Annotated in this window: 54 protein-coding genes and 3 pseudogenes (2 of these 57 cut by a window edge); 30 read left to right on the top strand and 27 right to left on the bottom strand. The window is 47.2% G+C overall.

The window, feature by feature from the left end:
- Positions 1 to 1,041, top strand: the 3' end of a protein-coding gene (locus tag ACLBVC_RS06365) for a UvrD-helicase domain-containing protein (RefSeq protein ID WP_410148939.1). 1,296 nt of this gene lie to the left of the window's left edge; the window shows 1,041 of its 2,337 coding nt (coding positions 1,297–2,337); the start codon falls outside the window, past its left edge; the stop codon is at positions 1,039 to 1,041.
- 706 nt (positions 1,042 to 1,747) lie between these two features.
- On the opposite strand, the gene ACLBVC_RS06360 is transcribed toward ACLBVC_RS06365, so the two are convergent.
- On the bottom strand, positions 1,748 to 3,499 hold the full coding sequence (locus tag ACLBVC_RS06360; protein ID WP_410148938.1) for a UvrD-helicase domain-containing protein: 1,752 nt from the start codon (positions 3,497 to 3,499) through the stop codon (positions 1,748 to 1,750).
- Between the two features lie 3 nt (positions 3,500 to 3,502).
- Complete coding sequence (locus ACLBVC_RS06355) at positions 3,503 to 5,614, bottom strand: ATP-dependent nuclease (RefSeq protein WP_410148937.1); 2,112 nt, start codon at positions 5,612 to 5,614, stop codon at positions 3,503 to 3,505.
- A 292-nt stretch (positions 5,615 to 5,906) separates the two neighbouring features.
- Here ACLBVC_RS06355 and ACLBVC_RS06350 point away from each other — a divergent pair, with 292 nt between their 5' ends.
- The 3 genes from ACLBVC_RS06350 (at position 5,907) to ACLBVC_RS06340 (ending at position 8,577) form a co-directional block, all read left to right on the top strand.
- Positions 5,907 to 6,860 carry a hypothetical protein gene (locus tag ACLBVC_RS06350; RefSeq protein ID WP_410148936.1) on the top strand — a complete coding sequence of 318 codons (954 nt, stop codon included), beginning with the start codon at positions 5,907 to 5,909 and terminating at the stop codon, positions 6,858 to 6,860.
- Between the two features lie 3 nt (positions 6,861 to 6,863).
- The gene (locus ACLBVC_RS06345) at positions 6,864 to 7,070 is read left to right on the top strand and encodes a hypothetical protein (protein ID WP_248578184.1); all 207 of its coding nucleotides are present in this window, start codon (positions 6,864 to 6,866) and stop codon (positions 7,068 to 7,070) included.
- Between the two features lie 904 nt (positions 7,071 to 7,974).
- Positions 7,975 to 8,577 carry a hypothetical protein gene (locus ACLBVC_RS06340; protein WP_410148935.1) on the top strand — a complete coding sequence of 201 codons (603 nt, stop codon included), beginning with the start codon at positions 7,975 to 7,977 and terminating at the stop codon, positions 8,575 to 8,577.
- A 38-nt stretch (positions 8,578 to 8,615) separates the two neighbouring features.
- Here the strand turns inward: ACLBVC_RS06340 and ACLBVC_RS06335 are convergent, their stop codons facing one another.
- Entirely contained in the window at positions 8,616 to 8,846 is a 231-nt protein-coding gene (locus tag ACLBVC_RS06335) for a hypothetical protein (protein ID WP_410148934.1), read from the bottom strand.
- A 161-nt stretch (positions 8,847 to 9,007) separates the two neighbouring features.
- Here ACLBVC_RS06335 and ACLBVC_RS06330 point away from each other — a divergent pair, with 161 nt between their 5' ends.
- The 4 genes from ACLBVC_RS06330 (at position 9,008) to ACLBVC_RS06315 (ending at position 11,959) form a co-directional block, all read left to right on the top strand.
- On the top strand, positions 9,008 to 9,436 hold the full coding sequence (locus ACLBVC_RS06330) for a hypothetical protein (RefSeq protein ID WP_410148933.1): 429 nt from the start codon (positions 9,008 to 9,010) through the stop codon (positions 9,434 to 9,436).
- Entirely contained in the window at positions 9,414 to 10,676 is a 1,263-nt protein-coding gene (locus tag ACLBVC_RS06325; protein WP_410148932.1) for a relaxase/mobilization nuclease domain-containing protein, read from the top strand. Before ACLBVC_RS06330 ends, ACLBVC_RS06325 begins: the two co-directional genes overlap by 23 nt.
- 238 nt (positions 10,677 to 10,914) lie before the next feature.
- Positions 10,915 to 11,541 carry a DUF4755 domain-containing protein gene (locus ACLBVC_RS06320; protein ID WP_410148931.1) on the top strand — a complete coding sequence of 209 codons (627 nt, stop codon included), beginning with the start codon at positions 10,915 to 10,917 and terminating at the stop codon, positions 11,539 to 11,541.
- A gap of 28 nt (positions 11,542 to 11,569) precedes the next feature.
- Positions 11,570 to 11,959, top strand: a complete 390-nt coding sequence (locus ACLBVC_RS06315; protein ID WP_410148930.1) for a hypothetical protein — start codon at positions 11,570 to 11,572, stop codon at positions 11,957 to 11,959.
- Positions 11,960 to 12,007: 48 nt separating this feature from the next.
- Here the strand turns inward: ACLBVC_RS06315 and ACLBVC_RS06310 are convergent, their stop codons facing one another.
- From ACLBVC_RS06310 to ACLBVC_RS06280, 7 genes and pseudogenes are all read right to left on the bottom strand, one after another.
- Positions 12,008 to 12,430: a hypothetical protein gene (locus tag ACLBVC_RS06310; protein WP_410148929.1), complete on the bottom strand. Its 423-nt coding sequence runs from the start codon at positions 12,428 to 12,430 to the stop codon at positions 12,008 to 12,010.
- A gap of 139 nt (positions 12,431 to 12,569) precedes the next feature.
- The gene (locus ACLBVC_RS06305; RefSeq protein ID WP_410148928.1) at positions 12,570 to 12,956 is read right to left on the bottom strand and encodes a hypothetical protein; all 387 of its coding nucleotides are present in this window, start codon (positions 12,954 to 12,956) and stop codon (positions 12,570 to 12,572) included.
- Between the two features lie 14 nt (positions 12,957 to 12,970).
- Positions 12,971 to 14,845, bottom strand: a complete 1,875-nt coding sequence (locus ACLBVC_RS06300) for a DNA-binding protein (RefSeq protein WP_410148927.1) — start codon at positions 14,843 to 14,845, stop codon at positions 12,971 to 12,973.
- Positions 14,845 to 16,155 carry a tyrosine-type recombinase/integrase gene (locus ACLBVC_RS06295; RefSeq protein ID WP_410148926.1) on the bottom strand — a complete coding sequence of 437 codons (1,311 nt, stop codon included), beginning with the start codon at positions 16,153 to 16,155 and terminating at the stop codon, positions 14,845 to 14,847. The genes ACLBVC_RS06300 and ACLBVC_RS06295 overlap by 1 nt, the downstream gene beginning before the upstream one ends.
- Entirely contained in the window at positions 16,148 to 17,350 is a 1,203-nt protein-coding gene (locus ACLBVC_RS06290; RefSeq protein ID WP_410148925.1) for a tyrosine-type recombinase/integrase, read from the bottom strand. The genes ACLBVC_RS06295 and ACLBVC_RS06290 overlap by 8 nt, the downstream gene beginning before the upstream one ends.
- Before the next feature lie 326 nt (positions 17,351 to 17,676).
- Positions 17,677 to 17,883, bottom strand: a pseudogene (locus ACLBVC_RS06285) (helix-turn-helix transcriptional regulator).
- A gap of 124 nt (positions 17,884 to 18,007) precedes the next feature.
- Positions 18,008 to 18,862: a DUF6387 family protein gene (locus ACLBVC_RS06280; protein WP_410148924.1), complete on the bottom strand. Its 855-nt coding sequence runs from the start codon at positions 18,860 to 18,862 to the stop codon at positions 18,008 to 18,010.
- Positions 18,863 to 19,219: 357 nt separating this feature from the next.
- Here ACLBVC_RS06280 and ACLBVC_RS06275 point away from each other — a divergent pair.
- Positions 19,220 to 19,384 (top strand): annotated as a pseudogene (locus ACLBVC_RS06275) (Arm DNA-binding domain-containing protein); the annotation flags it as partial.
- A 121-nt stretch (positions 19,385 to 19,505) separates the two neighbouring features.
- On the opposite strand, the gene ACLBVC_RS06270 reads toward ACLBVC_RS06275, so the two are convergent.
- From ACLBVC_RS06270 to ACLBVC_RS06255, 4 genes are all read right to left on the bottom strand, one after another.
- Entirely contained in the window at positions 19,506 to 19,808 is a 303-nt protein-coding gene (locus ACLBVC_RS06270) for a hypothetical protein (RefSeq protein WP_410148923.1), read from the bottom strand.
- Positions 19,809 to 19,972: 164 nt separating this feature from the next.
- Positions 19,973 to 20,374, bottom strand: coding sequence for a hypothetical protein (locus ACLBVC_RS06265; RefSeq protein WP_410148922.1), 402 nt, complete (start codon positions 20,372 to 20,374; stop codon positions 19,973 to 19,975).
- Positions 20,374 to 21,756 carry a PAAR domain-containing protein gene (locus tag ACLBVC_RS06260; protein ID WP_410148921.1) on the bottom strand — a complete coding sequence of 461 codons (1,383 nt, stop codon included), beginning with the start codon at positions 21,754 to 21,756 and terminating at the stop codon, positions 20,374 to 20,376. The genes ACLBVC_RS06265 and ACLBVC_RS06260 overlap by 1 nt, the downstream gene beginning before the upstream one ends.
- Positions 21,749 to 22,243, bottom strand: a complete 495-nt coding sequence (locus ACLBVC_RS06255; protein ID WP_410148920.1) for a PAAR domain-containing protein — start codon at positions 22,241 to 22,243, stop codon at positions 21,749 to 21,751. The genes ACLBVC_RS06260 and ACLBVC_RS06255 overlap by 8 nt, the downstream gene beginning before the upstream one ends.
- Before the next feature lie 920 nt (positions 22,244 to 23,163).
- On the opposite strand from ACLBVC_RS06255, the gene phoC reads away from it, so the two are divergent.
- Positions 23,164 to 23,904, top strand: coding sequence for an acid phosphatase PhoC (gene phoC / locus ACLBVC_RS06250; protein ID WP_195824738.1), 741 nt, complete (start codon positions 23,164 to 23,166; stop codon positions 23,902 to 23,904).
- 91 nt (positions 23,905 to 23,995) lie between these two features.
- Here the strand turns inward: phoC and nlpA are convergent, their stop codons facing one another.
- A complete protein-coding gene (nlpA, locus tag ACLBVC_RS06245; protein WP_410148919.1) occupies positions 23,996 to 24,814 on the bottom strand; it encodes a lipoprotein NlpA in 819 nt (272 codons plus the stop codon).
- Between the two features lie 190 nt (positions 24,815 to 25,004).
- Between nlpA and ACLBVC_RS06240 the strand changes: the two are divergent.
- A pseudogene (locus ACLBVC_RS06240) lies at positions 25,005 to 25,526 on the top strand (N-acetyltransferase family protein); the annotation flags it as partial.
- A 6-nt stretch (positions 25,527 to 25,532) separates the two neighbouring features.
- Here the strand turns inward: ACLBVC_RS06240 and ACLBVC_RS06235 are convergent.
- Genes ACLBVC_RS06235 through ACLBVC_RS06220 form a run of 4 tightly spaced genes read right to left on the bottom strand, consistent with a single transcriptional unit; the run spans position 25,533 to position 30,429 of the window.
- Positions 25,533 to 27,092 (bottom strand): MFS transporter, encoded by a 1,560-nt coding sequence (locus ACLBVC_RS06235; protein ID WP_410148918.1) that lies wholly within the window; start codon positions 27,090 to 27,092, stop codon positions 25,533 to 25,535.
- Between the two features lie 36 nt (positions 27,093 to 27,128).
- Positions 27,129 to 28,172, bottom strand: a complete 1,044-nt coding sequence (locus ACLBVC_RS06230; protein WP_410148917.1) for a Gfo/Idh/MocA family protein — start codon at positions 28,170 to 28,172, stop codon at positions 27,129 to 27,131.
- Complete coding sequence (locus tag ACLBVC_RS06225; RefSeq protein ID WP_410148916.1) at positions 28,172 to 29,251, bottom strand: Gfo/Idh/MocA family protein; 1,080 nt, start codon at positions 29,249 to 29,251, stop codon at positions 28,172 to 28,174. Before ACLBVC_RS06225 ends, ACLBVC_RS06230 begins: the two co-directional genes overlap by 1 nt.
- 2 nt (positions 29,252 to 29,253) lie before the next feature.
- Positions 29,254 to 30,429, bottom strand: coding sequence for a Gfo/Idh/MocA family protein (locus ACLBVC_RS06220; RefSeq protein ID WP_410148915.1), 1,176 nt, complete (start codon positions 30,427 to 30,429; stop codon positions 29,254 to 29,256).
- Positions 30,430 to 30,688: 259 nt separating this feature from the next.
- Between ACLBVC_RS06220 and ACLBVC_RS06215 the strand changes: the two genes are divergently transcribed.
- The 11 genes from ACLBVC_RS06215 to yghU all read left to right on the top strand — a co-directional run bounded on the left by ACLBVC_RS06215 (position 30,689) and on the right by yghU (position 43,710).
- Positions 30,689 to 31,756 (top strand): LacI family DNA-binding transcriptional regulator, encoded by a 1,068-nt coding sequence (locus ACLBVC_RS06215; protein WP_410148914.1) that lies wholly within the window; start codon positions 30,689 to 30,691, stop codon positions 31,754 to 31,756.
- Positions 31,757 to 32,461: 705 nt separating this feature from the next.
- Positions 32,462 to 33,193, top strand: coding sequence for a FadR/GntR family transcriptional regulator (locus tag ACLBVC_RS06210; RefSeq protein ID WP_218520865.1), 732 nt, complete (start codon positions 32,462 to 32,464; stop codon positions 33,191 to 33,193).
- A 108-nt stretch (positions 33,194 to 33,301) separates the two neighbouring features.
- Positions 33,302 to 34,207: a 2-dehydro-3-deoxygalactonokinase gene (locus ACLBVC_RS06205; protein WP_410148913.1), complete on the top strand. Its 906-nt coding sequence runs from the start codon at positions 33,302 to 33,304 to the stop codon at positions 34,205 to 34,207.
- Positions 34,204 to 34,854, top strand: coding sequence for a 2-dehydro-3-deoxy-6-phosphogalactonate aldolase (locus tag ACLBVC_RS06200; protein ID WP_410148912.1), 651 nt, complete (start codon positions 34,204 to 34,206; stop codon positions 34,852 to 34,854). Before ACLBVC_RS06205 ends, ACLBVC_RS06200 begins: the two co-directional genes overlap by 4 nt.
- On the top strand, positions 34,851 to 35,738 hold the full coding sequence (locus ACLBVC_RS06195; protein WP_410148911.1) for an SMP-30/gluconolactonase/LRE family protein: 888 nt from the start codon (positions 34,851 to 34,853) through the stop codon (positions 35,736 to 35,738). The genes ACLBVC_RS06200 and ACLBVC_RS06195 overlap by 4 nt, the downstream gene beginning before the upstream one ends.
- 37 nt (positions 35,739 to 35,775) lie before the next feature.
- The gene (locus tag ACLBVC_RS06190; protein WP_410148910.1) at positions 35,776 to 37,176 is read left to right on the top strand and encodes a sugar porter family MFS transporter; all 1,401 of its coding nucleotides are present in this window, start codon (positions 35,776 to 35,778) and stop codon (positions 37,174 to 37,176) included.
- 27 nt (positions 37,177 to 37,203) lie between these two features.
- Positions 37,204 to 38,574: an MFS transporter gene (locus ACLBVC_RS06185; RefSeq protein WP_410148909.1), complete on the top strand. Its 1,371-nt coding sequence runs from the start codon at positions 37,204 to 37,206 to the stop codon at positions 38,572 to 38,574.
- The gene (ilvD, locus tag ACLBVC_RS06180; RefSeq protein ID WP_410148908.1) at positions 38,571 to 40,289 is read left to right on the top strand and encodes a dihydroxy-acid dehydratase; all 1,719 of its coding nucleotides are present in this window, start codon (positions 38,571 to 38,573) and stop codon (positions 40,287 to 40,289) included. The genes ACLBVC_RS06185 and ilvD overlap by 4 nt, the downstream gene beginning before the upstream one ends.
- Positions 40,290 to 40,291: 2 nt before the next feature.
- Positions 40,292 to 41,194, top strand: coding sequence for a dihydrodipicolinate synthase family protein (locus ACLBVC_RS06175; protein ID WP_410148907.1), 903 nt, complete (start codon positions 40,292 to 40,294; stop codon positions 41,192 to 41,194).
- Entirely contained in the window at positions 41,191 to 41,964 is a 774-nt protein-coding gene (locus tag ACLBVC_RS06170; protein ID WP_410148906.1) for an SDR family NAD(P)-dependent oxidoreductase, read from the top strand. The genes ACLBVC_RS06175 and ACLBVC_RS06170 overlap by 4 nt, the downstream gene beginning before the upstream one ends.
- A gap of 894 nt (positions 41,965 to 42,858) precedes the next feature.
- On the top strand, positions 42,859 to 43,710 hold the full coding sequence (yghU, locus tag ACLBVC_RS06165) for a glutathione-dependent disulfide-bond oxidoreductase (RefSeq protein ID WP_410148905.1): 852 nt from the start codon (positions 42,859 to 42,861) through the stop codon (positions 43,708 to 43,710).
- A 57-nt stretch (positions 43,711 to 43,767) separates the two neighbouring features.
- Here the strand turns inward: yghU and yghX are convergent, their stop codons facing one another.
- The gene (yghX, locus tag ACLBVC_RS06160) at positions 43,768 to 44,673 is read right to left on the bottom strand and encodes a YghX family hydrolase (protein ID WP_410149150.1); all 906 of its coding nucleotides are present in this window, start codon (positions 44,671 to 44,673) and stop codon (positions 43,768 to 43,770) included.
- A gap of 145 nt (positions 44,674 to 44,818) precedes the next feature.
- Between yghX and ACLBVC_RS06155 the strand changes: the two genes are divergently transcribed.
- Positions 44,819 to 45,823 (top strand): hypothetical protein, encoded by a 1,005-nt coding sequence (locus ACLBVC_RS06155; protein WP_410148904.1) that lies wholly within the window; start codon positions 44,819 to 44,821, stop codon positions 45,821 to 45,823.
- Between the two features lie 24 nt (positions 45,824 to 45,847).
- Positions 45,848 to 46,048: a DNA polymerase III subunit theta gene (locus ACLBVC_RS06150; RefSeq protein ID WP_410148903.1), complete on the top strand. Its 201-nt coding sequence runs from the start codon at positions 45,848 to 45,850 to the stop codon at positions 46,046 to 46,048.
- A 6-nt stretch (positions 46,049 to 46,054) separates the two neighbouring features.
- On the opposite strand, the gene ACLBVC_RS06145 is transcribed toward ACLBVC_RS06150, so the two are convergent.
- The gene (locus ACLBVC_RS06145; RefSeq protein WP_410148902.1) at positions 46,055 to 46,936 is read right to left on the bottom strand and encodes a LysR substrate-binding domain-containing protein; all 882 of its coding nucleotides are present in this window, start codon (positions 46,934 to 46,936) and stop codon (positions 46,055 to 46,057) included.
- A gap of 105 nt (positions 46,937 to 47,041) precedes the next feature.
- Between ACLBVC_RS06145 and ACLBVC_RS06140 the strand changes: the two genes are divergently transcribed.
- Together ACLBVC_RS06140 and ACLBVC_RS06135 are read left to right on the top strand one after the other, a co-directional pair.
- Positions 47,042 to 47,368, top strand: coding sequence for a carboxymuconolactone decarboxylase family protein (locus tag ACLBVC_RS06140; RefSeq protein WP_410148901.1), 327 nt, complete (start codon positions 47,042 to 47,044; stop codon positions 47,366 to 47,368).
- A gap of 15 nt (positions 47,369 to 47,383) precedes the next feature.
- Positions 47,384 to 47,782: a tautomerase family protein gene (locus ACLBVC_RS06135; RefSeq protein ID WP_410148900.1), complete on the top strand. Its 399-nt coding sequence runs from the start codon at positions 47,384 to 47,386 to the stop codon at positions 47,780 to 47,782.
- Between the two features lie 96 nt (positions 47,783 to 47,878).
- Here the strand turns inward: ACLBVC_RS06135 and flhA are convergent, their stop codons facing one another.
- The 6 genes from flhA to hypA all read right to left on the bottom strand — a co-directional run bounded on the left by flhA (position 47,879) and on the right by hypA (position 53,679).
- Positions 47,879 to 49,957, bottom strand: coding sequence for a formate hydrogenlyase transcriptional activator FlhA (gene flhA / locus ACLBVC_RS06130; RefSeq protein ID WP_410148899.1), 2,079 nt, complete (start codon positions 49,955 to 49,957; stop codon positions 47,879 to 47,881).
- 103 nt (positions 49,958 to 50,060) lie between these two features.
- Positions 50,061 to 51,083: a hydrogenase expression/formation protein HypE gene (hypE, locus tag ACLBVC_RS06125; protein ID WP_410148898.1), complete on the bottom strand. Its 1,023-nt coding sequence runs from the start codon at positions 51,081 to 51,083 to the stop codon at positions 50,061 to 50,063.
- On the bottom strand, positions 51,080 to 52,240 hold the full coding sequence (gene hypD, locus ACLBVC_RS06120) for a hydrogenase formation protein HypD (protein WP_410148897.1): 1,161 nt from the start codon (positions 52,238 to 52,240) through the stop codon (positions 51,080 to 51,082). The genes hypE and hypD overlap by 4 nt, the downstream gene beginning before the upstream one ends.
- Positions 52,240 to 52,524: a HypC/HybG/HupF family hydrogenase formation chaperone gene (gene hypC / locus ACLBVC_RS06115; protein ID WP_410148896.1), complete on the bottom strand. Its 285-nt coding sequence runs from the start codon at positions 52,522 to 52,524 to the stop codon at positions 52,240 to 52,242. The genes hypD and hypC overlap by 1 nt, the downstream gene beginning before the upstream one ends.
- A complete protein-coding gene (hypB, locus tag ACLBVC_RS06110) occupies positions 52,515 to 53,306 on the bottom strand; it encodes a hydrogenase nickel incorporation protein HypB (protein ID WP_410148895.1) in 792 nt (263 codons plus the stop codon). The genes hypC and hypB overlap by 10 nt, the downstream gene beginning before the upstream one ends.
- A 28-nt stretch (positions 53,307 to 53,334) precedes the next feature.
- Positions 53,335 to 53,679 carry a hydrogenase maturation nickel metallochaperone HypA gene (hypA, locus tag ACLBVC_RS06105; RefSeq protein ID WP_410148894.1) on the bottom strand — a complete coding sequence of 115 codons (345 nt, stop codon included), beginning with the start codon at positions 53,677 to 53,679 and terminating at the stop codon, positions 53,335 to 53,337.
- 326 nt (positions 53,680 to 54,005) lie between these two features.
- Between hypA and hycA the strand changes: the two genes are divergently transcribed.
- The 4 genes from hycA to ACLBVC_RS06085 all read left to right on the top strand — a co-directional run.
- Positions 54,006 to 54,473 carry a formate hydrogenlyase regulator HycA gene (gene hycA, locus ACLBVC_RS06100; protein WP_195816255.1) on the top strand — a complete coding sequence of 156 codons (468 nt, stop codon included), beginning with the start codon at positions 54,006 to 54,008 and terminating at the stop codon, positions 54,471 to 54,473.
- Positions 54,474 to 54,648: 175 nt separating this feature from the next.
- Complete coding sequence (locus tag ACLBVC_RS06095; RefSeq protein WP_410149149.1) at positions 54,649 to 55,257, top strand: 4Fe-4S dicluster domain-containing protein; 609 nt, start codon at positions 54,649 to 54,651, stop codon at positions 55,255 to 55,257.
- Positions 55,257 to 57,164, top strand: coding sequence for a proton-conducting transporter transmembrane domain-containing protein (locus ACLBVC_RS06090; RefSeq protein ID WP_410148893.1), 1,908 nt, complete (start codon positions 55,257 to 55,259; stop codon positions 57,162 to 57,164). The genes ACLBVC_RS06095 and ACLBVC_RS06090 overlap by 1 nt, the downstream gene beginning before the upstream one ends.
- A 10-nt stretch (positions 57,165 to 57,174) precedes the next feature.
- On the top strand, positions 57,175 to 57,671 hold the 5' portion of the coding sequence (locus tag ACLBVC_RS06085) for a respiratory chain complex I subunit 1 family protein (protein ID WP_410148892.1). The gene runs 457 nt beyond the window's last position; the window shows 497 of its 954 coding nt (coding positions 1–497); it begins with the start codon at positions 57,175 to 57,177; its stop codon lies off the right edge, out of view.

The raw sequence follows: 57,671 nt of genomic DNA, 5'->3' as shown, positions 1-57,671 counted from the left end.
GAAAGCCTTGGTAAAGAAGTAGTCACCACCATATCCAATATTTCACTTTTTAGGGAAAAAGGGGTTGAGTTTTATTTTGCAAAAGCATTAGCTATCTTCTGGCCTTCATTCGAAGACACTCTCTATAAAAACAACATGATGACTTTCAACAGAATGTTTATCATGTTTTCAGACGAATCGGTATTACAGCAACGCCGAGATTTATTCAAAAATAGATACTTAAGATTCGAAAATCTCTTAGTTGATGAATTCCAAGACATATCACCTCAAATCGCCAACTGGATAAAAGCAATACAAAAAGAAAATGCGATTTTAAGTCGAAAACCTACAATCATGGCTATAGGAGATGATTGGCAATCTATCTATTCATGGAGAGGAAGTTCACCTGATATTTTCATGAATTTTTCAGAGTTTTTCCCCGTTCATAAATCATTAGGTAGACACAATACAGTTTTGATGATGGAAAACTATCGTTCAGATTCAAAGATTCTTGAAGATGCCGAAAAGATGATGGGTTTGGTTAAAGGGAAAATAGTAAAGGAGTCAATTTCATGCCGAGAACCTGATGGTGATGAGCATGGTGTTTTTTGTTATGAGTATGATGACAAAAAGGGGGGTGATTCTTGGAAGGACAAAGCTATTGAGATTATTTTTGAACAGTTCAATCTAGTTAAAAATCAAAAAAACAAAGATAAAACATATTTGATTGTCTTAAGTCGAACCAATAATACGCTTCAAGAGATAAAAGAACTTTATAACAATAAATATGGAAATATTAAAGGAATTAACTTCTTAACAATTCACAAGGCAAAAGGTTTGCAGGGTGAAGTATGTGTCATTTTCGATGATAGTAAAGCTCATACGGGACACATTTTAAGAAATGAGATATATAGGCAGGTTTCCTATTTTAATTATAGCTATGACCAGGTAATGGTTGATGAGTCATATCGTTTGGCATATGTTGCAATAACACGAGGAATAAAAAGAGTATTTTGGTTTGCACCTAAAGGAAGCGATGGCGCATTTTCTCATTTTAAGTAACAAAACAGAGAGGGATTGCATCCCTCTTTATAATTAACTTCATAGTTGTGACAAAATTTCATTTGAAATTTATACCTATCTAATCATAGCCTATATATATTAATAGGAAGCTGGCAACAATTACCTATATTATCCATTGTTGTTGAAGAAGTGTGATTACCAACGCTGGCGGTAGAAACTGATGAACTAAAAGTTTGAATAAATAACAATAAAACAAAAGAAAAAAAGTCCTGAGTAGAAGTTTATGTGTCATTTTAATACATGTCGCCTTTCGATTAACACCATCTCAATTTTTTATGAACAGAGCAAATATTTTCAATTGTTAACTTTTCCTTGTGTTTATCACTACCTGCCGCCCAAGTATTCCACTTCAGAATGATGCAGCAGTACATTTTTTAATGATTAACTCGTTGAAATAGAAGGATAAAGAGATTAAAAAGTATGTTCTAGTATACCTATAAGCTACAATTCCTTTCAGCCAGGCGTCTATGCTCATGAGTTTAATGCTCCACTTCATGAGGTAATAGGGAATGGTCGAATGATGAGAAAAGGTCAAAACCACACCAATTTAAGCATCGGTTTATGTAGGTTTGAACAATTTTCATATAGGGTCAATGAAGGATTAAGCATAATGTCATCATACATATATCGAAAATTAAATTATATTTTCGAATAAATAATCATGCCTTATACAAGAAATGCGAGTTCAAAGTTGTGGTGTTGTCTGATATGGATATCCCCTTTTTGTTTTGTAACCTCTCTCTGATATCATATATAAGTGTTTCTTTGCACGCGAAGAAACAACATATAAAAGTCTACGCGCAACATAATTTTGATGTTCTTGATCGCAATTGAAAATATCATTCCAATTAGGTATTTTTCCATTTAGTAAGCCAGTGCAAATTACCACTTCATACTCATCACCTTTTGTGGAATGACAAGTTGTGATTTTAACTCCGTGTTTATAATTGAAAAAGGAATGTAAATCACTTGCTTTATAATTCATTTTATACTTCAACATTCTTTTCTTTGTGGCATTAATTAAAAAATCCATTTCTTTATAACAATGGCTATCCATATTCATACCCAAATCAATAAAATAGCAGAAGTTCAGTATAACCTCTTTCAACCAAACATCAATTTCACAATTATATTCCGCAGATAATGAAATTTTATTTATCCACTTCAATATTTTTTTGGGAGACAAAGACTCAGTATAGGGTGCATAAATATTTAACTCTTGAAGAAAATCCCGCAGTAGCTTCTGTCTTGTATTAAAATTCGAGGGAACTCTCTTGATTAAAAAAAGTTTGATCAAAGCGAGCCAGAGGTTTTCATTATTCTTAGGTATAGGCGAAATCATAACTCCATCAATTTCTATATCAGGATTAAGAGCGACAATATCATTTGATAATTTTATCACATCAAACCAACCAGGACACAGAACAGCGATTTCATTTGAAAACACTCCCTGAGCTAAATGAGTTCTAATTATACTTGATATATAGATTGGCAGTTGAGTAACATCTACTTCACTTTCTTTAAAGATTACTGATTTAAAATCCTTATTGTCTGAAAGTGAGTTTATATCATAATCTTCATCTTTATACTTACTGTAAAAATCTACAATAGATTGGCTACTACGAAAACAACCCGTTAATTTCATTTCAGTTAAACTTTCAAGCTGGAAACAATCAGTCAATTCATCTCTGTTTTTTACGACCGCACCCAAGCCTGTGTAGATAGCCTGCTCTTTATCTCCTATAAAAGTAACCATGGTATTTTTCTTTAATACAATTTGTCGAAGTATTTCATACTGTATAAGAGAAGTATCTTGATACTCATCGACTAAAATACATCTTAAAATTAAAGACAATCTTTCACAAAGTGCGTTGTATTTTGTTAATACGCGACAAGTTAGATTTAATATTAAATCAAAATCAATTAACTTGTGCTCATACAAATGTTTATGATATTCCTTTACCACTAAATATTCTTTTGTGCCACGAGAATAAAGTTGGATAAGATTAAAATCCAAATTAGTAAGGACTTTATCATTTATAGATAAATCATACTTTTCTTTTAATGCATTCAATAAAAATTCTTTTTCATGCTCATCAATTACATTAAACCCTCTGCAAAGCCTGGGTATCTTATCTACGTTAGGTTTTATAATCCAATTCAAACAAAAACTATGTATTGTTCCAATCCATAACGATTCACTACTTATGCCGAAAGACATAATCCGTTCAAGAATCGTATCTGCTGCTATATTAGTATATGTGAGAGCTATTATTTTCTTCTTACCTACACCAAATAGCTCTTTATTTTCTAAAATATAACAAAGCTTAGAAACTAATGTTTTTGTTTTACCCGATCCTGGACATGCTGTTAATAATAAATTGCCTTTGAATTTCACGGCATCCATTTGCTCAGAGGTTAAATTTCTATATGGCATAAACTATAACTCCAACAATTTTACAAAACTGTCATTGAAGTGTTTCTTATATTCTTCCATTTTACTAGAAAAGTCCTTTTCAGCGCTTATGCAGTCAAATTCCTCCGCCCCCATGAATGACATATTGTAGTCAAGCATTTTTTGATATATAGGTTCGACATTTCTATCACCAATAACAAACTTAATGGCTTGCAAAATATAATCAGGAACACGATTATCAACACTGAGATGCCCTACCATTTCCGTAGCTAACCATCCCTTTCCTATTTTCTTTGCAAACTTTAACACTCTTTTATATCGAACTCTGAGATCGGATGACTTAACGTCTAATTCAGCCTTCTTAAAGTAGGCATCTTTTTTATAATCAGACTTCATAACTTCTAAAAACAAGTTATTGTTTTCATCGTAACGAACAAGCTCTGTTTCGAAAGTATTCTCTGCATAATGAACAGTAATAAATTTATTACTTTCAATATATTTATCTAATTCTTCCTTTCTTCGCAGACCATCATCTTCTGCATCTACCAGAGATTCGACAAAATCCGTATCAAAAATATCATCAGCTACCTTTACATAGGCCGAATCAAGATCCGTGATAATTGCACATTTCCTTTTCAACCTTTTTTCATGGAAAAGATTAGAAATATGTTTGAATACAGTGCCATCTACTTTGATCAAACTTATACCTAACTCATCTAAACTGATGCCCAAAGTTTCTTTAACCATAGCTGGTATTAGAATAAGCTCTGCATCGCCTTCTACCAGAATGACACTCTTAGCAAACAAAAGGTCGCTACGAATTGCATCAAGATATCGTTCTACGGAAGAAATCTCCTTAGGCGTTAAACCAGAAGATGGATGATAAACATCTGTGAATCCCTTTTGACGAGATAATATGTTCATTGACGATATTTTTGATACCGAACTAATTTGGGTTGAATGTGTAGATACAAACACTTGTGTATTTTTGAAATTGAAGTTATCGAAAAGCGTCTTTTGGATATGATTATGGATGTGTGCTTCTGGCTCTTCAATTAACAAAAAATGAGTGATGTGTTCTTCACTATCTCTTATTTCTTCGTATTCATACAGTTTTAAAGCAAGATAAATTAAGTTTGCCCCACCAAGACTCAAATCATCGATCTTACCCGAGCCATTATAATCCAGAGAATCTTCAACCACTAAACCGAGTGATTGAATCAATTCTGTAAAGTCCTCTGGAAGTTGTGAAGATACTAATATTTTAGGGGAGTAAGTAGAGCCTACTGTATTGAGTAATGAAGCCGATATTTTGTTACTCAATCGCTCAATTTCAGGGATCGCAGAAATTTTACCATTGATCTCTTTCACATTTTCTACAATATCTTTTCTATCATCAATTTGTTTACTTTTTAAAGTAAGTAATTTATACAATGGATTTGTTTTATAATATTTAAGATCTGCAACTACATTCCGAAGTGCTTTGACATAAGTGCAAGCAACTTCGCTACCTAAGGCAAAGTAAGGGGGCTTCTTTACTCCTAACATAGTAGCATCATCTTCATTAGGGTTTGAGAAGGAGTAACTATCAAAATCCCCGACTACTTTTTTATAAATTTCGTCATCATTAAAATCAACTTTTGTTCTAACAAAAGCTACTGCTTCATATGTTTCTTTCGAAATAATATGATTCGATGCATACTCCGTAAATGAAGAAGATCTTGTTTCATGATTTTCATTTTCCAATGTTAACTCATGCAACTTTTGTCGGATATGAAATCTTGGTCGATATATGAAAGTGTAGTTACCTTCTTTTATAGATTTATCATTCCCATCATTTATTGTATAGTTGGCAAGAACTTGCTCTTCCTCTGACTCACTTAAATCATCAAAATATAGCGTAATTATGATCCAATGGCCGAATGGTTCAGCTAATCCACGGTAGAAATCCTCATTAGAAAGAATCCTGGAATTCATTGGAAGGGAGTCATCCAGAATCAATCTCATAGCATTAAATAAATTTGTTTTGCCAGAAGCATTTTCACCAATGATTGTGTTAACAGAATCTTTTACAAAATGAAAATCAGAACAACGAAAATTTTTATAGTTTCTTATAGATAATCTGCTAATAAACATGATTTCATCAAATCCTATTTTAAATAGTTGTTGTGCAAGAGTTTAACCTATACGCAAATCACAAAAAAGTGCCAATATCGAAAACACCCTCTTAAGTCAAGAAAAAAACCATAAGGTTTCAATTCGTTACTATTTCATTGTGTATAATAAAAAAACGAACATTTCTGTGAAAATGAAAATTCCATGAAAAAACCAATAAAATCAGATGATTAATTTCAATAAAATTTAATATTGACGGTTGAACTCATCTGTTGGATATTAAGTAAACTAAATTTTACAGACTCATCCTATAATGATATTAATACTTAGCGATAGTTATGATGTTCATGCCGATGTAGTTTCCAAAAAAATTGGGAAGCATTTTTTCCGTTTAAATTTAGATATTGAAGCTCTTAAAAAAACTAAAATTACCTTTAATGGGTTAGACTGGATTATCACTCAAAATGATATGATAATTAAGGCATCGGACATAAAATGTGTTTGGCCGAGAAGGGTATCTGTCCAGATTAATTCGGAACAACAGCAAGATCAAAGCAATGGTTTTAGATTATGGCGTTCTGAATGGAATAAAAGTCTTTTTGGATTATATAACGCATTATCAGAGGCTTGCTGGTTTAACCATGTCAAAGATGCAACTCTTGCTGATAACAAATACTTCCAAAGCAAAATAGCTAAAAATATTGGGTTAAATCAGCCCGAATTCATCACATCTAATTCCAAACAAGATCTTACAAGTTTTGTAGCTACTAATCCTGATTCGGTCATTAAATTCATGTCGCAAGACATGTATATCTCTGAATCTGGCGATTTATTGGGTTTATATGTGAATAAAATCACCCCAGAATTACTTGAAAATTTCCCAAGTGACTGTGAAAATCCAGTTACACTTCAAAAATACATTAATAAAAAATTCGAAGTTAGATATACCGTAATCGAACAAGAACATTTCGCCTGTGCTATTGACTCTCAACGTTCAGGTAAAGCAAAAGTAGATTGGCGAAGATATGATTTACCGAATACACCACACTGGCGAATTGATGCACCACAAATAATAAAGGAAAAAGTTAATTCATTAATGACGTTGCTGAATCTTCGTTATGGTGCTTTAGATTTCATCGTTGATGAAAATAATGACTGGTGGTTCTTAGAAGTAAATTCTGCCGGTCAATGGTTATGGATTGAGGATTTGTCCGGAATGGATATATCCAGTTCCATTGCAAATTGGTTAACTTCACATAGCAGGTAAACAATGAATGTATTTGGTTTAAATTTTCTCGAAAAAATGGAGTCCGAACAGAAAGTTGATGTCTCCACTTGGGCTTGGAAACCCGAAAATAGCGAAGCTCAACGAATCTATGGCTCAGGTATGTCAACGAAATCGCGTGAATCTACGTATGCTGCTGAAAAAGATAGCAGAGAGGATTCAGATCGTCCTAACGAGGGATTAGCGGCCTAATAATACAGCCAGTGAGCATATACCGGTTCACTGGCTACTTAAAGGAGTGAGATATGAATTCTGTAGAGATTTTTTTAAACTAATTTATTCTATTTTCTTTACGATTTATGCTTTACTATTTTTCTATATAATCTCTGAAATAATTGGCCCATTAAATTATTCTATTTTTTTCTTACCTCTCTTTATATCGCTATCTGTGTGTTTTCTATTTAGGAAGAAGTTAAAAAAATTAAAAAATTTCAATGATTTTTGCCTTTTTACTGTATCTAGCATCAGTGCAATAAAATTAGTCGCCTTGAAGTTCAATCATAGCAATGAAATATTAAATGATACATTGAATATATTGAAGGACAATAAAACATTACTTATCATATTAGCAGGTTCAGCCATGATAAAAGCATGGATAGCTTTTTTTGAGTTTTTTGAGAAAAAATAATACCTATTACTATCTTATTCCTCTTTACTGATTTTTATTTCAAAAAATCTTTAATTATCTGCCCAATTATAAAAGGAATCGATAACATTATAATTGGATTTAATAAAGACATCCCATCTGTGAACCATCTTTCTTCTACCGTGAAAGACATTATAATTAACAACATAAGAATTGGCATTGATATCAGTAACACTACTGTTGATGTTTTCATTTTATTTTTGACCTTCAAGTTTTTTATATATAAATAACGTTTTTTAAAATAATGTCAAGTACTCACTCATTAAAAGCAAGAGCTAACTCATAGAAGCTGAGCTTCTATGAGTTGCCTTGCTTTTCCTTCCTTTGGTCTGAAAAGGAAAAAAATCATAGGAACCGTTAAAAAATATTCGAGTGATGCTGTTTCCTTGTTTTAAAAAGGGATAGAATCCTATCAATCATTCTGTTCTAACGAAAGTGAAGGTAAATGTAATGAGTGAAAACAGCAAAACAGTACAAGAGGGCGAGAGTAAAAAAATAGGTGATGTAAATCTCAAAGGTATTATTGATGGAATTGAAATTAGATGCAATGTTGATTTGATGTATAAAATACCTAAGGAAAAAGAAAATGAAGCTTCACCTAAGCTTCCTAAAAAACTACAAAATAAACATTATTTTTTCTATTTCATCCTCCCATTTATCATAATACTGATTTGCTTTTTGATTGATCTTATTTTAGATTATAGCAGTCACATTATTTTATTTATTTTGCCATTAACTTGTGGCGTTATTTTATATAACATGTTCACTAATAGCCCCTCAGCTGATCTTGCTTATGTTAAAAAATATGTCGATTTTATAACTTTGTCATCATCTACATTAACTGCGTGTTTGTTATTATTCAAAACAGTGGATTCTTACAATCCATATGTAGAAATGATTTACCATTTAAAAGATCACGGACTTATAGGTATTTTTTCCTTTTTGATTATTTTTACTCTTGTGTATTTCATCATCTGGATTTTTGCTACTTCGGCTACTATAAAATGTCTCTTTTCACTTAGAGAGTTACTAAACGAAAATAAAAAGAAATGAATCATTATCAAGGTGGTTTTTGATAAATCCACCTTATTTTACTCTTCAAATAATTTACGAGAAGAAAACGCTGGTAAAACAATAATACTAAATCCTATCCACCCTCCTGTAACACAGGCACTAATAGCAGCAAGGACTGGCGTGTCATGATAATCCATAGGTTTGAGTAGCAAAGGATAATATAGAATAATTACTACCCCCCAACTGATTAACATAAATACGGTTAGTAAAATATAGAACCCCATTTCATGATTTATTTTTTTCATCATAAAACCTCCATATAGTTAAATTGATTATATTCACATACCATTTAAAAAAATAGATGTCAAATTTTTACAGTCGGTTATTGACATTCATAATAGCTTAAATATAAATATATTTAGCAGATGAATTATGCTTTCATATTATTAACTATATAAAAGGATGTTATATGGAAAAAAAACCATCAATCCCTCAGATTGTCACAAGCAACACATTCGTTAGAGAAAAACTCCATAGGGCTAATCTTACCCCAGAAATACTGCGAACCCATTGTGTTAGTGTTCGGTTAAATAAAAAAGAATTATTATTTTTAAATACCCTCCGTGGTAATTATTCAAAAGGTGAATGGCTTCGCATGGCATCATTAAATCAACTCCCCCCGATAGTTCCTTCAATTAATCTTGATATGTGGAAATCCTTTGGAGATATGTCACAGAAGCTGAACAGAATACTTGTTCATCTCGACAACAAAAGTAGTGGTAGTTCGCTGACAAAAACAGAGATCTTCGTAATCAAAAGGCATATCAGTGAACTTCGCGAGGAACTCATCAATGCAGACATATGGAGCAAACCCTATGAAGGGTATGCGAAAAATTAGGAGAGGTAAGAGCTTCGCTGGTGTAGTCCTATACGCATTAAAAGCTGGAACCCACCATAGAAGCGATCCAACCGTCATCGGCGGGAACCTGTTGAACGACTCTGCTAAGGATCTTATCGCTGAGTTTGATAGCAGCAAACAGCTTCGCCCGGAAGTAGAAAAAGCGGTGTGGCACAACTCGCTTCGCTTACCCACCGGTGAAAACCTAACCAATGAACGGTGGGTATCATTTGCCAACGACTACATGCAACGCATGGGGTTCAGTGATACCCATCTCAGGTGTTATGTGTTGCACGACGACGAAGCAGGCCAGCACATACACATTATCGCCAGCAGGATTGATTTGAACGGCGGTAAGTTGTATTTAGGCAGGAACGAGAACCTTATCAGCACACGAATCATTAGTGAGTTAGAAATCGCTCATAACATGACAGTGACCAAGACAGCACCATCCCTCTCGAATGCACAACCGAAGCGGAAGAGAGTGTCCCGTAATGAGAAAATGCTATCTGAACGGACTGGGGAGCCTTCACCAAAAGAAGCTCTACAACAGATCATTGATAAAAGTTTGGCTGATACGCCTGAACTTCTAACTTTTATCAAGCGACTCGCAGATAGCCAAGTGACCTGTAAAGCCAATATCGCTTCGACGGGAAAAATGAATGGCTTCTCATTTGAATACCAGGGTATTGCATTCAAAGCATCTCAACTCGGCAAAATGTATTCATGGGCGAATCTTCAAAAGCTTCTCAACTACGAGCCTGAACGCGAAAACTCACTACTCCTGAATACCAGGCAAGTTGCTCCTGCTCCTGCTCCTGCTCCTGCTCCTGCTCCTGCTCCTGCTCCTGCTCCTGCTCCTGCTCCTGCTCCTGCAAAAATGGTAATCAACACAGTCAGGGAAACACTAACCATTTCTGAGAAAATTGCTTCGCTAACGCCTTCTCCTTCTCATGCCCCTTCAATAACTGCTTCTGTTGCACCTGCTTCGAAGACGGTAGTTAAAGAAGATAAGCGGCAGCAGATACTCAATGCCATTTTCGATTTACAAAATAGCAAGAAAATCAGACAAGTAAGACCTCGTCGCTTCATGGTTTGGATCAAATCCATTAATGCATTGAAATTATTTGGTTTTTGTTTGTTGTATGCATTCAGAAAATTCAAAAGAGTGTTGAAAATCCACTGCCTTACCCCTTTTTTGCAAATCCAAACCCAGGCAAACATTAACAAACTGAAATAACCAAGAATTGCCATGCTGTAAAAATAAGCATACTCGCTTCAAGGGATAATACGTTGATTTCATGTGAAAAATATTGATCGGTTTTACAGATCGATAATCTAGTGTTGATAGCCCATACCTATCATGAATACAACATCGATCGGTACAAACGTTTTTACTAAAGCCCGCAAACCATCGAGAATTCATCGAGATAAGTTTAAACGTTGTTAAAAATCAACCAGATTAGATGGATACTTAAATGACAACAGAAATCAGTTTCAAAGAACCTTCTAAACCAACAATCTTCGTTATGAAACGGGTCTGGATAGCATTGGCGATTCCCGTAGGCATAATGCTTGCGTGGGGAACAGAAGCTGTATCGCAATCCTTCATGGCATGGTTTTTCGCTTGTGCTTTTATCATTTTTACAGCAATACCTAAGTATTTAGACAAACGTAAGAACAACGCCACTATTGATTATTTTAACGATAATGATGATGGTTATTACTATCACGAGTTTGACAAGACATCGTTGCTTATAGATTTAAATAAAAAAATTATTAAACTGAAAGAAAAAAATAAAGAGCAAACATATCCATTGAGTGATGTTAAGACATGGCGTTACGATTTAACAAGCTCCGGTAAAGTAATAGGAGTAGGAATCACGAACGGAATTATTGCTAAGTCACAGAATGATTCTAATAGATTAAAAGATGCAAAAAACTCTGGTTTTTTCATTTCAGTAAAAGATATTCAAAATCCCGAATGGCAAATTAAATTCTTCCCGAAAGAAGGTCGTTTCAGTGACGACAAAGGCTTCAGAGATACCGAGATCCAACTTAAAAGATGGATGCAAGTGTTTGAGCAAGTTCTGAACCAAAACTAAAACTTTTAAATAGAACAAGGACAGTATCATGAATAAATTTATTATAGCATTTTTATCTATTACAATTTCCATTGTATCAGGGTGTTCATCTTCTGGTAATCAAGCCTTAAAAAATGAAAGTCAAGCTTCACTGCAAACGAAGCTTGTAAAAAATAAAACAACTAAGAGCGATGTTGTCAGAGCATTTGGTTCACCTACGTCTGTAACTTCAAAAAATGACGGTGGCGATATTTATCTATATGAAATGAACAATGGGAAAATAAACCCGTTGACTTATGTTCCTGTCGTTGGATTCTTCGCTGGTAATACAACAACAGAATCAAGAACACTATCCATAACATTCAATAAGAATGATACTGTCAATACATGGAGCTTTTCGTCAGAAGACAGAAAATCTGAAAACGGGATTGCCAACTAATATACCCTACAAGAGATTGTGATAGCCTCATAGTTCAGGGCTAGGTTATTACAACCTCTTTCTTTTAATAGGCTTACAAGCTGTTGTCACGCGACTGTTAATCTCTTTCATTTCATACTGAGCTTTTAACTCAACGTAGACTTGCTCTAATCTCACCTGATTCCTTTCAATGTAATCTACCAATGTATTTAACTGAAAGAAAAGCACCTCTTTATGTGGTAGTTCTTTTATAAGGTTGCCTTTTAGACATTTAAATACGCCACAGAACATCTGCATAATATTATCAATGTTTTTAGTTGAACAGCAATACTGAGAGTTAGGGTAGAAATACTTAAGATGATACCCGACAAAAATCAAATACAACTTATATGTGAATATTTCATCTTTTTCGTTATACGTTTCGGTAATATATTTATCAATGAGTGTTATCAACTTCTCTTCTTTCGATAGAGATTTATTTTTATTATCCATAAATTGCATCCTTGCAATAGGTTTGTCTTCCTGACTTAATTAAATAATTATCAGCTTTTATGAGGTTGTCAATAGGTAAAACCTATCAATATAAAAATAAATAATAAAAATATCATTATACTAACTCAATCATTATTATTTACTTTTGATTAAATGGTCGATTCAAGTTCTCTAGTGAAACACCATGCCTGTAAGCATTATACTGCCAACGGGTAAACTGTTCCTTATACCTTTTATTTAGGCTTTTTAATGCGTCATTCTCTGCTTTAAGGTTCAAAATCTGCTGTGCAGCAATAGCTAAATTTGCAGGTTTCTTTAAATCAGATGCTTTCAAATTTAATACGTTCTTTTTAACTCTATACGCCTCGACAACCTCCTCATGTGAATTAAGTGATTGCCTCGTTATGGTTCTATTTAATTTTTTGTGTATCGACTCACACAAATTAACCCATGTAATTTTCCCATTCCACATTTTTATAATATATGTTATCGCCTTTATCTCACTACTACTCAAATGTTTTGCCATATATTTTTCCTATTTTAGTTACCTAACAAATTGTTTATTCTATTTAAATTCAACTCATGATGCTTGATCCATTTTTCAGCACCATAGTCACCATTTTCAAATGCTACTTGAGTTAGTCTCTTGAACTCTATTATTCTATCTCTGATGATTAGAAGCCTATTCTTATCAGTTGGTTTTAGTTCTTTTAAGTGATTGTATGACTCAATATATTGATTTATTTTTTCACAAGGTAGAATTGCATAATCATGAATACAATAACCGCGTTCTGTTAAGTGTATTGCTCCATGCTGAAGATCATTTAAGTTCACAGCTAATCCTGCAGATGAGTTCGGCTCCTTATGGCAATAAGAATTTACATGGAAATCAATAGTTCCAACTTTTTCCACCATCTCTTCTTCTGAAACATGGTTATAAACACGGTTCTGATTTACATTGACTCTACCAGACCATTTTGAGATATCTAATTCCGACATTTCACCGTAATGAGCAATTGTGTTTAAAAGATGTCTTGGCTGGTGTGAACGAATGAGTAGTGGCTTTCCTTCCTCATCAAAGAAACCATATCGAGCAAAGATATTTTTATAACCATACTCATGACTTTCTTTCCATTGCATATCAACGGAAAAGAACCCTTTAGTAGGTTTATACAGAGAATAGATATTCGTCATTCGTGACAAAACAAGCTGATTATCATTAAGTAAACATAATGCATTACTATATTTTATAGATTTTTCTTTATCAAACCATGGGAAATTTTGGCTAAATCCTGAACGAATCATTTTCCATAGTTCATTCAATGTGTATGCGTAATCACTTGCATTAAGGAAGGTCTTATTGCCATCAAGACTCGTCCTTTTAACTTTCAATATACATGCTTTTTTGTCATGCAAAGGATATCCCAATGCATGGCAGACCTGCTCAACTGTTAATTTCTCTTTTTCATCGACCAATGGACACAGTTCATGTCGATAAAACTCGTCAGGGTGATCTTCGCACCATATAGCCAGTGACCTTGCATTTCGAGAGAGATGACGTAGCCTTCTGACAGCTTTCTTTGCAACTGGCACCATAACTTGTGGAATCCACTTTATATTAGGCCCATATCCCTTAACTGAATAAAATCTCAAAGCATATCTTTCAATTCCCTTGCTATCTTGCTGGATAATTTCACAATCAGCAGGTAAAGCTAAAATCTCAGAAATTCGGCTTGGACAACAGAGGAGAAGCGCAAATACTGAACTTGTAAACATATCTCTTTGGCTCATTACATCATCATCTTTTGAAAAGATATCTGCAATAGCTAATAACGCAGACTCATTGGGCAATTTATCTTTTCTTTGATAGTCATCTATGACTGGAATATAATTATTTTTAACTTTTTGTTTTACCGAGTTTTTCCAAGCTATATAGCCAGCTTTTACAAGATTATGTTCGTAAAGGAAATTGGATAATCTTTCAAGCTGTGTTCCACATTGTGCCAAAACATTACCCTTGAAATGTTTTCTTCCGATTTGCATTGCTTCATCAAAAATTATGGTTGTAACATTATAAATGAAACCATTACTACAAATCTGCAAAAGTGCTTGTTCAAGACACCTCAATGCCATCATCACAGATCCATAGCTCTTTAGCGGTTTTAGTGAGTGTTGATACTTAATGTATGCTTTAGCAAAATTAGCAAACTCGTCATGCATTGCATCTGCAGAACTGAATTTTTTGCACCCCACGCCGATCTTCCGAAATGTCGTAACTCCTTTCCACACACAGTTATCCCAATCTTTAATTTGAGTCAATCCAATCAATTTATAATGGCAAAATTTTATGAAGTTATTATAATTATCCTCCACATTTATTGAATATTTAGATTTAAACAAAACGATATTATTCATTAACTGTTATCCTTAATATCTTCAAATGGGATAAAAAAAGCACATTGATCACAAGGGTAATCTGAATTTTGCGCTTGACATATTTTTGTCGAGAAAAACTTAAAAGCCAGGTCTTTTTTCGATTTCATCCCATACATAAAAATATCTGCTAAAAATGAAAGTTGCTTTGTAACAGCATTATCTATCCTTTCCGCACTATCGGCTAAGTTCTTAATATAAATCCCAACACTTGAAGTCGAAGAGTGGTCAAGCAATTCGGCAATGACGCTGGCATCATGACCATCCTGAGCCAGCAATGTCGCTATCGTATGACGAAGTCTTCTTGGATTAATTTTTAGTAACAAACCTGTCCGGCTTGAAATTAAATTTTCAAATTTAACTATTCTAGTTAATGCAGCATGGGCTATTGAAGGCTTTGCATTTAATACATCATTATTTGTTAGCTCAAATATATTTTTTGTTTTCTCTAACTTGCACAGGCTTTGCTTGTTTAGAAATATAGGAATTTCTCCTTTAACCTTATCATCAAGAGACATGCCAAGAACTTTCTCAACAAGATCAACTGAATCATTGGCTTGCCTAACTATAACCGAAGCCAGGTGCGGGATGATAGCAATATCCCGATATTGTTGTTGTACATCTCGTTGTTTAACTCTTGGCATACTAATTAAGAATTCAGTTAAATCTCCACTTATATTCTTTTTTTTAATATCTTTATATTTTAACAGAACTAACTGCTGTGGCCTTCTTCCTGTCATGCTAATTAATAACGATATCGCATAATCTGATAATGACAATTCCCCTTTGCCATACGCATTAGTTATAGCTTTGATTAATGAATCAAGCTCATGTTTAGTTAGTGGTCCTTCATTCGGGTCGTCTTGCAAAACTTCCTGCCCAAATTTCTTTATTTTAAGATCGAAGTGTTTCAATAACTCAACTGCATTTTCATCAACTCCAGGATATCCAAACTCGAACCATTTAATAATAAATGGTCTTAAAACCCGTAAATTTGTAGGGTGGATATCTTTATATTGCATCACTGCCTTATCATTAATGCTTTCTGGCTGTATGTTCTTAATGAAATGCACCATATGATTAATTATGGTTTTTACGTAAGAACGACTATTACTACAAGCATATTGCTGCAATGTATTTATGAATCCATTAAGCAAGTTTACATTCATAATCTCGATTAAATTGCTAATACTTATTTTACTGTTCTCATCTAAACCTAATACCCTCTGGACGATAATGGTTTTACCTTCATTAGATTCTATATTTTTATTGTTTTGCATAATATTATTCATTACACATTCCTTTAAATAGTGTCTTTTGAAGATCAATTGATGTCTTTTTCGAAATTTCGACAATATGCCTGCGATTATAGATTAATGAAGTGTCTGAACCCGGTCTCCATCCCATTAGGTAAGAACGGATTTGCTGTTCCTTTTCATCTGAGATGCCCCCTATTTCATCTATTACTTTCGAAAACTCATAGTTCCAAGTATGTCTAAGTTTATGACCTGTCAATCCATCTAAAAGTGAAGATGATTGTCGAACAACGCTGACTATTTTATGATAGGAGGAAAATGATAGAGGTTGTCCCTGGGTTCGGCCTTCCTTGTAAGTAACAAAAAGAAAATCGTTCTTTTTCGCGTTTTTAATTTTGCGTCTATCATTTAAAATATAGTCCGAAATTTCCAGCATTAGTGTTGTATCAACAGTCAGCTTTCTCTCACAAGTTTTAACTAATGGCTGGTATACTCGTGGATCTGATCTATCATTAGGCCTTCTTCTTATAGCGATTGTTGATTCTGAAAAATTGATATCGCTAATCCTTAAATTCAGAAGTTCACCAGCTCTAATACCAAATGAGTGAAGCAACAGAAATATTAGATTATTCCTTTTTTGTACATTTATTGAAAATGGGTTTGAATTGCTACCGGGTGCAAGTATGTTAAATAAGGAATCAAGTTGATTTTCATCTAAACTCTTTTCAATATTCATATTATATTTACTGTTGTTTCTTGGCTGTTTTCTTTTTATATTTTTAATGAAATTTTGTATCTCTTTAATCTTATCTTTCTGGCTTGAAAGAGAAAGATGAATTTTGCATAACCATTCTAGATAGTTAGCAATTGTTGTCACCCTGAAATATCTAGTTGGAATTTTAACAGCAATATCTTTAAAACTGTTAGGTTTTGCTTTCTTGAAATTGATCGATGTATACTCTATCAAGTCATCGATTTCATTAGGAGTCAGAAATATCATCTTCTGAATTCTTTCGTCAATCTCAATGTTCTTATTGTCAAAAAAACGATATAGCAATGAAATGTTGCCTGCTATCACTTTCATTGTTGATATTGACTCAGAACGATTCCTGACTTGTGTTGTTATATACAGATTAGGATAAAAAAGTGGTTCCCCTGTTTCTTTATCAACAACATGACAATATCTTTCACCATTTTCAAACATAAATGAATCCACGCAAATACTACACATATATTCCTCCTAAAGTTTACAAAAAGTATAGTTCTAATATATTAGTAATAGACGGTTTTTAAATTTACAAAAAAAATTAAAGGGAATATTCTTAAAATTATTTGTAAATCAATATATAACGATTTAAAAAATTACAATTTATCATCTGGTAGATCTAGTGTTTATTATGTACACCTAATACTTAGAAACGAGTGTCAAACCTAAGTAGAATAAGATACACAATATTTTCGTAAAGTTTTTTGTAAAGTTTAACCCTGTATTTATCATTCAAAATTTACATTTTCTGTAAATATTTTCATTTTCTCTATCCTTTAATAGAATTATTTTTAAGCAGCGTTTTTTCTTGTTTTATCTATTGCGGTTTTAATCCATTCATCGATTTCAAACTCTACGAATGCCACCGAGCGAATTTCTATCTTTATAGAACCAGGGAAGCGCCCCTCACTGATCAGGCAATAGATCTAGGCTTTTCCGTAGCCAGTTCTCAAGAGGACTTCAGGAAGAAGTATTAGATGAGTGCTTTTGTTGTTCATTTCATGTTTCCTCTTGTTCGTTTCGATGAAATGACTATACGAACTGTCGGAATAAGAAAGGAGCGAGATTCCGAACTACAGGGCAATGAGTAGCCCTGTAGAGCTAGGTGTCGTGGAGTTACGATTAGTTGGAATCAGAGAGTTTCATCACATCTGAAACTCTCATGTTTTTTAGGTGTGGATTTCGATTCATGAAAAAATTGAACTGCTTGGCGAAGTCCATTGTTGCAGCTTTCATAGCAAGTGGTCGATCTGCATCTTTGATGTGATAGTGAAGCCGGATTGAAGCCTCATCGTCTTCGTCCGTGTATAGAAGACGAGAAAGGCGATCATCTGACACTCGAACATCCTTCCTTTTCGCCCATAGCAATATGTCCAACATCGCTAGCAAACGATAGTTTATGATTTTTTTTATAGTTCCATAGCCAAAACGAACCGCCCCAGCCTCATCAACCTCAACCCCTTTAATCCGTCTCCATTGAGGCAGTGCTGCTTTTATGGACTCTGTAATTTCATCGTCTGTTCCACTACCCAGATCGATTTCGAGCAGAACAGTTTTCTCACATAAAGGGAACATTAGCGCTGATACATAAGCTTCGTGATGGGGAGCGTTAACACTGTATATATCGCTTCCTCTTTCCCAAGTGAAAAGATTCACATTGAGAGCAGATACGCTCAGTTGAGCAAGCCTGCTGATATCAGTTATAAAAATGTGGGGAGGGTTGTAAAGGCTATCGTGGGTCGTTGGGTAGTCGAGTTGTGTGTCATTGAAAAGATGGGGGTTGCCACTGAAAATTTTCGTCATGTAGTTCCACAACCCTTTTTTCTCTTCCTCCGTGGGCCATGGCTTAAACAAATGCGATCTAGCCCAAAGTTCATGATACAGGCCGTTTAAGGTGATTTCTTCGAACTTACGGTAGTTATCTATGTCGAGCCAAGCTTTGATTTCTTTTGTATGCTCTGGGGACCAATTTTTCATCGAAACACACTCCAGCAATAGAACATAATCTGTTAGTGTTGAACTTCCCAGACTTAATCAATTTAAGCAAGTTTCAAAGACTTAACCGATGACAGCGACATAAAAATTCTTTGTTGGTATTAATGTTGGAACAATTATGACTACCTATAAAAATTCTCTTTTAAATCATGAAAATATTTATACGTTCGATTCCTGTAGGGGACACCATTTCACAGTTCACCTCAGTTCTTACTAGTTCGCTAAAACCCCACCACACCTGAAACCATCTTTGCTAGTAGTTCGCATTGGTTCGTTGACAGCCGCACTCTTTAGCGGGTAAAAAACGAGTAAATAAATTTACCCACCGGATTTTTACCCATGCTCACCGTAAAGCAGATAGACACAGCCAAGCCGAAAGAGAAGCCTTACCGACTGCTCGACAGTAATGGACTCTATCTCTATATCCCACCTTCCGGTAAAAAAGTGTGGCAGTTGCGCTTCAAGTTGGCGGGTAAAGAAAAGATTTTAACCGTGGGTAAATTCAGTGTGCCACTACACTTGAAATTTTCCTTTACGTAGGTATTTTTAATTCACGGATAAATGGTGATTCTGTTCAAAATTAACTAGAAAAAAACCACCACAGATGACTAGCCACACATTTTAATTAAAACAAATCATTCAAAAAAAATTCATTACTTAAAATAAAAACAAACACCAGAAATAGCGAGTAAAGCAAGACCAGTGACTGATAAAAGATACTCAACAACAAACCATTTTTTATATTACTGGGAAGAGCCCGCATAAACTCAACATCATTGAATTTACTATGTGCCGATTTCTTACCAAAAATGATAGGATTAATTATGAATTGAATTTTCATAGCATGTCCCTCACTAAAACCCACCATATCTGATTCATAAAATGTCTGAACACTTAGAGGTAAAGAACCAAATTCCTTTTCATACAAAACACATACCTTAATGAATCTTTTTTATTTAAATATGACAGGGCAATGGTAATAAAACCTAAGGCGATCCCCAAAGCTGTGACTATAGATATAGTAAGATCAATAACAGATATCGTCATTTAGTGACCCCGATAAATCCACCCCAACTGTCCTACAGCCTTCAATTAATGATTTTTGTCTAAATACATACAGATTCCGATAATAACACATGTAGCACACCCCAATACAGCGCAGTAATACTCGGCTACAAACCACCGCTTTATGTTATTAGGTAACTGCCTCATAAACTCAACGTCATTGTTTTTACTATGCATTGATTTTTTGCCAAAGATCAATGGGAGAATAATGAACTCTATTTTTGTCGAATAACCCGCACTGAATCCTATAATGTCAGCATTTTTTAAAATGGTAGCGCTTAAAGGTAATGAACCGAACTCCAGTTCATACAAACGACAAACCTCAAGAAATCTTTTATTATTAAGATATGCTAAAGCAATCATGCTAATGAATGAAATAAACATCACAACACCAATCGCTATTGTAAAATAAGTAAATATAATAGCCATTATTTAACGACCTCATATACTTGCTCTCCTAAATGAGAGCCAACGGCGCTCCCAACTTCACTAGCCCCATATCCGACTGCGCCCGTAAAAACAATGCCGCAAGCTAATGCCCCGACGCCGCCAGCCTCGATGCTCAGCCCCCCAAGAACCGCATAGCATACAGCAGTCGATACTGAACCAGAAACTAACATACCCGCGCCGATCCCAGCACCAACACCACCACTAAAACTCCCCACTTCGGTAAAAGCAGTCTTTGCACAATCACTTCCTACTGTACAAGCTTCATATACTTTATCTAACCGGTTAACACCATCTAAGGCAATACCAACATAACCGGCCTTTTTCATCAATTTCACGTATTTGGCGGCATTCTCCATATACGTGGCATAGCCTTCAATATCTGACACGCCAGTTTGATTCCAGCGATGTGTTATTGAGCTTGATGATAAACCGAGTGAGCGGCGAATATCAGGATAATCTTTCAAACCTATTTTATACTTGGTGAAATCTGTTAATACACCGTCTAACTCTTTAAATAATTGTTTTCGCTCAACAAAAAACTGCTCACCAATCAATGTCCCACTGGTGATATATTGGTTTTTATATGTGGCCTGTATTTTTGCTAAGATACTTTCGACTTTCTCGAAATACTTGCCCGCAGCATCCGCAGCGACTCCACTATACAAACTAGTTTGTGAGGTAAATAAATCAATAGTGTCTTTATTTCGATGCAGAAAATTGGCTTCCTGATGCGTGAGTGGCGCCAGTGCTGCATCTACGCGTTCTTTTGCCGCCTGCATATGAGCTATTTGAGAACTGTCCTGCTTGGCTGGGTCAACCAGCAGCATGATCGTACCGGCCTTGAATTCCTTACCGCTTCCATTCAGGGAACAGAATAGCTCTTTCGTTCCTGCTGGCGGTTCACCGCTAAACAGGTAATTCCGGAAGGTTTCTGTCGTTGCACCAAATGGCATAACACCGAAGCCAGCGTCTACGGCTTCGCGTTTATCTGGCTGCGGCTTTTTCGCTGCCTGTGCATGTTGTGTTGGCTGGGTCATAAAATCAGGCTCGGGGGCCGGTTTGCTTCCCATCCACTGTCCCGCTGGAGCAACGAGTCTGTTCGTTCCTGGCGGACATCCACACATAATCTCTGCACCATCAACGGCAGCGGCTATTCCGTCCAAAGTTACCCCGGAATGCCCTTCTATTATCACTCCCGGCTTACCACATTTAGGGCAGGTAGTCGTTTTATCTCCAATGCGTAAAGCGCCTAGTCCAGCATTTGATGTGTTCTGGTAGCTACTTATGCATTGTGCACCGGTGGTCGTTGGGTCACCGTCCAAGCCTTCGCCTTTGCCATCCCAGCATGAGCGACTACTCATCGTTACCCACCTCTTTGAGAAAATCGTCGCACAATGGCACGCCTTCTCGCTGTGCTATCAACGCAGTCGACTGAGGCGAACTAATTATCTCATCGCCATTGCTCAGGCGGCTACCAACGAGCGCTATACTATGGCCGTGATTATCATGCATCGCCTTCCCAGCACCGCTGATGATGATCGCAGTACTGCCATCCTCATAAATTACACTGTCACCAGTCCGAGCACCCTGAACTTTATGACCATTATTAAGTTGGATAGACTGTCCTGAATTACCCTGTTTTATCACCCCGCCCTCTCGGCTCTGGCTCCCCTCAGTAGCAACCCGGTAAATTGCCACCACCGGGTGCTCACGTAGAAATGCTTCCTGCGCTTCAACGTGCAGCCTTGCGTCATCGCCCATAACCGATTTTTGCTCTGGCGAAAAAGAAGGACGATTCAGTGACGCTTTTAATTCCGGGGTCAATACGTTGGTGTACTGCATTTCCATGACATTTCCTTGTACTTGCTATGGGTATCCCCTGCATCATACTCGTCGTTGCTCTTAACCTAAATTATTTTTGAATACGGGCATGTCTAAAAGAGAAACCTTGATCGAGATATTGCATGAATGCTGTCTGGTTTATCATGCGTTCTCTCAAAGTATCTCTTGAGTAATAACAAATAACATTTAGTACAATATATTCAATGACATAATTAAAAATAAGATTCCTGTAGGGGACACCATTTTCACTTCCCATCACGTCTCTAAAAGTCTAAAAAAAACCTATATTTCAAATCAATAAACTAAAAACACGTCTCAACATGTCTAAGAAAATTTAGTAAAAGCTTTCATGATTGTGTATGTGATGACGTATAACTCAGGTTCGAAGAAGGTCATAAATACAGATGCCAAGTACGTCTTTGCCGGAATCCCCCCTTTAATCATTGCTACCAATACCTACACACCGGCCACTCCCCCCGTGGCGTTGTGGGATAAACGGCTTGATTTTCTTACGATTCATTTAGAAAGGGATATGGGCGGAACCACACCGGGAAAAATAGGCTGCATAAATTAACTTAGGGTGACATTTTCATTAACATTTATCTGCCTAAGGTGCCTCCATTAGCCCCATTCCATTTAACATTTAACATTTAACATTTAACATTTAAAGTAAAAATCTATTTTTGTTAAAAATAAAAAATAAAAACCTGAAAAAATAATTTTTAAGGTTATACGTAGCGATGGGATCGAGCCAGAGATTATCTTAGCTATCGCTGTGTGGTAACCGGATACCGATACCCACAAATTCCCAATTTTGAGATCTCGCGCATTTTTTTTGATGAAGAATTTGTTTTACTTACACATGTTAACAAATGTTACGAAAATGAGTTCGTAATGAAAACTCTAATGTCCGTAAGGAAACCTTCATGAAAATTGTTGCTACTTTTTGTCTCGCGGGACTTTTCTCTGTCAATGCTTTTGCCCTCACCGGCAATGATGCGACCACCAAACCAGACTTGTACTATCTGAAAAACGATCAGGCGATCAATAGCCTGGCGCTGCTTCCGCCGCCACCGGCTGTGGGCAGTATTGCGTTTCTCAACGATCAGGCAATGTACGAACAAGGGCGTCTTCTGCGCTCGACGGAACGCGGCAAGCTGGCGGCTGAAGATGCCAACCTGAGCGCGGGCGGCGTTGCGAATGCGTTCTCCACGGCGTTTGGTTCACCGATTACGGCGAAAGACACGCCGGAGCTGCATAAGCTCCTGACCAATATGATTGAAGATGCGGGCGATCTCGCCACCCGTTCGGCGAAAGAGAAGTACATGCGCATTCGTCCGTTCGCGTTCTACGGCGTGCCGACGTGCAACACGACCGAGCAGGATAAGCTGTCTAAGAATGGATCTTATCCGTCGGGTCACACCTCCATCGGCTGGGCAACAGCGCTGGTGTTGACGGAAATTAACCCGCAACGTCAGGATCAAATCCTTCAGCGCGGTTTCGATTTAGGCCAGAGCCGCGTGATTTGCGGATATCACTGGCAGAGCGATGTCGATGCTGCGCGTATAGTCGGCTCGGCGGTCGTCGCCACGTTGCACACTAACGAAGCTTTCCAGCAGCAATTGCAGAAAGCCAAAGACGAGTTTGCGAAACAGCATAAGTCGTAAATTTATTGAGACGTAAAAAGTCAAAACGATTTTGCCTGATGACAGATTGTCAGGCAAAAGCGTCAAATTTTATTCACCCCGATACGGCCTGTTACCAGCCCGGAACCGCGCCACCGTTGAAGATTTTTTCTGCGGCTTTTGCCACTTCCGGCGACTGATAAGATTTCAGAAACTCCTTCACGTTCTCCGCGTCTTTATTATCTTCTCGCGTCACCAGCAGGTTCACGTAAGGTGAATTTTTGTCTTCAATAAACACGCTGTCGTGGACCGGCGACAACCCGGTTTGCTGAATATACGTGGTGCTGATGATCGCCACATCGACTTTCGGGTCGTCGAGCACACGCGGTAACTGCGCGCCTTCCAGCTCCATAATGTTCAGATGATGCGGGTTCTCAACAATATCCGGCGCCGTCGGCAACAGACCTTTCCCCTCTTTCAGGGTGATCAGTTTCTCTTTTTGCAGCAACAAAAGCGCACGGCCAAGATTGGTCGGATCGTTCGGGATCGCCACCGTCGCGCCGTCTTTCAGCTGATCGACCGTTTTGATTTTTTTCGAATAACCGGCCATCGGGAATACAAACGTATTGCCGACGGCGACGAGATGGTAGCCATGTGCTTTATTGTCCTGATCGAGGAACGGACGATGCTGAAAAACGTTGGCATCCAGCTCACCGTGCTGCGTGGCGTCGTTCGGCAGCAATGAACCGCTGAACCCGACCAGTTCGACATCCAACCCGTATTTCTCTTTCGCGACTTTTTTGGCGACTTCGGCGACATCCTGCTCTGCGCCGTTAATCACACCGACCTTGATGTGCTTCGCGTCGCTGCCCTTTTGATCACAACCCGCCAGCAACAATCCTGCGAGTAATACGAAAGCGCCGGTCCGAAAATGCGGCATTGTCAGTTTCACGTTTTTTCCTTAAAAAATAAGCCCTGATCCAAAGTGATGCAGACTATAACAGGGTGAAGGTGGCGGCTTAAAAAACGAAAAAAGCATCAATAAGAAGAAAAAAGCATAACCGGAAAATAATACCCAGCGCTCCCTGCCCGATTCTTTTCGAAACGTGTAGGCTGGAGAAAAACCCAGACGAGAGCCCGTAAGAATGGAAATTATTGAAGCGGACGAACAGCACGTCCCTGAGATGCAAAAAATTTATGCCTGGCACGTTAAACACGGTACCGCATCGTTTGAAACGCAGCCGCCTTCTGTGGATGAAATGGCCGTGCGCCTGAAGAAAATCAAAGACGCCGGGCTGCTCTGGCTGGTGGTTTTGCACGAAGGGGAAGTGAAAGGCTATTGCTACCTCGGGCGATATCGCGAGCGTTACGCGTACCGGCATACGCTGGAGGATTCTATTTATATCGATCCCGGTTTTCAGAAACGCGGTGCAGGAAAAGCCTTGCTGCGCCGCGCGGTTGACTGGGCAGAAATGCACGGCTATCGCCAGCTGATTGGTAATGTTGGCGACAGCCAGAATCAGGCGTCCATTCACCTGCATCTGGCGGCCGGTTTCAGCGTCACCGGCACCCTGAAATCCGTCGGTTTTAAACACGGGCGCTGGCTGGATACCGTTTTTATGCAGCGCCCGTTAGGCGACAGCGACCAGACGCCGCCGGAATAACGCCCTTCAGAGCCCGACCGCGTCACCGGGCGCGGGGGCTAATTTTTCGCCGGCGGTTTTGCGCGTCGCACTGCCGCCCCACACTTCCTGATAGTCGTAACCGGTCAGATCCTTGATCACTTTCTGGCATTCCGGCGTGCAATCATTCAGGTCACCGCCAAGTTTAAGGCGCGCGACTTCTTTGATCAGCGTTTTATGCGTGTCCCGCGTCAGCTTAAATTTAAAGGTCATATAGAAACTGACGGCCAGCAAAATGCCGGTCGCAAAGACCATCAGCCCGATAATTGCGTGCAGCGCGCTTTCCGGCTGCATACCCTGCCCTTTAACGAAACCGTTTTCTTCCAGCACCACGCCAATCAGCATAATCGCCAGCGCGACCGTGCTTTTTCTCGTTAATACCATCACACCGGCAAATATCCCTTCGCGGCGTTTTTTGGTGACAATTTCATCTACGTCCGGAATAAAGCTGTAGATATTCCACGGAATATAATAAAGCCCGGCACGTGCGAAACCGAATATGGCAAAGACCGCCGAAAACAGCAGCAGGGAAACCTCCATTTCGGTGATATAAACATAAAACAGGAAAGCCAGCACGCAGAATATAATACCGTACGCCAGCCGCAGCGCACCCGACGGCGACATATTTAATTTTTCAAGCAACATCATAAATATAAACGTCGAAGGTACAGAAGCCAGCGCCGCCACGCTTAAATATCCTGAAACCGACGAGGCATTTTGATGTAACCCGTAAACCACATAATAGGTGAATACGGCACCAAAAACATCCAGTGCGGTAAACGAAAAAATATAGATAATAATATGCTGGCGGAACATGCGTATTCTGAACGAGGAAAAGAGGTCTGATACCAGGCTTTTTAAATGATGCCACAAACTGCCACCACCGGTGGCGACCGGCTCCGGTTCAAACTCTTCCCGCACGTCTTTCGCTTCCCACGTACACATCCAGGTGGTGAATACCGCCACGCAGAAAATACAGGCGAAAATAATACCGGTGTAGGTGTACGTCAGGGAATTATCTTTGCCGGTGAACTGCATCAGAATGCCCGGAATCGACACCGCCAGCAGGCCACCGAGCTGGGAACAAATCATGCGAACGCCCGAAAGACGGGTGCGTTCGCTGAACCGGTTGGTCATTTCCGCCGACAGCGTTTCCCACGGCACCAGCACCATCGCGGACAGCAATTCGATAGAAAGATAGGTCCCGAGGTAGTACCAGTAGCTCATATCGGTGACCCAAACCAGCGCGTAAAGAAACATCAGTGGTGCGCTGATCAGCAGGAAAAACCTGCGCCGCCCGAATTTTTTCCCCAGCCAGGTGTTGCCAAAGTTATCGGTGATATAGCCCATAATCGGGCTTAATATCGCATCGATAACGCGGGCGATGGCAAAAATAGAACCGGCTTCAAAAACAGATAATCCGCAGTAGGTGGTATAAAAGAATAATAGCCAGGTCCCAATAACGGCAAATGCGCCGCCACCAAATAAATCCGTTACGCCATAGCCTATAGCGGTGCCATAACCGACTCTTCGTTCAGTTGGTTTCATTTTTATTATCCTGTGGATGTAGGGTGATTATTACTATTATTTTTCGGTAAGCATTATCCATTTCCGCAACTGAGATGACCGGTAAATCGCCCCGACAATATTCAGGGAGGTTTCAGCGTCATAAATATCGGTATAGTTTTTATTTTGGGTATTAAGGGTATTCCCTGAGTCACGAACTGACTGGTAAAAATTAAACACCGCCTGACGATGGCTGTCGCCCCAGTAGCTTTTAGCATTGCCCGACGGGTTTTCATCACTGATTAACGGCGTTTTATTTTCCCCGTCAATCAGCCAGAGCGTGTTGTGATACAGCTGCAACAGCCCTTTTTCGCAATGGATTTCCAGCAGCAGCGGGGAATCCGTGCTGTGGCAGTTGGTCGCATAAAACAGCCCGCGCGCGCCGTTGCCGAGTTTAAAACTGGCCATCGCGGTATCTTCATTTTCGGTGAGTTCGCTGAGAAAGCTGCTTTCCACCACGCCTTTCACCGCCAGCACGCCGCAGCCAAACCACTGCATAAGATCCAGCGTATGGATGGCCTGGTTGATCAGCAAACTGCCGCCTTCCGTTTCGAAACGTCCGCGCCACGCGCTTTCGGTGTAATACGCACCGCCGCGTGACCATGTCAGCACAGCTTTGATACTGAGCATTTTGCCGAGCTGCCCGCTTTCGAGCAGCGCTTTAATTTCACGGCTCGACGGGTTCAGGCGGTTCTGATAACAGACACCCAGCCGGGCGTCCGTTTCCGTTGTGGCGCGTTTGATGGCGGCGACTTCCCCGGCGTTGAGCGCCACAGGTTTTTCCGTGAACACATGCTTTCCGGCAGCCAGTGCGGCAAGAATCGCTTCCTGATGCAGATGATGCGGCAGACAGATATGCACGACATCAATCTGCGGATCGCGCAGCATTTCATGATAATCGGCATAAAAATCACAGTGATACTGCTGCGCCAGCGCACGCCCTTTTTCAACATCAATTTCCGCAATCGCCCGCAGCGTGATTGCGGGCGCCTGTTCTATCGCCGCCACATGGCATGAATGGATGGATCCGCAACCGATGACAGCAGCATTCATCATTTTCATCATGCCCCCGTTTCACGTGTCCCGTTCGCCAGCATCTGCGCCCGCACGCAAAGCTCGGCGGCTTTAAACGCATGCTCCTGCGTCATGGCGTTTTCAGTGCGGTTCAGACAATCGAGGATCAGTTGCCCGAAGAACGGGAAGCCGACCTTTCCAGAAACCGGATAACGGAATTCGCCGTCCTGATTCACCAGATACACCACGTCCTGCTCGCCGCGTGTGATATCGACATATTTGCGCACCTCAACGTAACCTTCGGTGCCCAGCAGCGTCAGACGCCCGTCGCCCCAGGTGCTGAGCCCTTCCGGTGTAAACCAGTCGCAGCGGAAATACCCGCGCGCGCCATTTTCACCTTCCAGCATCGTGTCGCCGAAATCTTCAAAGTTCGGGTATTGCGAATGGTTGAAATTCAGCGCCTGCGCCGCGACCACGCGTGCATTGCTGTTGCCGGTATAAAACAGAAACTGCTCAATCTGATGACTGCCGATGTCGCACAGGATCCCACCAAATTTCTCCCTTTCGTAAAACCAGTCAGGACGCCCTTCGCCCTCGCGGTGCGGGCCGGTACCGAGCGTCTGAACCACGCGCCCAATCGCCCCTTCCTGCACCAGTTGCCCGGCAAATACTGCGCTTTCCACATGCAGACGCTCACTGTAATACACCGCATATTTACGCCCGGTTTTTGCCGCTTTTTCTTTTGCAGCCGCCAGTTGTTCCAGCGTGGTAAGCGGCGCCTTGTCGGTGAAATAATCCTTTCCGGCGTCCATCACTTTCAGCCCAAGCGCGCAGCGTTCCGACGGGATGCCCGCACCGGCCACCAGCTGCACTTCTTTATCGTCGAGGATAGCTTCCAGCGATGGCGCGACCGTCACCTGCGGATACTGACTGACGAACTTCGCCACTTTTGCCGGGTCCGGATCGTAAACCCATTTCAGGCTGGCACCGGCTTCAATCAGCCCGTTGCACATGCCGTAAATATGCCCGTGATGGAGCGCGGCGGCGGCAATCACAAATTCGCCCGGCTTCACCACCGGCTGCGGTTTCCCGACCGGCGCATAATTCATTCCGTCTTTGTTGCTCATGTTTACGCTCCAATATCCATGTCTTTACCCAGCGGGATGGCGTCTTCGTTGGCGAAATTCTCCACAGAAGCCGATTTCTCGTAAAAGTGCGGTGCCCGCGAAACCAGCCCGCCGGTTTGATAAAACGGATCCGACGGCGCAATCGGCAAGGTTACGATGCTGCGGGTGATGGCCGATTTATAAATTGCGGCGATGAGTTCCAGCGAACGCTTACCCTGAACGCCGTCGATAAGCGGCGCGGTATGCGTTTCAAGCGCAGTGAGGAAGTTGTCGATCTGGCCGGTGTGCAGCGTATGTGTCAGTTTGGGCACTGAGCGGTAAATATCGTCGAGACGGTTTTCGCGTGCGGTGTCGCGCTCATCCACCGGAAAACCGTTCGGCGCAGAAATACTGGCGAATTTATCCCACGGCGCGGAAACCCGTGCTTTATCGCCCTGAATGACAATCTTCTGATCTTCACCGTGATGCACCACGGAGGCCGTCAGCTGCGTCAGCGCGCCGGAATCATATTTGAAAATGGCCGCCGAAAGGTCTTCCACTTCGGCATTATCGTGGGCAGCGTTAGTGATCATCGACACCACTTCGGAAGGGAAACCGAGCATCCACTGAATGGCGTCAATGTGGTGAACCGCGTGATTGAGCGTGCAGCCCCCCGCCTCTTTTTCCCAGGTTCCGCGCCACCACAAATCGTAATAGGAATGGCCGCGCCACCAGAATGAATCCACCTGCGCGTGGCAAACTTTGCCCGCCTCGCCGGAATCGAGTACCTGTTTCAGCCGCCAGAACGCATCGGTAAAACGGTTTTGCGCTATGATGGACAGAGTTTTCCCGCTTTCCTGCGCGGCGCGGATCATCGCGTCGCACTCCTGCAAAGAAGCGGCCATCGGTTTTTCGCACAGCACATGCTTTCCGGCGTTCAGCGCATCAATGGAGATTTCGGCATGCACATACGGCGGCGTGCAGACGTCAAAAACATCAATGCCGAGGTCATCGAGAATGTCCTGATGACTGGCATAAACCTTCGCGTTAACCAGCCCGTAATGCCGTTTTTTTTCTTCCGCTTTCTCCGGATAAATATCCACCAGCGCGACCACCTGGCAGCGATCGGCAAACTGCAAATATCCCTGAATATGGTTGTGTGAAATATTACCCGTACCAATAATCGCTATTTTAAGCATTATTTTACTCCCGACAAAAACCAAAGGGCGGCCGTCACCTTGCTGAATTTATTAGTCATTCAGGGCAGGTAAATACGATATTTTTTCTCTAACGTTGTTATTCAGGAGAGTAGTAACGACTTTTTTTTCCAACAACTGCTATTTGTGACAGGAATTGCAGTGCGCTATTTTTTATTCGCTATGATGATGAATAGCTGATTGATTACAGACAGTTAGTCGTGGCAATAAGTCCATCTCTCAATGAGGCGTTGATCACAGAATGACGGGAAAATTAAAAATCAGGCAAATTGCGGAGCTCACCGGGCTTTCTCCGAGCACTGTTTCCCGTGTTCTGGCGGGTAAAGCGAATGTCAGCCCGCAGGCAAAAGAAAAAGTATTTACCCATGCAAGAACCATGGGTATTTTGCGCGACATTCCCGCCAGCCGTTTGTTAATGAATACCTTGTTAATTTGCGCGCCGCCTGCGGCATTTTCCCCGCATGAAGACCTCTATTATTACGAAGCCATTCAGGAAATTACTGCCGAAGTGGCACGCTTTGATATTCACATTCGTAAATGTGCGTTGTCGGTAAACGATCCCGATATCGCGGTCTTTATGCAGGCGCTGAATCAGTCCGACGTGGACGGCGTCGTTATCATCGGAATTGATGATGTGATGCTTTACCGTCTGGCAGCGGAATCGAATAAACCGGTGGTGATGCTGAACGCGAAAGACAGCGAAATGCGCCTTGATTGCGTGTCAGCGGATCACTATTCCATCGGTTATTGCGCGGCGAATTTCCTTTTTCAGAAAGGCCACCGGCCAGTGTTGCTGTTCACTGACTTGCGGCGTGAAACTATGATGCAAAGGCTGGACGGCTTCAAACGCGCCTGTCTTGAGCATCACGTCATTTTTGACGAAGCGACACATCTGCTGATCAATCACGGTAATGGCAAAGAACAGGCGCGCAAAAGTTTTGATAAATACCTGAAAGAGCGCAAACGCGAATGCCTGCCGTCGGCCATTATTTGCGGCAGCACACCGATTGCGCACGCCACCGTGGATGCTTTGCGGGATCAGGGCATCCAGGTGCCGGAAGACATTTCCGTCATGAGCATGGATTTCGAGCATGACATGAAGCTCACCTCCCCGATGAATTTCACCTCCGTCCTTCTGCCCTGCCGCGAGCTGGGCAGCGAAGCGGTGTATATCCTGCAAAGCCGTCTGACGCGGCCTTCCGGCGCGAAATTTAACCTGCTGTTGCAGGGGAAAATCCACAACGGGTTATCGGTGGCTGACGTGAAGTGGAAACGGAAGGGGTTGTATCCTCAGCCGCTGGGATCATGAATTTTTTCTCACTCGCCGTGAGGGGCTGATCGAGAAAGTTTCGGTTTCTCAATCACAGTGATCACTTAACGCGCTGCGCCGAAACCGACCAAAGAGGGGCTAGACGGCCCCCTCTTTGGAATCTCCGCGTCTTTTTTACTCCGCGCTGCCGCTGGGACGATGGACATGTTCTGGCACATCTGCCTGTGGCGCGAAATCCTGCCGCTGCGCGGTACCTTCCCTACGGGCTTCGAGCCTTGCGGTCTCGCACCCTCGGTCAGCAAAATTTCTGAGCGCGCCATCTCACCATTCAAAAGAATCGATTCTGATGCTTCTTCGTTTTTCAAAATAATGAATGGCATGGCAAGGTTGCGAACTATTAGCCTCTGGCCGCTTTCAAAACGACGTTGAGCGAGCGGTGAGAAACGGCGAGAGTCTGTTTTCGAGCTGGTTCGAACCCGAAGCGAAAGTACCGCGTAGCGGCGGCGTTTGCGGCACTCGCCGGAGTGGCTGAAACATAGCCAGCAAGCGGCAGCGCGCAGTTAAGGAGCCCGGGATCCTCAAGGGGCGCGGCGATAGGCGCTCCTTGAGGCCAGTTTGGGTGGCAACCCAAGGTCTTGATTTTGAAATGAAGCCAGTTTGGGTAGCAACCAACGTCTTGCTGGAACAAACCCATTAAAATGTTACGATTAGCGCCGTCACCGGCCCCCTATCTCCGAGATCGTCATGAACAAACTCACTGCTTCTGTTTCAGAATCCATTACCCGCGATTTAGCCCTGCGCATTATTCGCGGTGAACTGGCCGTCGGGTTACCGATCCCGGGGGAAAATGAGCTGGCGCAGCAGTATGAGGCGTCGCGAACGTCGGTGCGAAATGCGCTTCAGGTGCTCGGGGCGAAAGGCATGTTACTGATCCAGGCCAAGCGACGCAGTATTGTTACGCCGCGCGAACAGTGGAGTTTTCTGGATGCCGAAGTGTTGTCGTGGCTTGAAGATGTCGGTATCGAATCGGAACTGGTGGAACAACTGATGCTCACGCGCCTGATTTTTGAGCCAGATGTCGCGGCCATGGCGGCGCTCAATGCTACCGGTCATGACCTGGCTGCGATTGAAGATGCGCTGGCGACCATGCAGTCCGGCCAGAAAAACAATTCTGCCGCTGAATTCGAACAAGGCGACCTGGCGTTTCACACTGCCGTTTTGCAGTCGTGCCATAACCCGTTTCTGGCGTCGGTCGGTAACGCGCTGTCGGCGGCCATGCTCCTGTCATTCAAACAAACCCTCGAAGCTGACCTGCAACTCACGCAGGAAGCCGTGCAGCAGCATCGCGATTTGCTGGAAGCGATCCGCCTTAAACAGGCTGATTCCGCGCGTAAATGTATGCGTCATATCCTGCTGAGCGCCGCCCATAAACATATCTGGCGCGAAATCCCCGAAAAGTATCAGCACTTCTTTTAACGATCTTTTTTATCCCCGTTAGCTAACTTTCGATCTCCCTCACAGTTATAAGGTCTTTTTTTCTTCATCATTCTTGTCATACAAGATTTTACTGGTTGTAACTCAAGAATGAAAAATCACTGGATTTCCATCGACTGGGGAACCTCGAATTTTCGGGCGTTCCTGATGAAAGAACATCAATGCCTCGACACAGTCAGTGCGCCTTGCGGCCTGCTGCATGTGCCCGACCGTCAGTTTGCCGCCGCACTTAAACCGCTGATCGGCAACTGGCTGGCGGCGTATCCGCAACCGCCTCTGCTGATGGCGGGCATGGTCGGCTCGCAGCAGGGCTGGCAGGAAGTCCCGTATGTCACGCTGCCCGCCGGTTCGCGGCAGCTGGCGCAATGTACCGTCTCGCTGAAAACACCCTGGGGAAGCCCGTGCCAGATTGTTGCGGGCGTGAGCGGGAAGAATGAATTCGGTTTACCCGACGTCATGCGCGGCGAAGAAATTCAGCTGATCGGGCTGGCAGCGCTGCGCCATGATCCGCAAAACAGCCAGTACGTGATCCTGCCCGGTACGCACAGCAAACACGCCGAACTGCATAACGGTGAGATCCGGCAGTTCAGCACGTTCATGACCGGCGAGATTTATTCGGTGATGCTCAGCCATTCACTGCTTGGGCGTGATGTACCAGAATCGCCAGAAGATCCCCAGGCTTTTGCTCTTGGCGTCACTTACGCACAGCGCGCACCACACCTGAGTAATGCACTGTTTTCAGCCCGCACTTTGCGGCTGAACGGCGTGCTCACTCCCGCACAGGTCGCCAGCTATCTTTCTGGTTTACTGATTGGCGCAGAATTACACGCCGTTGCGCGTAAAGAAGCCTGGATCGTCGGTTCGCCCGCCTTAACGGAACGCTATACCCGCGCTGCTAAACAGCTCGGGATCACCCTCACTTCTGCCGACGGCAATGCGTGCTTCATTCAGGGCATGACGCAGATTTATCAGTGTCTTCACGGAGAATCGTCATGAATTATCTGAATTTTTCCCGCCGCTGGCAGGAATGCACGTTGCCGCTAATTGCTATTTTGCGCGGCATCACGCCGGAGGAAGCGCAGGGTGTGGCGCAAACGTTGCTCGAATGCGGTTTTACCTATCTGGAAGTGCCGCTCAACAGCCCGCGTCCGCTGGAATCCATCGCCATCATGGCGAAAACCACCGGCCAGCGCGGCTTTGTCGGCGCAGGAACTGTGCTGACAGAACATCAGGTGCATCAGGCCGCGGAGGCTGGTGGGCAGCTGATTATCTCTCCGAACATGGAACCGTCGGTGATCCGCGCCACGACAGAACTCGGGCTGCTGAGTTTGCCGGGTATTGCTACGCCGGGCGAAGCTTTTACGGCGCTGCGCGCAGGAGCCAGTGCACTGAAATTTTTCCCTGCCGAATTAATTACGCCCGCCGTGCTTAAAGCGATGCGCGCGGTTTTACCGGCAGAAGCGGTTTGCCTGCCGGTTGGCGGCGTGAATACCGATGCCGGGCAAATGCGTGCCTATCTGCAAGCGGGCGCAAACGGATTCGGTCTGGGCGGCGGGCTGTATCAGCCCGGAATTACACTTTCTGCCCTTCGCGAACGGGCGCTGGCGTATCAGGCGGCATGGCAGCTGGCGGCGCAAAAATGAAAAACTCTCTGTCGAAAAACTCTGCGCTGAAAAATTTATCGATTATCAGCGATTACCGTGCTGAGCTGGGCGAAACGCCGGTCTGGTGTTTCAGCTCACAGTCGCTGATTTGGGTCGATATCGTGCAGCGTCGGTTACTGCGTTACTGGCCGGAACAGGACGACCGTTTTGAAATCCATACCTTACCTTCTGTGTGCAGCGCGGTGTTGCTGACCGACCGGCCGGAGCATTTTTTACTCGTCACCGGCGAAGGGATCCTGCTGTATGACTATCACAGCATGACTCACTACCCGCTGTGCGGCTGGCCGGAAACCGCCGCCACGCGCCCAAACGAAGCGGCGGTCGCGCCGGACGGTTCCGTGTGGTTCAGCACCGTAGATATCACCGCCGCCCGCGCCATCGGCGGCTGGTATCGCTTCGCCACTGGCGATGCGCAGCCGGTGAAAATGCTCGGCGATCAGCATGTGCCTAACACGCTGGTCTGGCACGGCGGCCACGCCTGGTTCATCGATACTTTTGCGCACTGCTTTTACCAAAGCCCGGCCCGCCTTATCACGCATCCGACGCTGCGCACCTGGCCTTTGCCAGACGATGTTTTTGCCGACGGCTCCGCCGTAACCCGCACCGGCCTGTTGCTCAATGCCCGCTGGGGCGGGGCTTGTCTGGCGGCTTATCAGCTTAATGATTATGCCCCGCAATTTCTCACGACGCTTCCTTTGCCCGTCATGCAGCCGTCGAGCTGCGCTTTCGGCGGCAGGAATTTTCAGGATTTGTATATCACTTCGGCGCGCGACGGGCTCAGAACACCGTCCGCCACGGATGGCGCTTTGCTGCGCTACGAAACGCCCTACACCGGACAGCGAGCCTCCCTGTTCACCCTGTAAAACACCATAAAAATCAAAACAACCTCAAAGGTGACTTATGACGACGAATATCATTCCCCGGGCGGTGCCGCACACCAACCGGCAGACCCTGCTGGTCTGTTTATTGGCCGCGCTGGCGGGCCTGCTGTTCGGGCTGGACATGGGCGTGATCGCGGGCGCGTTACCGTTTCTGGCGCAGGAATTTGGCCTGAGCAGCCATCAGCAGGAAATGGTGGTCAGCGTGATGATGCTCGGCGCGGCGCTCGGAGCGCTGTGCAGCGGCCCGTTGTGTACGCGCATTGGTCGCAAAAAAACGTTACTGATCGGCGCCGCGCTGTTCGTCGCAGGCTCCGTCGGCTGTGCCTTTGCGCCTGATTTGCAGATCCTGATCGTCTCGCGTTTCCTGCTGGGTGCTGCGGTCGGCGTGGCCTCATTTGTCGCGCCGCTTTATCTTTCTGAAATCGCACCCGAACACATCCGTGGCAGCATGATTTCCCTTTATCAGCTGATGATTACCATCGGCATTCTGGCGGCATTTCTTTCTGATACGGCGTTCAGCCAGAGCGGAAACTGGCGCTGGATGCTGGGCATCATTACGTTCCCGGCGCTGATTCTGTTTGCCGGTGTTTTAACGCTGCCCGAAAGCCCGCGCTGGCTGATGATGAAAAACAAAAGTGAGCTGGCGGAAAAAGTGCTGCTGTTGCTGCGTTCAACAAAATCCGAAGCGCACATCGAACTGGAAGCCATCCGCCAGAGCGTGCAGATGAAACAACGCGGCTGGCAGTTATTCCGCGCTAACAGCAATTTCCGCCGCACCACCTGTCTCGGCGTTCTGTTGCAGTTCATGCAGCAGTTCACCGGCATGACCGTCATCATGTATTACGCCCCGAAAATCTTCGCGATTGCCGGTTTTGCTTCCACACAACAGCAAATGTGGGGAACGGTAATTGCCGGATTAACCAACGTGCTGGCGACCTTTATCGCCATCGGTCTGGTTGATCGCTGGGGGCGCAAACCGATTCTCAAACTCGGTTTCAGCGTAATGGCAATTTGTATGGCGCTGATGGGCTGGATGTTCTTCACCGGCATCACCAGCCTGACCCAGCAATATGTCGCCGTCACCTTACTGCTAATTTTCATCGTCGGATTTGCCATGAGCGCCGGCCCGCTGATCTGGGTGTTGTGCTCTGAAATCCAGCCGCTGGCAGGCCGCGATTTTGGCGTCACCTGCTCCACGATGGCGAACTGGATTGCCAACATGATCATCGGCGCGACATTCCTGACGCTCATCGACACCGTCGGCAGCGCGGGCACGTTCTGGCTTTACGCCGCACTTAACGTCGTCTGCATCGTCCTGACCCTGCTCTTCGTTCCTGAAACCAAAAGTATCTCACTGGAAAACATCGAAAAAAATCTCATGGCCGGTTTACCGCTGAGAAGCATCGGCAATCAGCGCTGATCCCATAACACGATGACGAGGTAAAACATGGCAATCCCAGACTCTGACAAATCGACCGGCGCTGTTTACCGCAAAATCACGCGCCGCCTGATCCCGTTTTTAATCTTGTGTTATTTCTTCGCCTATCTCGATCGCGTCAACATCGGGTTCGCCAAGTTACATATGCAGGATGCGCTGAATTTCAGCGACACCGTCTATGGCGTCGGCGCGGGTATCTTCTTCATCGGCTATTTCCTGTTTGAACTGCCGAGCAACCTGATGATGCAACGTTTTGGTCCGCGCTTCTGGATCGCGCGGATCATGATCAGCTGGGCAGTTCTCTCGGCCGCGATGATTTTCGTCACCACGCCAACGCAGTTTTACGTGCTGCGCTTCCTGCTCGGCGTGGCGGAAGCGGGATTCTTTCCGGGCATCGTGTTTTATCTCACGCTGTGGTTTCCGTCCTGGCGGTCGGCGCGCACCCTCGGCCTGTTTATTCTGGTCACGCCGCTTTCAACCATCATCGGCAGCCCGCTTTCCGGCTTTATCCTGCGGTCTTTCGAAGGCGTCGACGGCCTGCACAACTGGCAATGGCTATTTGTGGTGGAAGCCGTTCCGTCCTTCCTGCTGGCGTTTGTGGTGCTGCGATATCTCGATAACGACGTCAAATCCGCCCGCTGGCTGACGGAAAGCGAGAAGCAAATCGTGGCCCGTGACCTGGACACCGACCGGCAGCGCAGCCTGGCCGCCAACGCAGGTAAGCCGCCGCAAAGCCTGAAACGGATGTTCCGCAACGGGTATGTCTGGCTGCTGGCGCTGATTTTCTTCAGCTTCAACATCGGCTATTACGGCATCAACTTCTGGCTACCATCGATCATCAAAACTTCAGGCGTCAGCGATGATTTTCACATCGGGCTGCTGGCCGCCCTGCCTTACGTCTTCGGCGCGGTGTTTATGGTCTGGAACAGCCGCCACTCAGATGTTCACAGTGAAAGGCGCTGGCACATCGCCATTCCGGCCATTATCGGCGCGGTCGGGCTGACGCTCAGCGCGTATTGCAGCGGTTCCACGTTCTGGATGATGACCTGGATTTGCCTCGCCATGTCCGGAACGTTGGCGCTGATCCCCACTTATATCAGCCTGCCCGGCACCCTGCTTTCGGGCACCGCGGCGGCGGCAGGCATTGCGCTGGTCAACTCCGTCGGCAATCTGGCCGGATTCTTCGGGCCGACCGTGCTCGGCTGGCTGAAAGACAACACCGGCAGCACCAACACCGGCCTGTATATCCTCGCCGCGTTTTTGCTGCTGTGCGCGCCCCTGATTTTTTTATTGCCAGCCCGGTTGGTTAACCCCCGCCGCTGTGCTGAAAAGCCGGCTGAAACAGATGAAGTATCGTCATTAAAAAGAGGCAGTGTATGAGCGGATGTACTACGTGCGGCACCTGCGGTGGCGCACAAGACGACCATTTTAACCCGGTATTACGCGGAGACGACGGCGCGCTGAAACGTGCGCTGTACAAATCGATGGGACACACCGACAGCCAGTTGCGCCGTCCGGTGATTGCCGTGGTGAACAGCTACACCAACGCCACCGCCGGACACGTCAATCTCAACGAACTGACCGCGCAAGTGCTCAAAGGGATTGATGAAGCAGGCGGCATCGGCATGGTTTTCGGCACCATCGCGCCGTGTGACGGCATCGCCGAAGGCCATTTGGGTATGCGTTATATTCTGGCCGCGCGTGAAGTCATTACCAGCTCCATTGAAGTCATGATGCGCGCCCACCGTTTCGACGGTATGGTCATGCTCGGCTCGTGCGACAAAATTGTTCCCGCCATGCTGATGGCCGCCGCACGGCTGAATATTCCGGCAATTCTGGTCAACGGCGGGCCGATGTACCCCGCGCATTATCACGGCAAAGACTGGGACGGCAATATTGTCACCGAAGCCATCGGCTGGAAACGCCGGGGCGAAATCGACGAGGCGGAATTCCGTCACATTGAAGATATCGCCGAACCCGGCCCCGGCTCCTGCACCATGTACGGCACCGCCAACACCATGTGCTGCATTTCCGAAGTACTCGGCATGAGTTTGCCCGGCAGCAGCACCCTGCCCGCGATTTCTCGGGAACGCCGCGATTGCGCGTTCCGCACCGGCCAGACGGCGGTGGATCTGGTGAAACGCGGCGTCAATGCGCGCCAGATCATCACGCCCGCGTCAATCCGCAACGCCATGATTTACCTGCTGGCGACCGGCGGCTCGACCAACGCGATCCTGCATTTGCAGGCCATTCATTACGAAGCTGAGTACGGCCATCTGCCGCTGTCAGCATTCGACAAACTAAGCCATCACGTTCCGCTGGTTGCCTCGCTATATCCGGCATCGGAATACGACATGATTGATTTCTGGGAAGCCGGGGGCGTGGCAGCCGTCGAGAAGGAAATCAGCTCGCTGATGGACATTTCGGCGCTGACCGTCAGCGGGCAAACCAAAGCACAATGGCTGGAAACCACGCCAACATCACGCCGTCCTGAAGTCATCCATACGCTCGCTATTCCGGTGCGTAATGAAGCTGGTGTCGCCGTGCTGCACGGCAATCTTTCACCGCTTGGCTGCGTGGTGAAGCCCGCCGCCGTGCCGGAAAACCTTATGACGTTCAGCGGCCCGGCGGTGGTTTTTAACAGCGAGCAGGAGTCCGTTGACGCCATTCTTTCCGGCGAAATTGCGCCGGGCAGCACGCTGGTTCTGCGCTATGAAGGACCGAAAGGCGGGCCGGGCATGCCGGAAATGTACAAACCGATGAAATGCCTCGAAGGCATGGGCTTGTCGGACAGCTGCGCGCTGATCACTGACGGACGTTTTTCCGGCTCCAACCGCGGCTTATTTGTCGGGCATATTTCGCCGGAAGCCAGCGACGGTGGCGATCTGGCGCTGGTGGAAAACGGCGACATCATCACCATCAATATTCCCACCCGCGAACTGACGCTCAACGTGAGCGCGGACATTCTGGCCGAACGCCGCACCCGCTGGGTGCCGGTCGAAAAACAGGTGCCGCGCGGATTCCTGCGTTTATACCGCCGCTGGGCATTACCGGCCGCACAGGGTGCGGTTTTAGCTGACAGGGACGAGGAGTAATTATGGTTCTGTCTTCCGATATTTTCGGCGTCAATCCGATTGCTGCCCTGCCGTTTACCCGGCTGGGTGAACCGGATTACACCAGTTTCAGCTGCCTGCTGGAACATCTTGCCGCCACGGGCATTCAGGGGCTGACGCTGTTTGGCATCGCCAGCGAATTCCCCAAACTCGACGACAGCGAGCGGTTGTTGCTGGCCGATTGTTTTCTCTCAGACCTGAAAGGCAGCGGCGTTTTTCGCGCGATGTCTGTGACCGATCACAGCACCGAAGTGGCGGTGAAACGCGCGCGGGACTATCAGAAACGTGGAGCCGATGCGCTGATGCTGCTACCGCCGTTCTTCCTGCAACCCGACGCTGCCGCGATTTCGCATCACATTTTCTCGGTGCTGGAAGCGGTGGATATTCCGGTGATGGTGCAATACGCTCCGGGAGAAACCGGGCTTTCGATCTCGCCCGAACAGCTCAGTGATGTGGCGACGCGTTATCCGCACGCGGTCTTCAAAATCGAGTGTAATCCGCCGGTCAGCTACACCCGCGAATTCCTGCAACGCGCTCCGCAGGCCAGCGTGCTGAACGGTTACGCCGGTTTGTACATGCTGGAAATGCTGGAAGCCGGTGGTAAAGGCGTCATGCCTGGTTGTTCGTTCAGCGAAATCTACGTGCAGATCTACCGGCTGTGGCAGGCCGGAAAAACGGACGCGGCTCAGGCGCTACATCAGCAGCTTCTGCCGTGGATCCGGCAATGGATGACGCACTGTGAATACATCATTCAGGTGGAAAAAACGATTCTGCACCGGCGCGGGGTCATCGCGACAGATTACTGCCGCCATCCGGGCTGGATGCTGACGGAACAAGATCATCTGACTATCGACAATTTCCTCACCACTTTTTCGGAGTTCCTATGAACACATCTTTCCGCACGCCCCGCGTGGTGATTGTCACCGGTGCCAGCCAGGGTATCGGTAACGCTATCGCGCAAACCTTTCTGAATCAGGGCGATATTGTGGTCGGTTGCGCATTTTCCGCTCCCGACAAAGCGCCTCACGCGCAGGATCTCAGCAAAAGATATCCTGAACAATTTTTCTATTACTCCGTCGATATGACCAAAACGGAAAGCATCGGGGAATTCATCAGCCGCGTCAAAACCCGCTTTGGACGCCTTGATGTGCTGGTGTCTAACGCCGGAAAAAATGTTTTCAAAGGCATCGATTGTGAGCTGGAGGACTGGCATCACAACCTTGATCTGAACCTGCGCTCGCACTGGTACATCGCCAAATGCTGCCGTGAGATGCTGGAAAAATCCAAAGGCGTCATTCTGGTGATGACCTCCAACCACGCCTTTTCCACCATGCCGGGCTGCGCACCGTACAACATCACCAAACGCGCCCTGCTCTCGCTGGTACAAAGCCTGACCATCGAATGGGGCCCGGCCATCCGCACTGTCGGCATTGCCCCCGGTTTTATCGATACAGCCGGAAATCAGGTGTGGTTTGACTCGCACGAAGACAGCGAAAAATCGCGTCAGGACACCCTCCGCAAACACCCGGTCGGACGCATCGGCACATCCGAAGAAGTGGGTGAACTTTGCCTGTATCTCGCCAGCCCGGCAGCGGGATTTATCGCCGGTACCACGATTGTGATGGATGGGGGGAGAAGTGCGTTAATGCAGGATTAGTGGGGGGCAGAGACCGCTGTCTGGGCGGTTTCTCACTCGCCGTGAGGGGCTGATCGAGAAAGTTTCGGTTTCACAATCGCAGTGATCACTTAACGCGCTGCGCCGAAACCGACCAATGAGGAGCTGGACGGCCCCTCTTTGGAATCTCCGCGTCTTTTTTACTGCGCGCTATCGCTGGCTGGCTATGTTTCAGCAGCCACAATTATTGCCGCGAAAACTTACCGCTGCGCGGTTCCCTTACTCGGTTTCGAGCGATTGGTCTCGAAACACTTCGCTCGGCAAGCTTTCTGAAAGCGGCTTGAGGCTAAATAAATCTGCAAGCGTTTACGAGCGGTTAGTTTGCTCCTCACCCTGCGAAGGGGGAGGCCGGGAGGGGGTTTAGCAGGCCACTGAGCCGCTAAAACCAACACCCCATCCCGGCCTTCCCCTCGTGAGAGGGGAAGGAGCAAATCAAAACTAGCCAGCAGCAATCTTTCGAATTACATAGCCTCTGGCCGCTTTCAAAACGACGTTGAGCGAGCGGTGAGAAACGGCGAGAGTCTGTTTTCGAGCTGGTTCGAACCCGAAGCGAAAGTACCGCGTAGCGGCGGCGTTTGCGGCAATAGCCAGAGTGGCTGAAACAGTGCCAGCCAGCGACAGCGCGCAGTTAAAGAGCCCGGGATTCTCAAGGGGCGCGGCGACTGGCGCTCCTTGAGGCCAGTTTGGGTGGCAACCCAAGGTCTTGATTTTGACCTGAAGGCCAGTGTGGGTGCCTACCCAAGGTCTTGATTTTGACCTTAAGGCCAGTTTGGGCGGCGAGCCCAAGGTTTTGGGCACATTCTCAGCGTCACGCTGCATTTTCTCCTGCTAGACTTTTCAGTCTTATACACCCTTAAATGCAGACGGAGCATCCTCATGTCAGAACAATATCAACCGCCTAAAGTCTGGACCTGGAATAAAGACGAAGTCAGCAAGTTCTCGAACATCAACCGCCCGGTTGCAGGCCCGACTCACGAGAAAACGCTGCCGGTCGGCAAACACCCGTTGCAGCTTTATTCTCTGGGCACACCGAACGGCCAGAAAGTGACGATCCTTCTCGAAGAATTGCTGGCGCTGGGCGAAAGCGGTGCAGAGTATGACGCGCATCTGATCCGCATTAACGAAGGCGATCAGTTCTCCAGCGGCTTTGTCGATGTAAACCCGAACTCGAAGATCCCGGCGCTGCTGGATAACTCGGCCAAACCGCCCATTCGCGTGTTTGAATCCGGGAATATCCTGCTGTATCTGGCGGAGAAATTCGGTCAGTTCCTGCCGAAAGACCTCGCGGGACGCACGGAAACCCTGAACTGGCTGTTCTGGCTGCAAGGCTCCGCGCCGTATCTTGGCGGCGGTTTCGGGCACTTTTATCACTACGCGCCGGTCAAAATCGAATACGCAATCAATCGTTTTACGATGGAAGCCAAGCGTCAGCTCGACGTTCTGGACAGGCAACTGGCCGATCACCGCTTTATTGCCGGTGAAGAATACACGATTGCCGATATCGCTATTTTCACCTGGTACGGCAGTCTGGCGCAGGGCGGCTTGTATGAATCCGCCGAGTTCCTGGATATCCAGTCCTACAAACACTTCCAGCGCTGGGCGGCAGAAGTGGCAGATCGTCCGGCAGTCAAACGCGGCCGTATCGTTAACCGCACCTGGGGCGAGCCGGATCAGCAACTGGCAGAACGTCATGACGCGTCAGATTTTGATGACAAACTAAAATCCTGATCCATACCGGTTGAGTCAGAATGCAAAAAGGGCAGGATCATCTCCTGCCCTTTTCATTTATGCCGTCTCAGTTTGCGGGTCGAGGTACTTTTTAAACCAGGCGATGGTGCGCTCCCACGCCAGATCGGCGGCTGCTTTGTCATAGCGCGGCGTCGAATCGTTGTGGAATCCGTGGTTTACGCCGGGATAAACATACCCTTCATACACTTTATCGTTCGCCTTGAGCGCGGCCTCATACGCTGGCCAGCCGTCGGTAATCGGATTATCCAGCTCGGCGTAATGCAGCAATAACGGCGCTTTGATGCGCGGCACGTCTTCAGCCTTTGGCTGACGTCCGTAAAACGGCACCGCCGCTGCCAGTTCAGGGTATGCCACCGCAGCCGCATTCGCCACGCCACCGCCATAACAGAAACCGGTAATGCCAACTTTTCCGGTACCCGTTTCGTGGTGCATCAGAAATTCCACGGCGGCAAAAAAGTCATTCATCAGCTTAGCCGGATCCACTTTTTGCTGAAGCTCGCGGCCTTTCTCATCATTCCCCGGATAACCGCCTACGGAACTCAGGCCGTCCGGTGCCAGCGCCACAAATCCGGCTTTCGCCACACGGCGCGCGACGTCTTCGATGTATGGGTTCAGACCCCGGTTTTCATGCACCACCACCACGCCCGGCACCTTCCCCGTGGCTTTGGCCGGACGCACCAGATAGGCTTTTACGCTGCCGTGCCCCTGCGGCGACGGATACTGAATGTACTCAGCCACAATATCAGGGTCGGTAAATTGCACCTGTTCAGCGTAGGCGTAGTTAGGCGTCATCAGTGTGGAAAGTGCCGCCAGCGACAGGCCACCCGCCACAAATTTTGCCGAGAGATCGAGAAACTCGCGTTTGGTCATTTTGCCGTGAACATAAAAATCAAAGTATTCGAGCAGTTCTGGCGGAAAATCTTTAGCTGTCATTCGCGTCATCATCAGGCTCCGTTCCGGGAAATCGAAGACTAAATAATGGTCTGCTTTTGACGATTATGTAAACTGATTGTGAAAATGGATTTCATTCCGGCACCGCCTTTAGCGGTGGAAAGTGGTAAACTGCAGTTTAAAAACGGGAGGTTAAATGAGCAGCAAACTTAAGGAAGGCGTGAAAATTCACTTCATTGAATGGAATTCTGAATACGAAAGAATGATGACGTCTTCTCTCAAAAAAGACTTCCCGGTCTTTGAAATTTATCGAGTGAAGCAACATTTCAAGTCTCTTCAGCGAATATTGCCGGGGAGATGCCTCAGGCAATGGCATAAAAAAATACATAGCGCGATAAAATTTCGTCACATTAAAGAAAACGACATTATTATTTGCAATGGCTACAGTGCTTTTCTTTTACTTGACCTGTTAACCTCCCTTCATTGTAAAAAAATATTAGTCTTGCGAGATTCAGTTGAGGCGCTGACGTCTAAACGGCGCCGCCTGAAATTACTGTCTGATGATGAAAACTATTTAAGCAGAGTGAATTCAGTTTTTGATATTATATACAGTTTCGATCCCGTTGATTGCCTAAAATATGGTCTGTCGGCTGTGGATCAATTTTTACCTTTTACTCACAAAGAGATCCGGTTACAAACCGAACACCAATACTCTGAAAAAACTCACTTATCCTGCTTCTATGTTGGCGGTTACGATGAATATCGTGCCAGCGTTATCAGACAACTTACGCCACTTTTACAAACCAATAATTGCTATTCTGAGTTTTATCTTGTTACAGATAAACAGGAAACCTCTGATTATCCTTCTCTATGTATTAATGAAAAGCTGACTTACAAACAAAACATTGAGAAAATAAAACATTCGAATATCATTTTGGAAATGAATAAACCGGGTCAAACCGGGTTAACATTACGCGCACTTGAAGCCATGGCTTTCAATAAAAAACTCATTACCAACAATGCATCTATAAAAAATCACAACTTCTATCACCCTGGCAGAATTTTTATTTGGGGAGAAGATCATCCCGATCAGATGGCTGATTTTATCGCATGCCCTGTTCCCGACATTGATATAAACTTGCTGAAAAAATATTGTGCCGATGGAATGTTAAAAACTCTGCTGGGCACTGCGCTAAAATAAACTCATATAATAAAAGGAGACGCTATGAACAACAATCTCGCAGGTCTTACTCAGGAAGAAATGGAAAAAGTGAGCGCCGGGCTGGCGGCCGGAACCGTCGCCGTGCGCGAGCGCAATAATCTTCCCGTCAATGCACAGGCAGTTGAGATGGAACAGCCGGAACATCTGCGTGAATACTTTCGTGAGCGGCTGGAACACTACCGCAGCCAGCCCGCAAAAAAGTAAAATCCGTCACTGCCCGGTGGCGAAAAAGCCGGTGATGGCATCAGTCAGATACCTCGCCGGTCCGCCCGGCTGCCTCTGGTTCTGATGCAGAGTGATACCGATTTCGCCCGGCGCGGGTAAATCCTCCAGAACTTTCAGGGCCGCCGGTCTGCCAAAGTCCGTCCGTAAAGTAATCCCCAAACCGGCGGACAACGCCGCCCAAATTCCGCCCAGACTGCGGCTGGTAAAGGCAATACGCCACGGGATCCCCGCGTTGTCCAGCGCCGCCGTTGCCGCACTTCGCATCAGACACGGTGCTTCAAACACCAGCAAAGGCAGCGGTTCGCCGGTTTCCAGATAATGCAACAGTGAGAAATTTTGCGGTCCAATCCAGCGCAGCGGAATGCGGCCCAGCGCCCGGCTGTTCGCGAAAAGCGGGACGTCATCCGCCTGCCAGCACACCGCCAGATCGAATTCGTTATGCCGGATGCCATCGAGCAATTGCTGATTTCGCGTGATGCTGGCGGAAAGTTGCACCTGCGGATGCGCACGGGTGAATGTCCCGAGAATAGCCGGTAACAGCGCCTCGCCGAAATCTTCCTGCATACCGAGATGAATGCTGCCGCTCAGCGTGCTGGCCGATAACGCCGCGCTGGCTTCGTCGTTGAGGCTTAAAATCCGCCGCGCATAACTGAGCATGACTTCGCCCTGCGCAGTCAGAATCAGATGCCTTCCGGCCTTTTGCACCAGCTCCGTACCTGCCTGCTGTTCCAGCTTTTTAAGCTGCGCGCTGACCGCCGACGTCGAGCGCCCTAAGCGGTCAGCCGACAGCACAAAACTTCCCAGTTCGATGCCGGTGACAAAACTGCGCAGCGCTTCTGCATCAAAAGTTACCGGTCGTTTAGCCACGTTTAATCATCCCGTTATTATGGATTAATACTGCTGATATTTTCGATATTAAGGACAATCATAACGCCTTATGCTCATTTTCACACCCGCGAAAAGGAACCTGAAATGAGCCCCAAGACACCCTCCCCTATGCTGCCGCCTGAAACTATGACGCGCCTGACGCCAAAACTCGCGCAGGTGACTGAAGAGGTTTTATTTGGTGATCTGTGGCAACGAAGCGAGCTGCCTGCGCGTGACCGTAGCCTGATTACCGTCGCCGCACTGATTGCGCTGAACCGCACCGAACAGCTGCCGTTTCATCTGGATCTTGCGGTTAAAAATGGTGTGACGCACAGCGAACTGAGCGAAGTGATCACACATCTGGCGTTTTATGCCGGATGGCCCGCCGCCGCTTCCGCGCTGACCCGTTTCGCAGCGCTCAACCCGCAATAACAGAGAAAATTCAGCATGCCGTTTACCCGAATTTCAATCTCTGAACACCGCCTCGAAGGCTGGCAAAACGCGATTTCTACTGTCTTGCAGGACGCGCTGGTTACCACGTTTTCCGTTCCCAAAGACGACTGTTTCCAGCTGTTTGAACCGGCAAGCCACGGCCAGCGGGTAATCGACCCGGCGTATCTGGCAGGCCCGGACAGCCGTCGTTCAGACGATTTCCTGCTGTTCCACATCACGGCCGGGAAGCCCCGAAATACCGAACAGAAAGGCGCGCTGTACCGTTATCTGAATGAAAGATTGCACACGGAAATCGGCATCGATCCGGCGGATATCATGATTGTGGTGAATTTCACCCAGCCGGAAGACTGGTCATTCAGCCACGGTGATGTCTTCCGCATAACAGACAGATAAGTGACTGAGGTTATTTGCAGAAATAAAAAAGCCCTGAATCTGTTTCAGGGCTTTGTTCTTTATATCACTCAATGACTTTATGTCCCTCAAAGAGGATCAGTGTGCCGCGATGCCTAATTTTTTCATGCGTGACAGCAAGGTGGTGCGCTTTAACCCCAGACGCTGCGCGGCTCCGCGCGGCCCGGCGACCACACCGTTGGTTTCTTTCAATACCGCGATAATACGCTCACGCTCGTCGTCTTCGTTCAACTGCGGCGCAGGTTCAGAGAATGCTGGCGCGGCAACCGGAGCCACCGGCAGCGGATAATTCAGCTCGGGCAATTGCAGATCCAGCACGGTTCCGCGCGTCAGAAGCACGGCACGTTCGATGACGTTTTCCAGCTCACGGACATTCCCCGGCCACGGCATGCGGCTCAGCAGGCGCAGCGTTTCCGCCGGAATGCTGTCGATGGTGCGCTTCATCCGCTTGGCGATTTTGTAAGTCAGGAATTTGACCAGTTGCGGAATATCTTCCGGGCGTTCGCGCAGCGGCGGGATCACAATCGGGAAGACGTTCAGCCGGTAATACAAGTCACTGCGAAATTCTTTGTCGGCTACCATTTGCCGCAGATCGCGGTTAGTCGCGGCAATCATGCGCACGTTCACCGAGATCAGCTTATTGCCGCCCACTCTTTCGAATTCACGCTCCTGCAAAATACGTAGCAGTTTAGGTTGCAGCTCCAGCGGGATTTCCCCGACTTCATCAAGGAACAGCGTGCCCTGATCGGCCAGCTCAAAACGCCCCATGCGCTGAGCGGTCGCGCCAGTGAACGAGCCTTTTTCATGACCAAACAGGTCACTTTCCATCAGCCCGGCGGGCATTGCCGCGCAGTTCATTTTGACCATCCGCTGATCGCGGCGATCCCCGAGGTTATGAATCGCTCTGGCGATCAGTTCTTTGCCGGTGCCCGTTTCGCCGAGGATCAGCACGGAACAGTCGCTTTTCGCCACGATCTCGACTTGTTTAAGCACCGCAGACATACCCGGACTGCGCCCGACGATGTCACTGAAATCCGGGTTATTGCTGTTTATCTGCTCGGTCAGATACAGGTTTTCGTGTTGCAGTTTTTCCTTCAGGCTTTTGATTTCCTGATAGGCCAGCGCATTGTCCACCGCAATCGCAATACGCTCGGCGATTTGTTGCAAAACCCGCAGGTTGGCGGAATTGAAATTATCCGGCTGGCACTGCGCCAGTTTGAGAACGCCCAGCGTTTTGTGCCCGAAACGCAGGGGCAGGATGCACAGCGTTTTGGTCTGATCGCGCCACAACAGCTGGAACAGCGTACTCTCATCGTCCTCCGGTTCTTCGGAAGGCCGCACGTTGGTCAGCAACATTTCGCCATTTTTCATCACCTGCTGTTCCAGCGATCCCGCCAGCGTCATGCGCGTTTGCTCGCGCTCGGCGACATGCGTTTGCACATAATGCGTGGCGTAAACGCTGGCCTGTTCGCTGTCTTTGTCAGCGTCGCACAGCACGATGCTGATGGCGTTGATGTGGAAAAAGTGATGAATAGTTTTGGCGATTTCGCCGGTCAGTTCGTCGAGATCAAGCTTGGAAAGCACCGCATTGGTGATGTCCACCAGAATGCGGAAATCGTCACGTTCGTGGCGCAGCAGCGATTGCTGAAGTAACGCATTTTCGCGCAGTTTAATCTGTTCAACCGCAATCGCCGCCAGCGTGCAAAGTTCGTGCAGCCCGTTTTTATCTTCTTCGCTGAACGGTGCCGCGTGCTGACGGGTAAATTCACAGCCGCCCAGCAGACCGGAAGCCGCCAGCAGCGGTACCAGACAGTAATCGGTAAACGCCGGATACAGGTTGAGCGCGGCCAGCTGCGGGTAGCGCAAATGCAGCGCTTCGCTTCGCCAGACCTGCGTTTTCGGATTACTGAGCAGCGCATGCACCGGCCCGGTGGCGAGCAGGGTTTCATCTTCGTAACTTACCGGCTGATGATGCGGATCGATGCCGTAAAAACTGACGCGCTCGCTGTTACTGTCAAACAAGACCAGCGTCACCGATTCTGCGATACCGGCACTCTGTACCACCTGGGTCAGGATTTCCAGCAGCGAGGTCATGGTCTGTTGCAGCAGCAGTGTGCGCGTCAGTTCCAGCAATCCTTTGTGTTTTGTCGTGCTCATGGTTGCACTCTGCATAGCGTTAGCTCTGGATAACGTAGTTTCTGAAAAAAGGGCAATAGTGAAAAGTCTACCCCTTTCGTGGGACTCAGCCCCCCTGATGAGATCAACAAATACGGGGTAAAGGTTCAGTGTGTGGCAGCATCAGCTGTCGTGAAATGCCCAGCGCGCCGCGCAGACAGACCTGCGAATTTTCGGTGACCTCGCCGATCGTCGCGGCGTCCGCTCCCAACGGGTGCTTTCGCAATAAATTCAGTACCCTTTCTTCCGCCTGCGCAGAAACCACCGCCACCAGCTTGCCTTCATTGGCAAAATTCAGCGGTTCCAGCCCCAGCAGTTCGCAAATTCCCCGTACCGCAGGTTTGACCGGTAGCGCATTTTCATCAATGGAAATACCGAAACCGCTGGCTTCGCTGAACTCATGCAAAATCGCGTTCACCCCGCCGCGTGTCGCATCGCGCAGGGCGTGGACGCCGGAAACGGCGCGCAGTGGCGCAACCATTGGCGCCAGCACGGCGCAGTCGCTCTGAATACCGAGATCCATTCCCAGCTGCTCGCGGAGATTGAGAATGGTGGCGCCGTGATCCCCCAGCGTGCCGCTGACGATCACTTTGTCTCCGCACTGAATCTGCCCCGCCCCCCAGGCCACATCTCCGGGGATCACGCCGATCCCGGCGGTGTTAATGAAAATCTTGTCGGCTGCGCCGCGCTGCACGACTTTGGTATCGCCGGTGACAATGGCGATCCCCGCCTCGCGCGCGGTTTGCGCCATCAGGCTGACAATTTTCTGCAAATCGTCCATCGGCAAACCCTCTTCCAGAATGAATCCGCAGGAGAGATACGCCGGTGTCGCGCCGCTGACGGACAAGTCGTTTGCCGTGCCGCACACCGCCAGTTTGCCAATATTGCCGCCGGGGAAGAAAATCGGATCAATGACATAGCTGTCGGTGGTGAAGGCCAGACGATCGCCCTGCTGGCTCAGTGCGGCCAGCGATAACCGCGCGCCGTCTTCGCGTTCGCTGAGCCACGGGTTATCAAATGCGCTGAGAAACATTCGTTCAATCATCTGCTGCATCGCACGGCCACCGCTGCCGTGCGCCATCGTCACTACGTCATTGCGCTCGCTCATCCTGCCACCTTCTGTTTCATCTCTTGCTGTTCTTCTGCGGGTTCATTTTCCTGATACCGGTACTGATACCAGGCGGCGCAGGCTCCCTCTGAGGAGACCATCAGCGCGCCAAAGGCGTTATGCGGCGTGCAGCGGGTGCCAAACAACGGGCATTCATGCGGCTTGCAGCGCCCTGTCAGCACGTCGCCGCAGCGCGAACGCGGGTCATCGGCCACCGATTGAGCCTGCGGGCTGAAACGGCGTTCGGCGTCGAAGGCCGAATAGGTTTCCGTCAGGGAGATCCCCGACGCTTCGATAAGTCCCAGCCCGCGCCATTCGCTGCTGCCGGAAAGCTGAAAGACTTCGCCGATCGCATTTTGTGCCAGCACATTACCCTCTTCGGGTACGATGCGCCGGTATTGGTTTTCGGTTTTACACGATGCCTCGCAAACTTGTTCCACCAGCATTAAAACGCTTTGCAGCATATCCAGTGGTTCAAACCCGCTGACCACCAGCGGTTTACCGAATTGCGTATTGATGAAATGGTACGGCGCAGTGCCGATCACCATGCTGACGTGGCCGGGCGCGAGAAAAGCGTCGATACGGACATCGTCTTGTTGCAGCAAACTGCGCAACGTCGGGATCAGGCTGATGTGCTGGCAAAAGACGCTGAAATTGGTCAGCCCTTCGCGCCGCGCCTGTTGTAGCGTGACCGCCGTCACCGGCAGCGTGGTTTCAAAACCGAGCGCGAAAAATACCACCTGCCGCTGCGGATTTTCCCGCGCCAGTTTCAGGGCGTCGAGCGGCGAATAGACCACCCGCACATCCGCACCGCGTTCACGCGCGTTCAGCAGCGATCCCTGTTTTCCCGGCACCCTCAGCGCATCGCCAAAAGTGCAGAAAATCACGTCCGTGTGCGCCGCAATTTCGCAGCAGGCGTCAATCCGCCCCATCGGCAACACGCACACCGGGCAGCCGGGGCCGTGGATAAATTCCAGCTGGGGGGGCAGCAGTTTATCCAGACCAAATTTGAAAATAGCGTGCGTATGACCGCCGCAGACTTCCATAATTTGCATCGGCTTTTCAGCGGTATACGGCAGTTGTGCCGCCCGCTTATGCAGGCGTTCAATCAGCGTTTTCGCCAGCTTCGGGTCGCGGAATTCATCGACAAAACGCATTATCTGGCCTCCCTCGTGCCGAGAAACAGCGCGACATCGGTCTCCACTTCTTCCATGGCGTGCAGCGCCGCCAGCGTTTCCTGCGCTTCGTGCTCGTCGAGACGGCTCAGCGCAAACCCGACGTGAATTAATACCCAGCCGCCAATCAGCTGTTCGCGTTCGCTGATGCCCTCACAGACCAGCGCGATATTCACCTCACGCCGCAGGCCGCAAACTTCCGCCCACGCATGTTCAGGCCGTTGCTCATGCAGCGCAACGATTTGCCCCGGAATGCCTATGCACATCGCTGCTGCTCCAGCCACGCCAGCCACTCGTCCATGCCTTCACCTGTGGTGGCTGAAAGGCGGATCACTTCAATTTCCGGGTTCACCTGTCGCGCATTGGCGATGCAGGTTTCGACGTCAAAACTGACGTACGGCAGCAGGTCGATTTTATTAAGGATCATCAGGCGCGAAGCCGCAAACATATGCGGATATTTCAGCGGTTTGTCTTCGCCTTCAGTGACGGAAAGCACCGCCACTTTATGCCGTTCGCCGAGATCAAAACTGGCCGGACACACCAGATTGCCGACGTTTTCAATAAACAGCAGGCTGTTATTGTTCGGCGACAGCTGATGTACCGCGTCATGCACCATCTGCGCATCCAGATGGCAACCTTTGCCGGTATTCACCTGAATCGCCGGCACGCCGGTCGCGCGAATACGGTCAGCATCGTTGGTGGTTTGCTGATCGCCTTCCACCACGGCACAGTCGAAATACGGCGCGAGACGGGTCAGCGTGCTGGTCAGCAGCGTTGTTTTGCCGGAACCAGGGCTGGACACCAGATTCAGCGCCAGAATGGCGGCCTGCGCAAAATGCTCGCGGTTATGCACGGCAATATGATTGTTCTTCGCCAGCACATCCATTTCGATATCCACCAGCCGACGCGGCGCAAACGGTAAACCATGCGAATGGCCGTGTTCGTGTGGATGCGAATGATCGTGGTGAGAATGATCGTGATGAGAATGTTCATTGCTGGCGCCTTCAATCCGAAGTTCGCCGCTGGCACAACCGCAGGTACTGCACATAGTTTTCTCCCCGGGTTACGGATACCCGTTATTCGATTTCAATACGTTTGATTTTCATGCCGTCGTCAGCGATCACCCGCACATTGCGGCCGCCGCATTTCGGACAAAGCAGCACGTCGGGGCGGAGCAGACGGATATCTTTCTGGCAATCGTGACACCAGCTTTGCGCCGCGGGCGTATCGAGATGCAACGCGCAGCCTTCGGCCAGTGTTTCCCGACATGCCAGCTCAAAACAAAATTGCAGCGCTTCCGGCTCGACGCAGGAAAAAGCCCCAATTTCCATCCATACCGCGGTTATTCTCCGCGCATTATTTTGCTGGCCAAATTCCTGCATTATTTCCACGGCATTCTGGCAAAGCGTTATTTCGTGCATGATTTCCCCTCCCGATGGAGTCAGATAAAAGGACATCTGCAATATTAATGCCAGAGTTCATCACGTTTATTAAAAGGACGGGCTTTCCCGGTGACGGAATTAGTGCGTCAAAACTGTCGAAATAAGGTGTCATCGACACATTATTTATTCGCCCGCATTGAGCCACCAACAGGCAAAAAAAACCTAAGTCACTGATTTAAAATCATTAAGAAAATAAACATCTAAACTGGCACGCTTTATGCCCTTAGAGAGTTATGCGCCATTTTTTTGTCGTCACGGGGCGATGAAAAATGACACTCACGCACAACACAATAACAGGGTATGACATGAGCACTCTCAGCGAACTGACCACGAAGGCCGATTATATTGCCAGCAAAAACAGCCATCTGAAATCACAGTGGCGCACTTACCAGAACAGCCTGATTCAGGCGGTAACCCATTCAAATAAGAAGATTAATCACGAGTTCTCCTGTGGCGAAGATCAGGACATCCGCTTCACGCTGTTCAACTATTTCACCGTCAGCATTCACCTGAGCGATGACTTTTACAGTCAGGACATCGTCTACAGCCTGAACATGGCGCACAACGGTGAAGAGCCTGATTTCAAAACCTTTGCCCACGCCGCGCTGAGCGAAGAAGGTAAGATCGACGGCACCGTGGATATCCACGATAAAAACGCCGTTCTGGAACATTATCTCAATAAGATTTCCGCGATTTATCAGTGTATTTACGACTCCCTGCACAGCAATCAGCCTATTGCGGCGCAATTAGAAAAATTACTTAGCCACGCCTGATTCATATTCAGAAATACATTATTACGCCGGTCTGACGGAAATATTTTCCCGCGTCATTTGATTACCGGTTTTTACGGGGATTAATTCCGACATAAATGTCGAAATGTCAATTTAAGTGCCGATTTCGTCACCTTTGACGAAATGAAAAGGAGACTTCATGAGTCGCGTCGCCGCCATGAATCAATATGTGATAGCCGATCCGAAATTGTGTATCGGCTGCAACACCTGTATGGCCAGTTGTTCGCAGGAACATCAGTTGCATGGCTTGCAGTCTGCGCCCCGTTTGCAGGTGATGCGCAACCGGCTGGATTCCGCGCCGGTCATGTGCCACCAGTGTGAAGATGCCCCGTGTGCGCAGGTCTGTCCGGTCAATGCCATCACCCGTCAGAACGAGGCCATTCACCTCAACGAAAGCCTGTGCGTGAGCTGCAAACTGTGCGGAATTGCCTGTCCGTTTGGCGCGATCACCTTTTCGGGCAGTTCTCCGCTGGATATTCCGCGCAACTGTAATACCTCAAAAGCGCTGCCTGCCCCGCGAGCGCCCCGTGCCGTCAGCCCGTTCCTGGATTGCGCGCCCGGATTGCGCGCCGTGGCAGTGAAATGCGATTTATGCAGTTTTAGTCCGGACGGACCGGCGTGCATCAAAACCTGCCCGACTCAGGCCATCACGCTGGTTACCGCCAGTCTGGCCGAACACAGCAGCCAGCAAAAACGCCTGAATGCGATGAACGCTTTCCCTGCCGGTTATTCCACCTTCACCACGCCTGACGCGGGGGCCAAATAATGACGGCTTTGTTTGCTTTAGAACCCGCCTCTTTGCTGGCGCTGGCGCTACTTATATGGCTGGTGAGCGGCGTGGCGGGCTGGGTATTTTCTGCCGCCGCACGGCTCAGCAGCCTGATCTCCGGGCTGGGCGGCATGCTGGCTTCTGCGGCGGTCATCGTCGCGGCTTTTGAGACCGTTCATCCTGGCGGCGCAGTGCAGACAGTGGCGTTGCCCGCGCTGCCTTTCACCGCTGAACTCAGCCCGCTGAACGGATTGTTACTGCTGGCAATGTCTGTCACGGCGCTGTTTTGCAGCTTGTACGCCTGGGCGTGGCTGGCGGGAACGACGTCGCGTAAACGTGGACGCACCGGTTTGTTATGCAACTTCCTGATGGCGGCGCTGACGGCGGCGGCGGTCGCGAATAACGCCATTGAACTGCTGGTGATGATGGAACTGGCCGCGCTGTGCGCCTACTTCCTGATTGTACAAACCGACGATGTGAAAAGCCGTCGTGCGGGTCTGAATCAGTTTTTATCCGGCCGCCTCGGCACGGTTTGCCTGATTCTGGCGTTCACGGTTTTACATCACGTCAGCGGCAGTCTGGATTTTGACGTTCTGCGCCACACCGCCTTCCCGGCGGGCACAAAATCACTGGCCTTCCTGCTGGCGCTGGCGGGCTTCGGGCTTTACGCCGGGATTATTCCGCTGCACGCCTGGGTGCCGCAGTCGCATTCCAGCGCACCGGCGCATGCCGCAGCGCTGTTCTCTTCCGTGCTGATGAAAATCGGCATTATTGGCATCGTAAAAGTCGGTCTGGATTTGCTCGGCGCACCGCCACTCTGGTGGGGCCTGCTGGTGTTGTTGCTGGCAATCCTGACCGCATTTATTGGCGGGCTGTACGCGCTGATGGAACACGATATCCGCCGTCTGCTGGCCTATCACACGCTGGAAAACGTCGGGATTATTCTGCTTGGCGTCGGTGGTGCGATGACCGGTGTGGCGCTGAATATGCCGGAACTGGCGGCACTGGCGCTGCTGGCCGGATTGTTCCATCTGTTCAACCACGGTCTGTTTAAAACCGCGCTGTTCCTCGGTGCCGGTGAAATTGAAATGCAGACAGGCATAAAGGATATGGAAAAGCTCGGCGGTATCGCCCGTCTGATGCCGTGGACCGCCGTGGCGATGCTTGTCGCGCTGATGTCGATGGCCGCGCTGCCGCCGCTTAACGGCTTTGCCAGCGAATGGCTGCTGTATCAGTCACTGTTCCAACTGAGCGCCGCGCCGCTGTTTATCGCACGTCTGCTTGGTCCGCTGCTGGCAGTGGGGCTCGCGCTCACCGGCGCGCTGGCGCTGATGTGTGTGGCGAAAGTTTTCGGCGTGACGTTCCTTGGCGCGCCGCGCAGTAAGGCGGCAGAAGATGCGACGCCTGCACCGCTGGCAATGACGCTGAGCAGCATTTTGCTGGCGCTGTTGTGCGTCGTTTTCGGTGTCGCCTCACCGTGGATTGTTCCGCACTTCGCCGCCGTTGCCGCGTCCGTGCTGAACGCGCCTGTTTTGCAAACCGCGCAGCACGGCGCGGTGTTCTCCCCGACCTCCGCCGTTTCCGCCCCGATGGTGGCGCTCCTGCTTTTGGGGATGCCGTTATTGCCGTGGATTATTGCCGCCGTTCTGCGCGGAGCCCGCATGCCAAACCGTTTGCGCGGCGACGCCTGGGCCTGTGGTTACGGGCACTCCGCTGACATGGTGGTTACCGCGACCGGTTTTACCCAGCCTCTGCGCGTGATGTTTGGCCCGCTGTACCGCCTGCGTCAGCACGTCATGCCCGCAAAACTGGTGAGCACACTGCATCAGGGCTGGCTCGGGGCTTTCTGCCGTCGTCTGGCGTTCATCGAACTGGCCGTGTTGCTGGTCGTGGCTTTTGCCTGAGGAACTGACTATGAATTTTCCCTTTTTGCTGAACAGCTCTCTGTGGCCGCTGGCGCTGATTCAGGCCCTCGCACTGCTGGCGATGGCTCCGTTGTTCGCCGGATTCAGCCGCGTCATGCGCGCCCGGATGCACAACCGCCGCGGGCCGGGAGTATTACAGGAATACCGTGATATCGCCAAATTACTCAAACGCCAGAGTGTGGCACCGGCAGCGTCCGGCACGGCGTTTCGCAGCATGCCGTATCTGCTGACCGGCGGGTTGCTGGTCATCGCCACTGCCCTGCCGGTGGTCACGCTGGTTTCGCCGATGGGCGCAGCGGGCGATCTGATCACCGTGATTTATCTTTTTGCCGTGGTGCGCTTTGTGTTTGCCATCGCCGGGCTGGATACCGGCAGTACGTTCACCGGCATCGGCGCCAGCCGTGAGGCGGTTTTGGGGGTGCTGGTCGAACCGATTCTGTTGCTCGGCCTGTGGATCGCCGCGCTGGTGGCGGGTTCCACCTCGCT

Source organism: Rahnella selenatireducens, assembly GCF_046449555.1.
GTDB classification, from domain to species: domain Bacteria; phylum Pseudomonadota; class Gammaproteobacteria; order Enterobacterales; family Enterobacteriaceae; genus Rahnella; species Rahnella selenatireducens.
Note: the sequence above shows the minus strand (reverse complement) of the source record. Positions and strands in the feature narration are given on the sequence as shown.

Coding starts and splice junctions, on each gene's coding strand:
- ACLBVC_RS06230 (WP_410148917.1), bottom strand. CDS start 28,172: ATGAAAATGATGAATGCTGCTGTCATCGGTTGCGGATCCATCCATTCA.
- ACLBVC_RS06360 (WP_410148938.1), bottom strand. CDS start 3,499: ATGCCATATAGAAATTTAACCTCTGAGCAAATGGATGCCGTGAAATTC.
- ACLBVC_RS06205 (WP_410148913.1), top strand. CDS start 33,302: ATGAAAAATCACTGGATTTCCATCGACTGGGGAACCTCGAATTTTCGG.
- ACLBVC_RS06290 (WP_410148925.1), bottom strand. CDS start 17,350: ATGTGTAGTATTTGCGTGGATTCATTTATGTTTGAAAATGGTGAAAGA.
- flhA (WP_410148899.1), bottom strand. CDS start 49,957: ATGAGCACGACAAAACACAAAGGATTGCTGGAACTGACGCGCACACTG.
- ACLBVC_RS06190 (WP_410148910.1), top strand. CDS start 35,776: ATGACGACGAATATCATTCCCCGGGCGGTGCCGCACACCAACCGGCAG.
- hypA (WP_410148894.1), bottom strand. CDS start 53,679: ATGCACGAAATAACGCTTTGCCAGAATGCCGTGGAAATAATGCAGGAA.
- ACLBVC_RS06330 (WP_410148933.1), top strand. CDS start 9,008: ATGGAAAAAAAACCATCAATCCCTCAGATTGTCACAAGCAACACATTC.
- ACLBVC_RS06325 (WP_410148932.1), top strand. CDS start 9,414: ATGAAGGGTATGCGAAAAATTAGGAGAGGTAAGAGCTTCGCTGGTGTA.
- ACLBVC_RS06305 (WP_410148928.1), bottom strand. CDS start 12,956: ATGGCAAAACATTTGAGTAGTAGTGAGATAAAGGCGATAACATATATT.
- ACLBVC_RS06140 (WP_410148901.1), top strand. CDS start 47,042: ATGAGCCCCAAGACACCCTCCCCTATGCTGCCGCCTGAAACTATGACG.
- ACLBVC_RS06225 (WP_410148916.1), bottom strand. CDS start 29,251: ATGAGCAACAAAGACGGAATGAATTATGCGCCGGTCGGGAAACCGCAG.
- ACLBVC_RS06350 (WP_410148936.1), top strand. CDS start 5,907: ATGATATTAATACTTAGCGATAGTTATGATGTTCATGCCGATGTAGTT.
- ACLBVC_RS06280 (WP_410148924.1), bottom strand. CDS start 18,862: ATGAAAAATTGGTCCCCAGAGCATACAAAAGAAATCAAAGCTTGGCTC.
- ACLBVC_RS06340 (WP_410148935.1), top strand. CDS start 7,975: ATGAGTGAAAACAGCAAAACAGTACAAGAGGGCGAGAGTAAAAAAATA.
- ACLBVC_RS06135 (WP_410148900.1), top strand. CDS start 47,384: ATGCCGTTTACCCGAATTTCAATCTCTGAACACCGCCTCGAAGGCTGG.
- ACLBVC_RS06200 (WP_410148912.1), top strand. CDS start 34,204: ATGAATTATCTGAATTTTTCCCGCCGCTGGCAGGAATGCACGTTGCCG.
- ACLBVC_RS06090 (WP_410148893.1), top strand. CDS start 55,257: ATGACGGCTTTGTTTGCTTTAGAACCCGCCTCTTTGCTGGCGCTGGCG.
- yghX (WP_410149150.1), bottom strand. CDS start 44,673: ATGACGCGAATGACAGCTAAAGATTTTCCGCCAGAACTGCTCGAATAC.
- ACLBVC_RS06170 (WP_410148906.1), top strand. CDS start 41,191: ATGAACACATCTTTCCGCACGCCCCGCGTGGTGATTGTCACCGGTGCC.
- hypC (WP_410148896.1), bottom strand. CDS start 52,524: ATGTGCATAGGCATTCCGGGGCAAATCGTTGCGCTGCATGAGCAACGG.
- ACLBVC_RS06335 (WP_410148934.1), bottom strand. CDS start 8,846: ATGATGAAAAAAATAAATCATGAAATGGGGTTCTATATTTTACTAACC.
- ACLBVC_RS06255 (WP_410148920.1), bottom strand. CDS start 22,243: ATGGAAATGCAGTACACCAACGTATTGACCCCGGAATTAAAAGCGTCA.
- ACLBVC_RS06220 (WP_410148915.1), bottom strand. CDS start 30,429: ATGCTTAAAATAGCGATTATTGGTACGGGTAATATTTCACACAACCAT.
- hypE (WP_410148898.1), bottom strand. CDS start 51,083: ATGAGCGAGCGCAATGACGTAGTGACGATGGCGCACGGCAGCGGTGGC.
- ACLBVC_RS06345 (WP_248578184.1), top strand. CDS start 6,864: ATGAATGTATTTGGTTTAAATTTTCTCGAAAAAATGGAGTCCGAACAG.
- ilvD (WP_410148908.1), top strand. CDS start 38,571: ATGAGCGGATGTACTACGTGCGGCACCTGCGGTGGCGCACAAGACGAC.
- ACLBVC_RS06150 (WP_410148903.1), top strand. CDS start 45,848: ATGAACAACAATCTCGCAGGTCTTACTCAGGAAGAAATGGAAAAAGTG.
- ACLBVC_RS06095 (WP_410149149.1), top strand. CDS start 54,649: ATGAATCAATATGTGATAGCCGATCCGAAATTGTGTATCGGCTGCAAC.
- ACLBVC_RS06265 (WP_410148922.1), bottom strand. CDS start 20,374: ATGGCTATTATATTTACTTATTTTACAATAGCGATTGGTGTTGTGATG.
- ACLBVC_RS06295 (WP_410148926.1), bottom strand. CDS start 16,155: ATGAATAATATTATGCAAAACAATAAAAATATAGAATCTAATGAAGGT.
- ACLBVC_RS06195 (WP_410148911.1), top strand. CDS start 34,851: ATGAAAAACTCTCTGTCGAAAAACTCTGCGCTGAAAAATTTATCGATT.
- ACLBVC_RS06185 (WP_410148909.1), top strand. CDS start 37,204: ATGGCAATCCCAGACTCTGACAAATCGACCGGCGCTGTTTACCGCAAA.
- ACLBVC_RS06300 (WP_410148927.1), bottom strand. CDS start 14,845: ATGAATAATATCGTTTTGTTTAAATCTAAATATTCAATAAATGTGGAG.
- ACLBVC_RS06235 (WP_410148918.1), bottom strand. CDS start 27,092: ATGAAACCAACTGAACGAAGAGTCGGTTATGGCACCGCTATAGGCTAT.
- ACLBVC_RS06215 (WP_410148914.1), top strand. CDS start 30,689: ATGACGGGAAAATTAAAAATCAGGCAAATTGCGGAGCTCACCGGGCTT.
- hypB (WP_410148895.1), bottom strand. CDS start 53,306: ATGTGCAGTACCTGCGGTTGTGCCAGCGGCGAACTTCGGATTGAAGGC.
- ACLBVC_RS06320 (WP_410148931.1), top strand. CDS start 10,915: ATGACAACAGAAATCAGTTTCAAAGAACCTTCTAAACCAACAATCTTC.
- ACLBVC_RS06315 (WP_410148930.1), top strand. CDS start 11,570: ATGAATAAATTTATTATAGCATTTTTATCTATTACAATTTCCATTGTA.
- ACLBVC_RS06355 (WP_410148937.1), bottom strand. CDS start 5,614: ATGTTTATTAGCAGATTATCTATAAGAAACTATAAAAATTTTCGTTGT.
- phoC (WP_195824738.1), top strand. CDS start 23,164: ATGAAAATTGTTGCTACTTTTTGTCTCGCGGGACTTTTCTCTGTCAAT.
- hypD (WP_410148897.1), bottom strand. CDS start 52,240: ATGCGTTTTGTCGATGAATTCCGCGACCCGAAGCTGGCGAAAACGCTG.
- hycA (WP_195816255.1), top strand. CDS start 54,006: ATGAGCACTCTCAGCGAACTGACCACGAAGGCCGATTATATTGCCAGC.
- yghU (WP_410148905.1), top strand. CDS start 42,859: ATGTCAGAACAATATCAACCGCCTAAAGTCTGGACCTGGAATAAAGAC.
- ACLBVC_RS06310 (WP_410148929.1), bottom strand. CDS start 12,430: ATGGATAATAAAAATAAATCTCTATCGAAAGAAGAGAAGTTGATAACA.
- ACLBVC_RS06210 (WP_218520865.1), top strand. CDS start 32,462: ATGAACAAACTCACTGCTTCTGTTTCAGAATCCATTACCCGCGATTTA.
- ACLBVC_RS06155 (WP_410148904.1), top strand. CDS start 44,819: ATGAGCAGCAAACTTAAGGAAGGCGTGAAAATTCACTTCATTGAATGG.
- ACLBVC_RS06260 (WP_410148921.1), bottom strand. CDS start 21,756: ATGAGTAGTCGCTCATGCTGGGATGGCAAAGGCGAAGGCTTGGACGGT.
- ACLBVC_RS06175 (WP_410148907.1), top strand. CDS start 40,292: ATGGTTCTGTCTTCCGATATTTTCGGCGTCAATCCGATTGCTGCCCTG.